Origin of the sequence: Luteitalea sp. (assembly GCF_022842525.1) — a bacterium.
Classification (GTDB): domain Bacteria; phylum Acidobacteriota; class Vicinamibacteria; order Vicinamibacterales; family Vicinamibacteraceae; genus Luteitalea.
Window position 1 is genome coordinate 1 of the sequence record NZ_JALHPM010000019.1, and the last position, 54,138, is coordinate 54,138.

Sequence of the window (54,138 nt, forward strand, 5' to 3'; positions counted from 1 at the left end):
GCTCTTCCGATCTCGGGTGTGGGTGCCATGACGCGTGACGCCGCGGACGGGGGCCGGGCGTGAAGCTCCACCAGGATGAACTGGCGCTGGCGCGGGCCTACGACGCCACCCAGCCGTTCGAGGGGCTGTCGGACGAGCAGATGCGCCTCGTGCTCGAGCGAGGGCGGTCGCTCTACCACTGGTACAAGGCGCACCCTCGCCTGCACCTGGCCATCAGCGTCGCCACGCTCACCGCGATCTTCGCCATCGACGCGCTGCTGCTCACGTGGCTGCCCGGCGCGCTGCTCGGCCCCGGCGACCCTGGCAGCCTGCGCACCCTTGCCGTCGCCGTCCTGGTCGGCGGGTGCCACAGCTGGCTGATGTACTCGCTGAGCGTGTACTCGATGCACGAGGGCGCGGCGCACAAGCTGATCTTCCCGCCGCAGGGGCCCGTCACGCGGGTCCTGCATCACGTGTCGGCCAACCTGGCGCGCGTCGCCGCGTCGGAGCCCCGGCAGTACGCGGCCTCGCACATGATCCACCACGCGAAGTTCGGCACCGACCACGACGCCGAGTTCCTGAATTTCGTGCGGCCCCGGCGCTACTGGCCGACCTTCCTGCCCCTCGCCTTCGACATCAACTACACCGACTTCATCGTGCATCGGCCGCTCGAGTGGACGCGCGACCGGCTGCTCTCCGGGCCGTTCGCCATCGGCTACCAGGGCGCCTTCGCCTGGTATGCGTGGAACCACTTCGGCCTGCTGTTTACCGTCGTCGCGTTCGGGGTCATGCTGCCGCACGTCGGTTTCTTCCTCGACCGCGTGCGACAGTTCACCGAGCACAACCTGATGCCGCTCGACAACCGGAACGGCTCGCGCAGCTTCGGTGTCGGCTTCTGGGGCCTGCTGGTGGGCGGGGGGCCGTGGGGCTCGCCGTGTCACTGGGAACATCACCTGGTTCCGAGCCTGCCGTGGTACCAGCAGCTGGCGCTGCACCGGTATCTCGTGCGGCTGCTCACGCCCGTGCAGCGGCGTCAGTTCCTGATCGAGCCCGTGATCGGCTTCCCGAAGCTCTGGTGGCGCCTCGTGCGCGAGACCCGGCAGTTCGCCGCACGACAGCGCCAGGCGGAGCGCTCCCATGTCTCGTGAGGCGCACCGCGAGGCCGACGGGGAGCCTCCGTCGATCGTCGCGCCGTACGGGTCGATCCCCGGTCCCGGCGCACTCGAGCTGCTCCGGATCCTGCCCGACCTCTCGAGCCAGCCGCTGAAGGTCTTCTCGCGCCTGGCGGCGACCTACGGCGATGTCTTCGCGCTGCGGTATCCGCTGGACAACGTGGTGATGGTGGCCGACCCGGACGGCATCGAACACGTCCTCCACCACGCGCACCATCGCTACGCCAAGGCCACGTCGCGGTGGCGCACGCTCCGGCAGATATGGGGCGAGGGCCTCCTCACGGCGGACGGCGACGCGTGGCGTCGCCAGCGGCAGCGCATCCAGCCTGCCTTCCACAAGGACCACGTGGAGTCCTTCGCCCAGACGGTGGCGACCGAGGCCGAGCGCACCGGCGACGCGTGGGCCGTCGCCGCCCGCTCCGGCGAGCCGCTCGACGTGTACACGGAGATGCTCCGCTGCACGCTGCGCGCGTTGCTCAAGGCGATGTTCGGCTCTGACGCCGACGACAGGGCCGACATGCTCGTCCATGCCGTCGAGGAGATCAACGGCTACATCGATCCCACGGCGCCCAGCAACCTCTGGAACCTCCCCATCCCCGTGCGGCGCTGGGTGCAACCGGGCTTCCGCCCCTTCCAGCGCGCGATGGACACGATCCGTCGCACGTTCGGGGAACTCATCGACGCGCGGGTGCGGAGCGGCGAGATCCGCCCGGACCTTCTGGGACTCATCATGGCGGGCCGCGACGACGAGCGGTCCGAGACCATGTCGGTGCGGCAGGTCCACGACGAGATGATGACGCTGCTGATGGCCGGCCATGAGACCAGCGGCATCACCAGCACCTGGACCTGGTACTGGCTCGCGGGCAATCCGGGCCCCGAGGCGCGCCTGCACGCGGAACTCGACGCCGTGCTCGGCGGCCGCGCCCCCGCCCCCGCCGACCTTCCGGCGCTGGAGTACACGCGGCGCGTCATCGACGAGGTGCTGCGCCTCTCGCCGACGATCTACGCGTTCGATCGCATGGCCATGGAAGACGACGTGGTGTGTGGGTACCGGATCCCGAAGGGCACGGCCGTCGCCATCAGTCCGTACCTGATGCACCGGCACGCACGGTACTGGGACCGCGCGCTGGAGTTCGATCCCGATCGCTTCATCGCGCCCGGGGCCGCCAGCCGTCCCGCATATGCCTACCTGCCGTTCGGCGGCGGTCCGCGCCGGTGCGTCGGCATGCGCATGGCGCTCACCACCACGCCCCTGCTCATCGCGACGCTGGCCCGCAGGTACCGGCTCCGGGTCAAGCCGGGTCACCCCGTCGAGGAACTGGCGCGGGTCAACCTCTCGCCCAAGTACGGGATGCTGATGCGGATCGAGCCTCGTCAGCCCTCTGGTGGCGTGCCCGCCGCGTCCGACATCTCCCGCAGTCCCGCTTCCACCGTCATGCCCCCGACGTAGCCGAGTTCGCGGCGGGCGCGCGAGTCGTCGAGCGTGACCTCCTCGCCCATCATCTTCACGACCATCCGCGAGATCGGCGGGGTGATGCTGAGGTGGAGAAGCCCCCAGCACGTCTCCACGATGCCTGCGAGGCGCCACGCGACGCGCCGCGGCAGGCTCCGATTGCCGGGGCGTACGCCCTGCGTCTCGAGCAGTCCCGTCACGAACGTGCGGAACTCGATCGGCGCGCCGTCGGTGACGAAGTAGATGGCTCCCGGCGTGCCGCGCCGCGCTGCGAGCACGAGGCCTTCCACCACGTTGGCCACGTGGGTAGACGACGTCAGGTAGCGCCCATGGTCGATCCAGCGGAATCGATGCGCGCGCACCGCCGCCTCGAGTTTCGGCAGGACGGACGTGTCGCCTCGCCCCCAGACGAAACGCGGCCGCACGATGACCGTGGCCATGGCGGCCGTGTTGGCTGCCAACACGCGTTCCTCGGCCAGCCCCTTGGTCCGCGCGTACGGGCCGTAGGGCGCCGCCGGCCGGGGCGTCGCCTCGGTCACGCGCACCAGCGGTTGCGGCCCGGCCAGCACGGCATCGGTGCTGACGTGGACGAACCGCGGCACGCCTGCACCTCGCGCCGCCGCCAGGACCGCCTCGGTGCCCTCGACGTTGACTCGATGGAAGTGCCGGGCCTCGCCCCAGTCGGCGACGATCGCGGCGGCGTGGAAGACCACGTCGCACTCGGCCATCCCGGCCTGCAGCGCCGCCACGTCGTGCAACTCTCCGGTCACGACCTCCGCGCCGGCCCGGCCCACGGTGCGTGCCGCGTCCGGTGAGCGCGCCAGTGCGCGCACGGCCACGCCCTGCCGTCTCAACTCCGCAACCAGATGGCGGCCGACGAAGCCGGAACCGCCCGTCACGAATGCCCTCTGCATCGGCGCCTCAGTCGCGCATGCGGCGTGCGAACGCCAGCGCCCGGCCCAGCCAGCCCTCCTTGAGGCGGGCGTAAGGCGGGTACACGAAGTGCGACAGGCGCGGCCGTCGCTGCATGAGGACAGCCCGCGCGTGCGAAAACGTCTCGAACCCGAACCGACCGTGATAGCGGCCGAAGCCGCTCTCGCCGACGCCGCCGAACGGCAGGTGTGGGTTTGTCAGGTGGATGAGGCAGTTGTTGACCACCGTGCCGCCGGCGTTCGTGCGGGCGAGGTACTCCCGCACGTTCCGTTCGCTCTCGCTGAACAGGTACAACGCCAGGGGCGTGGGGCGGCCCTGCAGGTACTCGAGGAGGTCGTCCTCGGAGTCGTACGCGAGCACGGGCAACACGGGACCGAAGATCTCGTCCTGCATGATCGCGGCGTCGCGGGCGACCCCTGACAGGATCGTCGGCGCCACGTAGCGCTCCGCGACGTCGACGATGCCCCCCGCTTCGACCTTCGCGCCCCCCCGCACCGCATCGTCGAGCAGGGTTGCCAGGCGCGCGCAACTCGTGTCGTCGATCATCCGGCAGTAGTCGCCGCTCGCTCGACGCTGCGCTTCCGAGGCGCCGTAGAAGTGCTCGAGCACGCCGCGCGCGGCCTCGCAGAACTCACTGACGCGCGAGGCATGCACGAGGGCGAAGTCGGGCGCCACGCAGGTCTGGCCGGCGTTGACGAACTTGCCCCACATGATGCAGCGGGCCGCATGCGCCACGTCGGCCGTCTGGTCGACGACGACCGGCGACTTGCCTCCGAGTTCGAGCGTGAGCGACGTGAGTCGGCCTGCTGCGGCGGCCATCACCTTCCTGCCCACGGGCGTGCTGCCCGTGAAGAAGACGTGGTCGAACGGCAGCGTCAGCAGGTACTCGGCCATGCTGGTGTCGCCGCGGACCAGCGCCACCTCCTCCGGCGGGAAGACCTCGGACACGATGCGCTCGGCGATCGCCGACGTGTGGGGCACCTTCTCGGACGGTCTCAGGATCGCGCAGTTGCCCGCGGCCACGGCGGCGACGAGCGGCGCGAAGAGCAGGGCGAACGGGTAGTTCCAGGCCGCCACGATCAGCACGACCCCGCGAGGCTGGGGCTCGATGCGGCTGCGCGTGCCGAGCAGGTGCAGCGGCGTGGGCACGGCGACCGGTGCCATCCACGACGGCGTCGACGCGATGGCCTCGTTCAGCTCGTTGAGCACCAGCTGCATCTCCGACAGTTCCGCCTCGCTCCGGTTCTTCCGGAAGTCGGCGTGCATGGCGTCGAGGATGCGCTCGCGGTTGGCGACGATGGCGCGCTTGAGCCGCGTGAGGGTCGCGACCCGCTCGGCCGCGGAGCGCCGCCGGACCACCCATTGGTGCGCCCGCTGCAGTTCGAACAGCGCGTCGATCGCGGCGGTCGTGGAAGGGGCGTCGGCAGCCGCCGGGTCGACTCCACTCGCTGGGGCCGCGTACGCGGGCTGGGGCATGACGTGTCCTGTCCTCCTGTCGCCGGCAGCCGGCGATCCATGAGCGACCGATGATCTGGAATGCCCAGAGTCTACCGCACCCCACCACGTGCCGCTGGACTACAATCCGCGCATCCCATGGCAGCGAGGGCCGCGGTCTCGTTCAGCGAGACGATGTGTGGAGGTTTCGGGTGGGGCGCCACCGATCCGATCGTCGGGGCCCGTGAGGGCCACGCCGCGGCCAGCTCGCTCACGCTGCACGCGCATGCCGAGATCGCGGACGTCCGGGCGTTCGTGCGCGACCCCGGGCACGGTGGCCGCCTCCGTGGCAGCGTGACGTTCGCGCCGATCGGGGCAGCGGACGCGACGGCAGAGGGCACGTTCGGCCTGTTCGTGCCGACCGCCGAGCCCGGCGTCAGGCTGATGACGTATCGCGTCGCATTCAGGGTCGACGACCGTGACTACTGCCTCGACGGCGCCAAGTACGTGGGACGCCGCTCGCTGTTGCACGGGTGGTCCGAGACGACCACGCTCCACTGCCGTTTGCACGCCGGCGCGGACACGACCGGAGCCGTGGTCGCCGCGGGCGTGTTGCACCTGGGCCCCATGGCCTTCGCCCGGCAACTGACCTCGTTCCGGACGCCTGCCGCAGGCAGCCTGGGCGATGGCGTCGGGGCGTTGGCGGGGTTCCTGTGGTTCTTCAGCGGCGAACTCATCGCCGCGTACCTGCCGCTGGCGGCGAGGCGGTAGCCGACCGGCGGAGCAGCGGCCTCGACGTCTTCAGCGCATGCGGGTGAGCACGTACCGCAGCGTCACCTGCGACGACCCCGCGCGCGTGCGTCGGCCGAGCAGCGTCTCGTCGTCGAGTCTCCTGAGGTGGTCGCGTCGGCCGGATCGATGCTCGAGGATGACCTCGTCGGCGTCGAACGTGGCACGCGTCCGCGACGACAGGAGACCGGTGCGCATGCGGGTCTCGACGGTTTCGCCGACGCGACTGGCGTCGAGGCGAAGCAGCGGTGGATTGAACTGGTGGTGCAGGGCGCGCTCGGGGTGCGAGAAGAGCACGAGGTGCCCTCGCCAGCGCCCCTCGAGTTCGGCCGGCAGCGGTGCACGTGCGTGGCTGGACGCGAAGATGGCGTCGTGGTCGGGGATGGCCATCTTCTCGAACGGATGGTTGCTGCGCGACATCACGAACGTCGCAAACACGCGTCCGCGGGGATAGCTGCCCAGGTGCATGACGCCGATGCAGTTGTCGGGGTCCACCGCCTTGATGAGGTCGTGGACGACGCGGTAGGGCTGATTGAGGTACGTCAACAGGAAGACGGTGTCGCCCGTGCGCAGGTACGGCCGCGTGTCGGACGCAAACACCTCGGGCCTCACCACGGCGCGGCCCGGCAGCAGCCCGACGCCGTAGTTGACGATGTAGGCGCGCGCTTCATCGCCGTGCAACTCGAAGCGTTTCCAGAAGCGCCCCCCGGTGTACTGCGCACCGGCGTCGTGAATGGGCGTCAGCAGGCGCTCCTCCCAGCCGAGGAGCGTGTCCTTGGCAAACGATCCCTTCCAGAAGCAGTCGCGCCACACGCGGCGGTTGTCGTAATCGACCGAGAAGCCGCCCTGGTTGCGCAGGACGGCCAGCGGCAGGGTGGGGCTCTCGTGCATGATGCGCTGGAGCTCGCGCGAGGGCAGCGTACTGAGGTAATCCGGCGGGTAGCCGGCTGCACCGGAATCGGGATGCGGGGTCACGGCGGGGACTGTATACTCGCCGGCACAGCGGAGCAAAGGAGCATGTCCGAACGCTTTGACGCGGTCGTGATCGGCAGCGGCTTCGGCGGGGCCGTCACGAGTTGCCGGCTCGCGGACGCCGGCCTGCGCGTGCTCGTGCTCGAGCGTGGCCGCCGATGGTCACCGGAGACGTTTCCGCGCAAGCCGGGCGATCCCTGGGTCTGGGATCAGGCGTGCCCCGAGAAGCGCAACGGCTGGCTCGACTTCCGGCTGCAGCGCGGCGTGTCGGTGGCGCAGGGAGCCGGGGTCGGCGGCGGCTCGCTGATCTACGCTAACGTGCAGGTCGACGCGCCTCCCGAGGTGTTCTCGAGCGACTGGCCCGCGGCGATCACGTACGAGGCACTGCGGCCCTACTATGCGCGGGTGGAGCGGATGCTGCGACCGCAGCCGGTGCCCGAGGCGCAGGCGCCCCGCACGTATCAGGTCCTGCGACAGGCGGCCGAGGCGCTCGGGCACGGGGCGCGGTTCCGGCCCATGCCGCTGGCGGTGACGTTCGACGACGGCTGGCGCGCCGACCGCGAGGCGCCTTTCGACGCCGGGCACTCGCGCCCCTGGGTCAACGAGCACGGCCGGCAGCAGGGCACCTGCGTGCACTGCGGCGATTGCTACCTCGGGTGTCGCGTCGGGGCGCGCAACACGCTCGACCTGAACTACCTGGCGCGGGCAGAGAATCTCGGCGCGGACGTGCGACCGCTCCACATGGCGCGCGTGGTGACACCGGTAGGCCATCACTATCGCGTCGACTTCGACCGGATCCACGACGGCCGGTTGCACCGGGGCACGGTCATGGCCGATCGCGTCGTACTGGCGGCCGGATCGCTCGGGTCGACCGAGCTCCTGCTGCGATGCCGGGATCAGTTCCGCACGCTGCCGCAGGTCAGTGGCGCGCTGGGGACCAGATGGAGCGGCAACGGCGACTTCCTCACGCTGTCGATCCAGCAGGCGGCCGTCGATCCGACGCAGGGGCCCACCATCACGAGCGGGGTGGACTTCCTCGATCGCCAGGTGCGCGGTACCCGCTTCCTCGTGCAGGATGGCGGCTTTCCGGACTACTTCCGCACGATCATGGAGGCCCGCCAACCCTTCGCCTGGAAGGATCTGCAGTTCAACGCGATGGTCTTCGGCCTGGCCTGTGTCCTGCGTCGGCAGGGCGAGTTGCCGATGATGATGCCGTGGTTCGGCCAGTGCGCCGACGCCGCCGACGGCCGGCTCTACCTGGGGCGCAGCCTGCTCGCCCCCTGGCGCCGCAAGCTGAAGCTGCAGTGGTCGTGCAAGGCGTCGCGCCAGGCCATCGACGCCATCTTCGAGACCCACTGCGAGTTCGCCCGCGCGTCGCAGGGTCGGCCGCTGGCGCCGTGGTTGTGGTCGATCCTGCGATCGCTCGTGACGCCGCATCCGCTGGGCGGATGCCGCATGGCCGACACGCCGACGACGGGTGTCGTCGACGACCGGGGCGAGGTGTTCGGGCACCCGCGGCTGTTCGTCGCCGATGGCGCGGTGGTGCCCGTCGCGCTGGGCCTCAATCCTTCCAAGACGATCGCCGCGCTGTCGGAGCGGATCGCGGAACGCATGCTCGACTGACGGGCCGCGTCCGTCAGTCGGGCCCGTCGAGCGCCTCGAGCACCTGCGGGAACACGTCGCGTGCCGCGTGCCGGCCAAGGAAGACGTCGAGGTGGCCGTACCCCGGCACGAGCAGCAGGGCGTGGTGGCCGGGCCGGAGGGCGTCGAAGTACCGGAAGCTGCGGATCTGGCTCTCGGCCAGGTAGCACTTGTTGTCCTGGCCGGCCATGAACACGATGCGCGCGTCGGTGCGTGGCGGGTGCTGGAGCACGTCGCGCGGGAGCTCCGCATGTCCCTCGACGCACACGAGCCGCCCGGCCCGCACCGACCGTGCCATCTGGTGGAAGAACGCCATGGAACAGGGGCCGAACTCGCCGCTGATCCAGGCGTGCGTGGCCGCGTCGAGGTTCTCGTGACTCCACAGCGTGGGGAACCCCGCGCCGTACGTGAAGCTGACGTGGCGGCAGACCGCGTTGTCGCACTCGTGGTGAGTCAGCCTGACGATCCCGTCGAGGATCCGGGGGATGCCTGCCGGGGCGTGGCGTCCCCACTGCGGATTCATGTAGTCGATCAGGTGCCGGACGCACAGCGCGGCCAGCGCCAGCTTCGCCCTCGCGAGACCGGGAATGACCGGGTGCAGCGACACGGCATTGCTGACGATGGTCGTGACCTGCGGCACGAGGCCGGCGACCGCGGCCATCATGAAGCTCGTGGAGCCCTGGCAGTGCGCGAGGACCTTCAGGTGGTCGGCCCCGGTCTCCTCCAGCACGCGTCGCACGGCGACCGGGTGGTCGAACACGGCCGCCTGATCGAGCGTCCACGGGTGCGGCGGCAGGTCGATGCTGGCCCGCCAGTTCTCGAGCCAGACGTCGTAGCCGGCGTCGAGCAACACATCGACCATGGTCCTGCCGGTGGGAGGCAGGAAGATGTCGGCGCGCACGCCGGCGCCGTGGATGAGGAGTACGGGACCCCTCGACGGTGGCGTCGGCCCGGTCACGTGCACGAGCGTGCCGGGGTGACCGTCGCCGGCCGTGAACGGGACAGATCGTCGGCGCGGCGCCGGGGCGCCGGTCGACGCACGCTCGGAGGCAGGTCGGTCGTCGGGAGCGGCAGGGTAGGTCATCGCTCGCGATCGGCGGCGTACTCACCCTTGGCGATCAGCTTGTCGAGCGTGGCCTTGGACGGAACATCCTCGCGCACGAACTCGGCGAGCATCGTGTCGAGGTAGCGGATACGCCGGCTCAACGCCTGCAGCATCTCCAGCGCGAACGTGGGATCGCGTCGCAGCTTGATCAGCAGTTCCCCGCTCCTGATGACGGCCACGCGCGTGGGCACCAGCGCGGAGCAGGTGGCGTTGCGCGGCTGTGAGTCGAGCAGCGCCATCTCGCCGAAGAAGTCACCGCGCTCGAGCAGCGCGAGGAAGACATCATGCCCGTCGATGTCCTTGGTGACGACGACCTTGCCTTCCTGCAGGATGAACATCTCGTTGCCGGTGTCGCCCTCGCGGACGATCACGTCGCCGGGCGAATAGGTGCGTTCATCGAGGTACGTGGATGCCATCTGCATGCCCTCTCGGCGGGGCGCCCAGTCCCCACGGAGTACTGCTGGCGCACCTGGAACCGACACGTGCCCGGTGCTGCCACGACTGCGTCGACGTGAAGTCTCGATGATAGTGCATGCGACGCCGCTTCGATGGCGATGCCACGACCGAGCCCACGGCTCGCACCGGTGAGCAGGACGACAGGAATCACGGCAGCACTTTACCGCAACAGCGAAGAGTGGAAGGGTAGAAGAGCAGAAAGAAAGAGGGCAGGGCGGGAAGGACGAAGGACAGAGAGCGGGACGAAGAAGTCAAGCATGCAAGGTGCAAGGCGGAGCAGACGGTCAGACGACCCGTGACGACCCGTCCGGGGCGAGCCGGCGCAGGCGCTGCGCGTTGGTCGATGAGGCCTCGAGGTGCGGCCCGTGTCGAGCACGACACTCACGGCAGGATGACCGAACACTGGCGCCGCCGCGACGGACAACGGCAGGCAGGCGAGGAAGATCCGAGCGAATCGCGTCATGCCTCGAGTCCGGAGGGACTTGCGTCGGATTGGGATCGACGCGCACACTCTGCGCCACGCGGACGGTGTTGCGCAACCGGAGGATGCACGTGAGGAACATGCGACAGGCGTTGGCCGGCACGGCCGCTGCCGTGACGATGCTGGTGTGCGGGGCGGGTGGGCTCCAGGCGCAGGCGCCCGTGTCGCCTCAGGCGCCGCCGTCCCCCCCGCCCGTCGAGACGCCCCGCCCGCGCCCGACGCCGCCGACGCGCCAGGCACTGCGCCTCGTGCAGGCCACCGAACTCCCCGACGGCACGCTGCCGCGTCCCACCCAACACGGCAACTTCATCGTCGGCCCGACACACGCGCCGGCGCCGGACACCGTTGCCCGCGAGGACGTGCCCAAGGGGACCGTGTACAGCTTCACGCTGACGTCGGCAGACAGCACGGTCTATCCGACAGGCATCGCGCGCGACGCGGGCACCTTCGGCACGCCCGACCCGACCAATCCGGCACGGCTCGACGTGCCCACCAGTCGACCCGCGTCCTGGACGCGCACCGTGTCCGTCTTCGTGCCGGCGCAGTACGTCGCCGGCACGTCGGCCCCCTTCATCGTCGGCGCCGACGGCCCCGACCCCCTGCTGTTCACGACACTCGAGAACCTCATCGCGCAGAAGCGCATCCCGGTGATGATCGGCATCGCGGTCGGCAACGGCGGCGGCGACGCGCAGGGAAGCCAGCGGGGGCTCGAGTACGACACGTTGTCGGGCCGCTACGCCGAGTTCATCGAAAAGGACGTGCTGCCGCGTGTCGCGCAGATCGCCAAGGTCCGCCTGACGACGGACCCCGACCAGCGCGCGACGATGGGCTGCAGTTCGGGCGCGTCAGCAGCGCTGTCGATGGCGTGGTATCGCACCGACCTCTACCACCGCGTCCTCTCGTACTCGGGCACGTACGTCAACCAGCAGTGGCCGTGGAATCCCGCGACGCCCGGCGGCGCCTGGGGCTATCACGAGACGCTCATTCCCACGACGGCGAAGAAGCCCCTGCGCCTCTGGCTGCACGTCGGCGACCGCGACCTGTTCAACCCCAACGTCATGCGCGACGACATGCACGACTGGGTCGACGCCAACGAGCGCATGGCCAAGGTGCTGGCCGCGAAAGGCTACCCGTACCAGTTCGTCTTCGTCCGCAACGCCGCCCACTGCGACAGGGGCGTCAAGGCGCAGACGCTCCCACTCGCGCTCGAATACGTCTGGGGAAAGTAGAAGTACAGGATGAAGTGGCATGGCGTGTGCTCTGGGAGACGCCATGCCTACACAGCGAAGGGACTTGCTGGAGCGATCGGCGGCGTTTGCTACGCGTTTGTTGAGGTGTTTCGTCGCAGAACGGAAGCGAGGCCTGATCCCGCAGACGTTGCTGCAGCAGGCCCTGCGTGCAGGAACTGCGATCGGCGCTCACAACGCGGAGGCACAATCTGCCACCACGAGGCGTCACCTGCTGGCGCTGCGGTCAGGTGCCCTGCGCGAAGCGCGTGAGGCGCAGTACTGGCTGAATCTGATCGAGCAGTCCGGTCTGTGCGCCGACCCCGCCGAGATCGGCTGGCTCCTCGCCGATCCGGCGAACTCGTCGCCATCCTCTCGACCTCCGTCAAACGCCTCCGCACCTCACCGTAGCCTTCACGCCTTCACTCCTTCCACCCTTCCAGTCTTCGACCTTCGGTTCTGTCGTCTTGCCCTGTTCGCCCTTTTTGCCCTTTTGTCCTTTGACGATGGCGCTACCCATGCCCGATCCCCGTCTCTCGCGCCAACACATCGAGCGTTCGCCCATAGAGGTCCGCGACCTCCTCGGGGCTGCTGGCGATGACGGTGAGGCCCAGCTTGCCGTACTCCGACAGCGCGCCGATCAGGTGGAACAGCACGCCTGACTCCGTGCGGTGCGAGTAGTGCAGGCCGTTGTCGGTGACGATGTCGATGAGGTCTTCGGGGAGCACGCCGCGATACGTGGCGGCGCGGAGGTTGTCGGTCGCCATGTAGAACTTCGGGCGACCGCTCAGCGAGACGAACTCGCCCGTGTCCGGATCCAGCGTGCCGCCCGTGAGGAACTGCAGCGCCAGGAACGGATGGGTGGTGCCGAGCACGCGCAGGTTGATCTCGAGCGCCGTCAGCTTCCAGGGATCCTCCGGAGCGTCCTTGTAGGCGAGGAAGTCGACGCCGAAGCGGCTGACGACGTCCTGCTTCGCGAGCACCTCGCCGACGAGGATGCTGCGCGTCTGGATCGCCATGCGGTAGTCCTCGTGCGCCGGGAAGCTGCACCCCTGGTACACCTGGCCCGACGGCCCGCCGAGGATCTGATCGTGCGTCGACGTCGGCAGCACCTCGCCCGCCGGACTGGTGCGCAACTGCGCCGACGGCGACACCTTGATCGCGGCGTCGATGAACTCCTCGACGATGCCCCCCATGCGCGTGAACTTCTGGAAGTAGTTCTGGTGCGTCTCCCACGGCACCGCGAACTCGAGCGACCGCAGCGCCTTGCGCACCGCCAGACGATCGTCGGGCTGATCGGGGAAGCGGAAGATCGCGTTGCCCTCGCCCGAGAAGCTGTCGTTCAGCTTGACGACGGCCTTGCGCAGGCCGGGTCGCCGGTGCGCGAGTTCGACCAGCGCGTCCTCGACGTCGGCCTCGCCGGTGAGGTCCTCGAAGCCTTCCGGCAGCTCGATGCCGGCCTGGCGGAACACCTTGCGGCTGCCCGACTTGGTGCCCAGATGGTTCAGCGTCGGGTCCAGGCCGTTGAGCGGGATGCCGAGCAGCACGGCCAGCTTCCGCTCGAGCGGCGTCGAGTTGAAGATCGTGAGATACGCGCGTGACGGGTCCGGGATGGCCTCGCGGATGCGTTCGATCAGGCGCGGGCGCTCGAGGATCTTCTGCGTCAGCGGTCGCGGCGACGTGTCGTACGTGCACAGCATCGTCAGCCGGGCGCGGGCGTGGCTCGCGGGCACGCCGGCCAGCAGGTGCAGGTAGTAGTCGAGGATCAGCGGATGCACCGGCTGCGACGTCACGTAGACGACGTGGGCGCGCGGGTTGCGCAGGCGGATCAGCAGGAACAGCAGGCGTTCCTCGTAGAACGTCGCGCCATCGAGCTTGCGCAGTTCATCCTGGTCGAGGGTGAGTGACGGGACGACCACCGACGTGCCCGGCTGGTCGGCCGTCCGCATCAGGACGTCCCAGACCTGGTTGAGGCGCGGCTTCAGTTCCTCGAAGCGGCGCAACTCTTCTTCGGTGGTCAGCGTGGCGGCAAAAGGCGGCTGCGGAATCACAGCGCGGCTCCGAGTTCGTCGAGGGACAACACTTCACCGGTCGCGAGCATCGCGAGCGGCGACGTCCGTTCGTGCAGGGGCCACGCGCGCCCGAGCGACTCGGCAGTCTGTCGCAGGCGGCGCAGCAGGTGGTAGCGCAGCGGCCCGTGCAGCGAGAAGCTGGAGGTGAGGGCCAGTTGCTGCTCGCCGGCGCGATCGTCCAGCGCTTCCATCAGCGTGCGCCGACGTTCCTCGTACCAGCGGTCGTCGATCTTCCCCGCGGCGTGGCGGCGACGCAGCAGGGCGAGCTGCCGCGGCCGATTGACGATCTCGGGGTGGTGGTTGACGCCGAGGATGCGTGGCATGCCGTCGGCGGCACTGCGCTCCACTTCCAGCATCGTCAGTGCCGGGCCGACAGGGCCACCGACACCAAGCGTCTCGTAGCCGATCGCCTGCATCGTGTCGGGGAGTGGCCCCTCGGGCAGCAGGTCGTACAGGCGGCTGTCGAGGACGGCGATGCGCTGCGAGGCGCCGGCCTGCTGACTGAGGAAGCGGAACCATGGATGGGTGCGGGCGGCCGGCGTCAGGGCGTTCTCCATGATGCCGGCGCTCTTGCCGCCCTTCTCGGGGCCGCGCAGGTGCGCATCCGCCACGCCGAGCCAGCGGCACATGATGCCGAAGCTGTGACAGATGGCGAGCAGGGTGCCCTCGGGGTGCGCGCGCAGGTCGTCGAACAGGCCGAAGACCTCGGGCTCCCACGACGGATCCTCCGCGATCCCCTGGCTGCCCGGATCGAGGCCGTCGTTCCGTCGGGGATCGAGGTGGCCCGGGCCGCCGGTGCCGATGCAGAGCAGGCCCGAGGCGGCGTCCACCGCGGGCCGTCCGCCGTGGCGGCGCACGTCGTACGACGACACGCGGACGCGCAGGCCAGCGTCAGCCATCGCCGCCCGCAGGTCGCAGACCACCTGGCGCAGCGACCGCACGACGGCGGCGTGACCGAGATTCGGCCAGCCATGGTTCATGTCCAGCACGGCGACATCCACGGTGCCGGCCTCTGGTGCCGGCGCGGCATCGCGGGTGCTCACGCGCTGATACACGAAGCCGCTCGTCGGGTGCCGCGTCGGACAGTCGGCGACACACGCGTCGTGCCCGTACGTGTACTGGTGGCGGCAATCGAAGGGCAAGATGCCGCGATCGTATCAGGCCAGCGGCGGGGGCGTCTCGCCGGCGTCCGGCGTCGGTTCCGCGAGCGCCGAATCCAGCGCGCGGCGGGCGAACCAGCCGAGAATGCCGAGCACGGCCATCGACAGCACCAGCGTCACTGCGGCCGACCCGAAGGCGTCACGCTGACTGAAGTCCAGCGTCGACAGGTGCGACCCGGCCTTCACTGCCACGGTGGTCCGGGGAGCCAGGCCGATCAGCGTTCCGACCAGATAGGCGCCGATGGGCACGCGCGCCGCCGCCATCGCGCCGTTGCTCAACGCGAACGGCGAGTTGGGTGGCACCCGGACCAGCGTCACGACGAGCAGGGTCTTGAGCCACGAGCGCCCGACCAGGGCGTTGCGCACGGCCAGCCACCGGGGACGTTCGGCCAGCAGCGCGGCCGCGTGCGTCACCGACAGGCGCTGGGCCCAGGCGTAGTTGATGCCGGAGGCCACGACGAACCCGGCCAGGGCAGCCGGGATGCCGATGCGGTCGCCGAACGCCCAGCCGCCGAGGATGGCCGGGGCATAGGTGGGCAGCAGCGCGAAGCCGCCGAGGAGTCCGAATCCCGTGATGTAGAGGGCCACGCCCCGCGGGCCCATGGCCTGCAGCCAGGGGCCGATGCTGGACAGGTAGCCAATCAGCAGGGCCGCGCCGATGGGTGGCAGCACCAGCGAGAGGAGGGCCAGCGGCGCCAGCCGCCGCGCCGCCGTCCGTCCGGCCTCGCTCGGGCCGGTCACCGGTGCGCGCTCCGCGTCACGCCCGGCCTGTCGAGTGCTTCCATCGCTTGTAGACCTCCCACAGCAACGGGAGCACCGACACCACGATCACCACCAGGATGACGCGATGCGCCTGCTCGGCCAGCGGGCTCAGTCCGAGCAGGTAGCCGACCCACAGGAGGCTGGTCACCCACAGCACGCCCCCGGCGACGTTGTAGGCCACGAAGCTCCGGTAGGGCATCTTCGCCACGCCGGCGATGAACGGCACGAACGTGCGCATCACCGGGACGAAGCGGGCGACGATCAGCGAGGACCCACCCCGGGTCGCATAGAGCTCCTGGGCCTCGTACAGGTATTTCTTCTTGAAGAACCGCGTGTCGGGCCTGTTGTAGATGGCCCGGCCGGCGCGGTTGCCGAGCCCGTACCCGACCTGGTCGCCGATGACGGCGGCCAGCACCAGCAGCAGGTTGGTCAGCCAGATGTTCAGGGGCGGCAACCCGGGGAACGCCCCGGCGCAGACGACACCCGCGGTCACCAGCAGGGAGTCACCCGGCAGGAAGAAGCCGGCCAGCAGGCCGGTCTCGGCAAAGACGATGGCGATGAGGATGCTGAGCCCGCCCCAGGCGATCAGGGCGCGCACGCCCTCGTCGCTGTGAAGGGTGCGCAGCCAGGTGAGGAGATCGACGATGAATTCCATGCGGGGGTTCGGCCGCCCTGCAGCGCGCCTGGCGGAACGTCAAGGATACAGGGCGTGGGGTAAACTCCCCCAACCATGGCCGACCGCCCGTGGATTGCCACCGAGGACGTCATGGCCGAGGTGCGCGCCCGGGTCCGCGCCGAGGTGCGCGCCCGGCTGGCCCGCAGCGGGGTGCGCGAGTTCGAGGACGAAGCGGTGTTCCTGGCGGCCGAGGACCTGCTCGCCCGCGCCCTCGAGCGCCGCGACCGCCAGCTCCTGCTGCTGCCCGAGTTGCTCGACGATGAGGACGACTGGCGGGTCAACCCGTCGCTGCGCCTGTCGAGCCATCGCCCCATTGCCGGCGGCGCCATCATCTGGCTGAAGCAGAAGCTCCTGTTGCCCATCACCCGCTGGCTGTACGACTACAGCCGCGAGAACTTCGCGCGTCAGGAACGCCTGAACTTCGTCCTGATGGCCTGCCTGCAGCAACTCGCGATCGAGAACGTGCGGCTGGCCACGCGGGTCGAGGCCCTCGAGCAGGGTCGCCCCACGCCCGGCGCGCCTGCCGACACGACGGGGCCCGCGTGAAGCTCGCGTGCGTGGTGCAGCGCTATGGCGCCGAGGTCACCGGGGGAGCCGAGGCGCATTGCCGGGCCATCGCCGAGCGCCTCGCCGAGTCGCACGACGTCACGGTGCTGACCAGCTGCGCCAGGGACTACCTGACGTGGCGCAACGTCTACCCACCCGGCGTCAGCCAGCTCGGGCGGGTCACGGTGCGGCGCTTCCCGGTCACGCACCCGCGGCACCTGCACCGCTTCGCCGACCTGAGCCACGACGTGTTCGGGCGACGTTCGACCACCGAGCAGCAGCAGGCGTGGTTCGAGGAGAACGGGCCGACGGTGCCGTCGCTGCTCGAGCACCTGCGCACCGAGGGCACGCAGTACGACCTCGTCCTGTTCTGGTCGTATCGCTACTATCCGAGCTTCTTCGGCCTGCCCCTCGTCCGCGATCGGGCCATCCTCGTGCCCACGGCCGAAGAGGACCCGACGATCTGGCTCGATGTCCTCGGTGACTACTTCGCGTTGCCTGCCGGTTACGTGTTCCTCACCGAGGAGGAGCGCGATCTGGTGGCGTCGCGGGCGCGCGGGCCCCTGCCGCCCTCGTGCGTCATCGGCTCGGGGCTGGCTCCGGCGGCACTGCCGCATCCCGAGCTGCGCGGTGAGCTCGAGGACTTGGGCGTCAGCTTTCCGTATGCGCTCTATCTCGGGCGCCTCGAGAAGAACAAGGGCTGCGAGACGCTGTTCCGCCACTACCTGCAGTACGTCGAGCAGGGGCGGCCAGCCCTGCCGCTGGTGCTCGCCGGCCCCGAGTTCATGGAGGTGCCGAGCCATCCGCAGATTCGGCCGCTCGGTTTCGTGCCGGAGCACCTGCGCGAGACGCTGCTCGGCAGTGCGCGGACGCTGATCATGCCGTCGCCCTACGAAAGCCTCAGTCTCGTGCTGCTCGAGGCGTGGAATCACGGGGTGCCGGCCCTCGTCAACGGCGGCTGCAAGGTCCTGAAGGGCCAGACGCTGCGCGCCAACGGCGGGCTCTACTACCACCACGCCAACGAGTTCGTCGAGGGGCTCACGCTGCTGGCGACCGACGAGTCGCTCGCCCTGCGCCTCGGCGCGCAGGGGCGCGCCCACGTGGAGACCTGGTATCGCTGGCCGCGGGTGATGGCCACGCTGGAGCCGTTCCTGCGCATGGTGGCCGACGCGTGATGCCGGAGACGGCGCCGGCCGTGCCTGCGACGTCCACGCGCACCGAGGTCGTCGCCGGGCTCACCACCTTCCTCGCCACCGCCTACATCGTCGTCGTCAACCCCGCGATCCTGAGTGACGGCACGGGCATGCCGTTCGCGGGCGCCCTCACGGCGACCGTGCTGCTGAGCGGGCTGCTCACCATCCTGATGGGGCTCTACGCCCGGCTGCCGTTCGCGGTGGCGCCGGGCATGGGCCTGAACGCGTTCTTTGCCTACACCCTCGTGGTCGGTCAGCAGATTCCGTGGCCGACGGCGCTCGGGATGGTCTTCTGGGCGGGCGTCCTCTTCCTGGTCATCTCGGTCACGCCGGTGCGCGAGCGCGTGGCCGCGGCCATCCCGGCCTCGCTGCGGACCGCCATGGCCTGCGGCATCGGCCTGCTGATCACGCTGGTCGGCCTGCGGGGGGCCGGCATCGTCGTCGGCGATCCGGTCACGCTGGTCAAGCCGGGGCCGTTCACGCCCTCGGTGTTGCTGGCCGTGCTGGGGCTCGTCATCGCCGTGGGCCTCATGGTGCGCGGCAAGACGATCGCCTTCCTCGTGAGCATCGGCGCCGTGACGGCCGTGGCGTGGATGGCGGGCCTGGTCACGCCCCCGCAGACATGGGTGAGCCGACCGGACTTCACGTCGGTGACGCTGCGGCTCGATCTCTGGGGCGCCCTCGCGCCGGCGCTCTGGCCCTCGATCGTCGCGGTGCTGTTCACCGACCTGTTCGACTCGCTCAGCACGTTCATCGGCGTCGCCGAGGCCACCGGGTTCACGGACGACGAGGGCCGGCCGGTCCGCCTCCGACAGGGGTTGATCGTGGATGCGTGGGCGACGCTCGGGGCCGGGCTGCTCGGCACGTCGTCTGGCACCGCCTACGTCGAGAGCGCGGCCGGCATCAATGCCGGCGGCCGCACCGGGCTGACCGCCATCGTCGCCGGGCTCTGCTTCCTGCCGTGCCTGTTCCTGGCGCCGATCGCCGCCGCGGTGCCGCCATTCGCCACCACGCCGGTGCTGATCATCGTCGGCGTCCTGATGTTCCGCACCAGTCGGGCGCTGCCGTTCGGCGCGCTCGAAGAGATGGTGCCGGCCTTTCTCACCCTGGTGCTCATCCCGCTGACGCTGTCGATCACGCAGGGCCTGCTGTGGGGGCTCGTGGCCCACGTGGTCGCCTTCGTCGTCGCCGGGCGGTCCCGGGACCTCACGCCCTGGAGCTGGGGACTCGGCGGGCTCGCGGTGGGCCTGCTGTACCTCCACGGGTGAACGCACACGGTCGGCAGCAATCCGGCCGGACCGTGAAATACTTTTCGGCAATGCCTGCGTTTGCGCCCGAGTACGTCCACCTCGTCCTCAACGACATCTTCGAGGACGCCAAGCGGCTCTTCCTCGTCCAGCTCCGCGCCATCGACTACGCCCACCTCGTCATGCTCACCGAGCAGGGCATCGTGGCGCCGGATGCCGCCCGACTCATCCGTACCGGTCTCGATCGCATCGACGAGGACCAGGTGCGCACCGTCACCTACGACGGCACGTACGAGGACCTGTTCTTCTACCTGGAACAGACGCTGATCGATGTCTGCGGCCACGAGATCGCCGGCCGGCTCCACACGGCACGCAGCCGCAACGACATCGACATGACGATGTACCGCATGCGCCTGCGGGAGGCGTTGCTGGACACGACGGCGGCGGTGGAGGAGTTGCGTGCCGCCCTCATCACGCTTGCCGGCCGACACATCCACACGGTCTACGCCGCGCACACGCACACGCAGCCGGCGCAACCCAGCACGGTGGCGCACTACCTGCTGGCGATGATCGAACAGCTCGAACGCGACCACCAGCGGCTCCGCGCGGCCTACGCGAGCGTCAACCGGAACCCGCTCGGCGCCTGCGCGATCACCGGCACGGGCTTCCCGATCGATCGCGACCGGACCAGCGCGCTGCTCGGGTTCGATGGCCCGACCGGCAACACCTACGGCAGCATCGCGACGGTGGATTACCTGCTCGAGTCGACGAGCACGCTGTCGGTGCTGCTCGTGGGACTCGGCCGCTTCGTGCAGGATCTGATGCTGTGGTGCACCGCGGAGTTCGGCTATCTGCGGCTCTCGGACGGCTACGTGCAGTGCAGCAGCATCATGCCGCAGAAGCGCAACCCGGTCGCTCTCGAGCACGCCAGGGCGCTCGGCAGCAAGGCGCTCGGGCAGGCGCAGGGCGTGTCGATCGCCGTGCACAACACGCCGTTCGGCGACATCGTGGACACCGAGGACGATCTCCAGCCGCTCGTCGCCAACGCTTTCCGTGATGCCATCCGGGCGATTCGCCTCGTCGCTGGCGCGATGTCGCAGGCGACCTTCGACATCGACAAGATGGCGTCGCGTGCCGCCGAGGGCGGCACCACGGTGACCGAACTGGCCGACACGCTGGCGCGGACGCATGCGCTGCCCTTTCGCATCAGCCACGAGATCGCCGCCCACTTCGTCGCCGAACGACGCCGCGTGCCGGCCGGACCGCTGGTCGACGCGCTCGCCAGCGCCACCACCGCCGTGATTGGGCGCACGCTGCCGTACACGGAGACGGAACTGCAGCACGTGCTCAGCGCCGCTCACTTCGTCGAGGTGCGGCAGACGCTCGGCGGGCCATCGCCGGTCCGGACCACTGCGGCGCTCGCGGTGGCCGAGCAGCAGTTGCGCACCGACCGCGCCTGGACTACAGCGACGCAGACCCTGCTCGGTGACGCCGCACGCGGCCTGCGCGCCGCTGTCGAGGCCCTCTGATGACGCACGTGCCCCACACCAAGACCCTCGGGTCTGCGGCCAAGGTGATCGCCGTCGAGATCGTCACGCTGCTGCTGCTGTTCGCCCTGCAGCAGGCGTTCACGCGCTGAGCCATGCATCCGATCGACTGGTTCATCATCGCGCTCTACCTGGCCTGGATCATCTGGACGGGGGTCGGCCATACCCGCGGCAGCAAGGAGATCGAGGGCTACTTCCTCGGCAACCGCAGCAATCCCTGGTGGGCCGTCGGCCTGTCGGTGATGGCGACGCAGCTCAGTGCGATCACCATGGTCGGCACCACCGGGCAGGGCTACACCGACGGACTGCGCTTCGTGCAGTTCTACTTCGGCCTGCCGCTGGCGATGGTGATCCTGGCGGTCACTGCGGTGCCGTTCTTCCACCGGGCGCGCGTCTACACGGCCTACGAGTACCTCGAGCGTCGCTTCGACGTGAAGACGCGCACGCTGACCAGCGCGCTCTTCCTGCTGTCGCGCGGCTTGTCGTGCGGCACGATCATCTCGGCACCGGCCGTGATCCTCTCGATCATCATGGGCTGGAACCTGACGCTGACGGTGCTGCTCATCGGCATCCCGACGGCCATCTACACCATGCTCGGCGGTGTGCAGGCCGTGACCTGGACCGACGTCAAGCAGATGTACGTCATCGTCTTCGGCCTCGTGGCGGTGGCCATCGCCCTCGTCGTCGGCCTGCCCGGTGACGTCAGCATGGGCGACGCGCTGCGCGTGGCCGGTGCGACCGGCCGCATGCAGGCGTTCGACTTCCGGTTCACGCTGAACGAGACGTACACCTTCTGGTCGGGCCTCATCGGCGGCCTGTTCCTGATGCTGTCGTACTTCGGCTGCGACCAGAGCCAGGTGCAGCGATACCTCACCGCGCGCTCCGAGCAGGAAGCGACGTCGTCGCTGTACATGAGCGCCTACTGGAAGATCCCGCTGCAGGTGCTGGTGCTGATGATCGGCATCCTGGTGTTCGTCTTCTATCTCTTCACCCAGCCGCCGATGCTGTTCAATCCCGTGCACGAGTCGCGGGTCAAGCAGAGCGCGCTGGCGGGGAAGTACGCCGAGACCGAGCAGCGCTTCACCGAGGCGTTCAACTCGCGTCGTGACGCCGCGAAGGCGCTGGCCACCACCGACGATGCCAGCGCGCGAGCCGCCGCCGAGGCCACCTTCCTCGCGTCCGACGCCGCGCTGAAGGCCGTGCGCCGGGACGCCACCACGCTCGTCCAGGACGTCACGGGCGACCGCACCTACCGCGACGTCAACTACGTGTTCCCGACCTTCGTCACCACGCACCTGCCCATCGGTCTCATCGGCATCGTCCTGGCCGCGATCATGGCCGCGGCGATGTCCAGCATCGCCTCCGAGCTCAATGCCCTGGCAACGACCACGGTGATCGATTTCTATCGGCGGCTGGTCAAGCCGGACGCACCCGATGCGCACTACCTGCTGGTGTCGCGCGTGGCCACGGGCTTCTGGGGCATCTTCGCCTGTGTCGTCGCGCTCTTCGCCACCAACCTCGGGTCGCTCATCGAGGTCGTCAACCGCTTCGGGTCGTTCTTCTACGGGTCGATCCTCGGTGTGTTCATGCTGGCGATGGCGACGCGACGGGCCTCGGGTACGGGTGCCTTCGTCGGCCTGATGGGCGGCATGGCGCTCGTGGCCTCGGTGGCCGTCTTCCGCCCGGACATCTCCTTCCTCTGGCACAACGTCATCGGCGCGCTGGGCGTCGTGATCGTCGGCCTGCTGGTGAGTGTCGTCGTGCCGGCGACGTCGACCGGGACGGACGCGGCCGCGTGAGGCCGCGTCTGCCGGCCCGTCACTGGAACATGCTGGGCACGGCCGCCTGCCTGGCCTTGCTGAGCGCGTCGCCGGCCCGCGCGCAGGACACGCCGCCGGACCCACCGCCGCAGGAGGCGCCGCCGATTTCGTCCGTGCAGCGGCAGCGTCCGTGGACGGGCCTCAGCATCGGCGCCGGGTGGGAGAAGGTGATGACCACCAGCGGGCACGCGTCCAACCCCTTGCCGTTTCGCTTCCTGTTTCGCACGCCCTCGAAGAGTGGCTGGGCCGTGACGCCGATGTTCGGCTGGTTCAGCAGCGACATCGACGCGGTGCCGCTCGGTAGCCCGACCACGCCGATGGGGACGCTCACCGTGCGGCCGGTGCTGGTCGGAGTCCGCCGCACGTGGGTGAAGCATCCCCTCAGCTTCGACGTCGCGGGCGGGGCTGGCCCCTCGTTCAACAGCTTCAAGGCCGACCCGGCGCTCCGGCCGTTGCTCGGCCTGGGCGCGGGAGAGGTCTCAGCCGACGCCAATGTCTCGTTCGCCTGGCGCGTGCAGGTCAGCACCTGGCACGACTTCACGGACCGCTTCGCCCTCCGCGGGTCGATCGCCTACGCCGCCAACCAGGCCGAGATCACCTTCACGTCGGGGGCCGCGGGCCGCCGCCTGTCGCAGAACGCCAACTCGTTCCAGATCGGGTTCGGGGCCGCCTACCGGCTGTTCTGAGAAACCGGAAACCGGAAACCGGAAACCGGAAACCGGAAACCGGAAACCGGAAACCGGAAACCGGGAATCGGGCACCGGGCACCGGGCACCGGGAACCGTCTGGACGGGTAGGGCCCGTTTTCCAAACGGGCCGTCACCGTCAGCCCAGCGGGTTCGTCACCGCACCGGCACGCGCCGTCCCATCCGGCGCCCCAGTCACGTCAAAGCCCTGAACACCCCGTTCGCTTCGCCGTCTTCCGCCACATCGACACTCGATGGAGGGCGCGATGCGACAGGTGGGCCTGCGGCGATTCGGTGGTCTCGTGTTCTCGGCGTGTCTCCTCTCGGCGACTCCCGTCCTGGCGGCCGATGGCGTGCTCCAGGGGCGGTGGATTGGCGGGTTCGCCAATCGCAACACGGTCGTCGTGGTGAACGCCACGTTCTCCGGCAGCGCACCGATTGCCGGCAGCATCGACCTGCCCCAGCGCGGCGAGGCAGGCATCCCGCTCAGCCACGTCTCCCACCGCGGCCGCGCGATGTCCTTCGAGGTGCCGGGCCAGGATGGCAACCTGCTCTTCGAGGGCAAGTTCGCCACGCCCACGCGCCTGGTCGGCAGCGTGCGGCAGGGGCTCGGCCACACGCAGTTCGAGATGATCAAGCTGGCAGACGTGACCAGCGACGACCTGGCGGGCCTGTATGGCACCTACGAGTGGGCGCCCGGGAAGGTCCTGCTCCTCGCGCCGGGGCAGGACCAGCCCGTGTACGTGGACTACGACACCGGCCGCACCGGTGCCCTGTTCGCCCTCGGGCGTGACGAGTACGTCGCCGGGCCCTCGATGTCGACCGGCTTTCCCGTCGTCGTGCGCCTGCAGACGCATCGCGATGCCGCCGGCCGCGTCGACCGCATCGCCTTCGAGCGGCGGGGCAAGACGACGCAGGCCATCAGGAAGGTGTTCTACAGCGAGATTCCGGTGCGCTACTCGCACAGCGACGTCAGCATCGCCGGCAGCCTCCTGTTGCCGTCCGGCCCCGGCCCGCACCCGGCGATCGTGATGATTCACGGATCCGGTGGCGTCACGCGCGATGCCCTCCGCCCGTTTGCCGATCACTTCGCACGCCATGGCGTGGCGGTGCTCATCACGGACAAGCGCGGCACCGGTCTCTCGACCGGGCGCTGGGTGCGCGCCACCTTCGACGATCTCGCCGAGGACGCGCTGGCCGGCGTGCGCTACCTGCGGTCGCGACCCGAGATCCAGGCCTCGGCGATCGGGGTGCACGGCATGAGTCTCGGCGGCTGGGTGGCCCCACTGGCCGCAATCAAGTCGCGCGACGTCAGCTTCGTCGTCGTCGAATCGGCCCCGGTGATGACCCCGCTCGAGCACGAGCGCCTGCGCGTGGAGACGACGATGCGCGCCGACGGGCACAAGGGCGAGACCATCGCCCAGGCCGTGGCGTTCATGGACCAGAAGTTCGAGGTGGCGCGCACGGGACAGGGCTGGGAGCGGCTCGAGGCGGCCATGGCCTCAGGGGCAAGGGCCGGATGGCTCTCGTACGTGAACGCCCCGACGACCCTCGATTCGCTGCGCTGGAACTGGGAGCACATCTTCTCCTACGACCCGCTGCCGGTGTTGGCGCAGCTCTCGGTGCCGATGCTGGTGCTGTACGGCGAACTCGACACCATCGTCCCGCCGAAGGTCCACAAGGCCCGCATGGAGCAGGCCGTGCGCGAGGCCGGCACGCACGACGTGACCATTCGCGAGTTCGCGCGAGCCAATCACGGCTTCTTCGAGGCCATCACCGGGGGGCGCCGCGAGCAGCCGACCCTCGGCACCTTCGTCGCCGGCTACTTCGAAGCCAGAACCGCCTGGGTGCGCGCCCGGTCGCAGGAGGCCCACCTGGCCTCGACCGAGTCGCAGGACTGAGCCAGCGGGCCCGGACCGACGATCGTCCGACCCCCGAGGTCGTCAGAGCGATGACGGTTCTGTCGGTCCCCCCACGATAGTGAGCGTCGACGCGAGCGCAGGGAGTGTTCCTGCGCTCGCCGTGTCGTGGAACACGATTTGCACAACCCCGGCAGGAAGTCTCTTTCTGCCATGACACGCCATCGCCTCACCTCCGCCGCCGGCTTCACGCTGATCGAAGTCCTCATCACGGTCACCATCGTCGGCGTGCTGCTGTCGATGAGCCTGCTGGTGCTGCCAGGGGCCATTGCGGCGGCCAAGGCCGACAGCGGCAGTTCACAGCTGTCCGCCCTGCTGCGCACGGCCCGCGAGCAGGCTGTGACCGAGCGGCGCAACGTCGAAGTCCGCTTCCAGGCCCCTGATGCCATCGAGGCCTGGCGCGAGGACATCGACGCCAATGGCGCCCAGATCGGCCAGACGCTGGTGCAGCAGGTCTTCATCGGCGAGCGCATGGAACTGCGCCGCTTCATCGAGTTGCCCGATACGCCCGACGGCTTCTCGGCTGGCGCCACGGCGGTCGAGTTCACCGGCGCCGCCCCCTGGAGCTTCACGAGCGAGGGCACCCTGGTCGATGCCAATGGCGATGTGGTCAACGGCACCGTCTTCCTGGGGCGGCCGTTCGAGCCGCTGTCTGCCCGCGCGGTGACGCTCTTCGGCCCGACCGCCCTGCTCCGCGAGTGGCAGTGGAACGGCCGCGCCTGGACGGAGTGACGACATGACACGCACCAGCCACACCCCTGCCCCTGCCAGTCGTGGCGGCCTCGGGGGCGACGCGGGATTCAGCCTCATGGAAGTGCTGGTCTCGATGCTGCTCATGACGACCTCGCTGATGGCCGTGGCGCAGATCTTCATGCTCGGCATGACCCACACCGCGGCCTCGTCGCCCAACCTGACCGCCCGCGAGAAGGCTCGCGAGGCGATCGAGAGCGTGCACACGGCTCGTGACACCCGCGTGCTGACCTGGGCCCAGATTCGCAACCAGACCGCGCGCCTCTGCCCCGGCGTCGCCCAGCCGGCCGGCTGGAACAACGCGGCCGGTGTGTTCATCGATGGCGTCCAGCCGGGCGGCCTGCACGGCGCCGGTCCGGACGGCCTGATCAACACGGCCAACGACGACGACGAGCCGCTCGAGACCATCCGGCATCTCGGCAACGACGGCGTTTCCGGCACCGCCGACGACTGGGTCCAGCAACTGGAGCAGTTCACCAGGGAGGTCTGGATCTGCGACCAGAGCAATTCCCTGCGTGAAGTGCGCGTCATCGTCAGGTACCGCGTCGGCGGCATCGACCGGACCTACCGGCTGACGACCTTCGTGTCCAACTACTCGTAGGCGACAGGACTCGACATGGACTTCGATCGACACGATCGGCGCGGCTTCTCGCTGGTCGAACTCCTCGTCAGCATGGCGGTGACGTCGCTGGTGATGGGCGGGGTGTTCTCGGTGATGACGAGCGCGACGCGCGCGCAGAACAGCGTCAGGCACGTCACCAACATGAACAACAACCTGCGCGTGGCGATGGACCTGCTGGTGCGCGACATGATCCAGGCCGGGCAGGGCCTGCCGTCGGGGATGGTCGTCTCCGTGCCGTCGGGCGCCGGGGCGCTCCCGATCGTTCGCCCGGGCCCGATCGGCTCGAACCTGACGTTCGATCCGAACCTGTCGACCATCGGTGCCGTCACGGTGGGGCCGGGGCTCGGGCCGGCCATCAACGGGCAGGCCACCGACATGATCACGGTGCTCGCGGCCGACAACGCCTTCGACGAGGTCACCCTGACGGCCATCAACGACATCTCGATGACCGTGCATCCCTCGACCGACATCGACGATGTGCCGGACATCCTCGGCGACAACATCCGGGTCGGCGACCTGATCCTGTTCGAGAAGGGGTCGGCCAGCACGTTGCGGTTCGTCACCGCCGTCAACGGTCAGATCGTCCAGTTCCAGGAAGGCGACCCGCTCAACCTCAATCAGGCAGGCGCTCCTGACGGCACCATGGCGCAGTACCTGGCCGAAGCCCCGGCGGAGGTGCTCGCTGCCGGCATCCTGCCGAGCCGGGCAACGCGCATGCGGATGATCAGCTACTACCTCGAGACGCCAGGCGATCCGCAGCGGGACCTGCGGCTGATTCGTCGCATCAACGACAACCCGCCGACCACCGTCGCGTTCTTCATCGAGAGCTTCCTCATCACCTACGACATCGTCGATGGCGTGACCAACCCGGTGAACGTCCAGATGAACGCCGCGGATCTCGACGGTACAGGCGATTGCGACCCGGATCCGGCCACCCCGCCCGTGCTGACGTGCTCGCCGAACCAGGTGCGCAAGGTGAACGTGCGGCTGACGGGACGGTCGGCCGAGCCCAATCACGAGACGCGCCTGTTCTATCGCAACACGCTCAACACCCAGGTCAGCCTGCGCAGTCTGGCTCTGGTCAATCGGTACATGTGAGACGAGCCATGGACAACACTCAGATGAGCGCACGCGGACTGCGGCGCGAGGACGGCATGACGCTCCTGGCCACCGTGATGGTCATGATGCTCATGTCGGCGCTGCTCGTCGGCTTCGTGTCGCTGGTGGTGGCGGACCAGCAGGCCAATGGGCTGAACCGCGACCAGACGCAGGCCTATGCGGCGGCGCACGCCGGACTGGAGAAGCTGACGGCCGACCTGGGCGACCTGTTCGTCGGCGGCAACTTCAGCCCGACGCGCGCGCAGCTCGACGTCATCGAGACGACCCCTCCGGTGCTCGACGGCTTCGTCTACACCGCGCCTGGGGGCGGGTCCGGCTATCGCATCACCGCGGGAGCCTCCGCCGCGCGGCCGGTGCCGTCCGGGCCGTACCAGGGCCTGGTCGGATTGATCACGCCCTACGAAGTGACCGTGACGGCGCGATCGACCACCGGCGGTGAAGTGCGCATGCGTCGGGAGATGCAGACGGTCGGCATCCCGGTGTTCCAGTTCGGCATCTTCTCGGAGAACGACCTGTCGTTCTTCGCCGGTCCGAACTTCGCGTTCGGCGGTCGTGTGCACACCAACCGCAACCTGTTCCTCAAGCAGGATGGCACCGCCACGCTGACCCTCGCGGACCGGGTCACGACGGTGGGCGAGGTCATCCGCACCCACCTGCAGAACGGCGTCACCGGCACGCACCAGGGCAACGTCCGCATGACGCTGAACCCGGGCACCGGTGCTTTCAGGAATCTCGGTCCCCTCAACTGCGGCGGCGCGGCCTGCGAGGGCTCGCTGGTCGGCAACGTCGGGTCGGCGCAGAACGAGCCGGCGTGGACCAACCTGTCGGTCGGGGTCTACAACCGCACCATCACCAATGGCCGCACCGGCGCGCGCCGCCTCGACCTGCCGCTCGTGAGCGACGGTGCCCAGCCCATCGACATCATCCGGCGCCCCGTCGCCGCGGCGCCGGACACGCCGGCGGTGGCCGACCAGCGCTTCTTCCACATGGCCAGCCTGCGCATCCTGCTGTCGGACGCGCGCGACGACATCATGAATCTGCCGTCCGTGGACACCGCCGTCGAGCCCATCCAGCTCAACTCCCTGGCCTCGCTGACCGGGGCCGGCTATGCCTACGTCAACACCCAGGCCAACATCCTGGCGACAGGGTTGACGCCCCTGGCACTGGCGGGCCCGGCGAGTGCCTTCTACGTGCAGGCCAACAACACCAGCCTCATCGGCGGCTACCTCAAGATCGAACGGCAGGACAACAGTGGTGTGTTCCACGACGTGACGGCCGAGCTCCTCAACCTCGGCTTCTCCGGCCGCAACCTGTCGACTGGCGCGTTGCTGACCAAGGACAACGGCAACTGCCGCGCGCTGGGCGAGGCCAGCCCGAACGCGGTCATCCGTCTGCAGCGTCTGAAGGACACGCCGACGTCGGCAACGGGACTCAACGGGGCCAACGGGCTGCGCTGCGGCAACGGCAGCACCCTGGCCACCGACTACTGGCCCAACGTGCTGTACGACCCGCGCGAAGGCGCGCCGCGAGACGACGAGGCCTTCTTCCGTACGGTGAACCCGTATCACCGCGGGGTCATGCATTACGTCGAGCTCGACGTCAACAACCTGCGCCGCTGGCTCACGGGAGCCATTGGCGCCACGGGTGACGACGACACGATGAACGAGACCGGCTTCGTGGTCTATTTCTCGGACCGGCGAACCAACCGCGACCTCGGCCCGGATGGCGTGGCCACGGTGGTCAGTCCCTTCGGCGACGACCGCGAGACGGCCGAGTTCGGCTGGGAGGATTTCGTCAATTCGGGGTCTGCCCGGAGCGACGTCGGCGGCACCTTCGACCTCGGCGAGGACATGAACGGCAATGGGCTCCAGGAGATCTACGGCCAGACGCCGCGCTGGGTGACCAACACCGCACCGTTCGGCGACACCGCCCGTCCCTGGACGACGGTGACCTGGCAGCAGGCGCGGGCCAATCGTCCGGTCTTCTTCCGTCGGGCCCTCAAGCTGGTCAACGGCGCCCGCACCCAACTGCCGGCCAATGGCAGCCAGGGGCTCATGGTGGCGAGCGAGAACCCGGTCTACATCCAGGGCAACTACAACGCCTGCACGCCGGGCGACGCCGCAGGCGCGTGCAACGAACCCGGTGGCGCCTTCGGGCCGACCGGGAACGGACACGTCTCGGCCGCCGTCATCGCCGATGCAGTCACGCTGCTGAGCAGCGCATGGAACGACATCGGGTCGTTCATCAACCCGCACTCACTCAGCCGCACGACGGGCAATGTCGTCAATGCCCAGCGGAATTCCGCCACGACCTGGTACCGCGTGGCGGTCATCGCCGGCAAGGGCATTGCGTTCACGCGACCCACCAACAACGCGGCCGACCACACCGACTACGGCACCGACGGCGGCGCGCACAACTTCCTGCGCTTCATCGAAGACTGGTCGGGCACGGCGCTGAACTACCGCGGCTCGATCATCAGCTTCTTCACGAGCCGACAGGCCATCGGCAGCTACAAGTGCTGCGACATCGTCTACGGCGCGCCATCGCGCGGGTACAACTTCGACACCGAGTTCCTGTCGCCGCCGCTGCTGCCGCCCCGCACGCCGATGTTCCGCGACATCAACACCCTGACGTTCCGTCAGTTGCTGCGACCGACGCAGTAACTCGAATGCCGAAGGCCGGATGCCGAATGCCGAAGGGCAAGAGGTAGAAGGGAGAAGGTGCGTAGCCGCCGGACTTGTCCGGCGGTCGCGTCCGGGCGGTTGCCGCCTAGGGACGTCGCATGAGGTAGGGCGCCCGTCGGCCCCACGTACAATCGACGCATGCGCCGATGGACCGCGTGGGTCACGCTCCTGGGCCTGGTCGTGCTTGGCACGCCAGGTGGGGGCCTGCGTGGCAGCGAGGCGGTCGAGCCGGCGGCGTGGCCACGCCTCTACGACGCGGCCCTGCTCGCCCTCGGCGCCGGCGACGCGGCCGCTGCGGTCGAGGCCGTCGAGCGCGCGTCGCGGCGTGCGCCACCCAATCACCCGTACCTCCTGTATGCGAAGGTGCGCGCCTACGCGAAGGCCGATCGACCTGGCGAGGCCTTCGAGGCGCTCGGGCTGCTGGCCGAGAAGGGCATCGCTGCCGACGTGCTGGTGTCGCCGTCCTTCGAGACGCTGCGGGACCACGAGCACTGGCCCGAGTGGCAGGACCGCCTGCAGGCACTGGTCGCGCCTGTCCAGCACAGCACGGTGGCCTTCCGCCTGAACGAGCCCGACTTCTTCCCGGAGGCCATGACCTACGACCGCGGCTCGCGGCGCTTCCTCATCGGCAGCCTCCACAAGCGCAAGGTCGTGGTGGTCGACGAGATCACCGGCCGCGCCTCCGACTACGCGACATTCCGCGAGGCCGGCTTCCTCGGGGTGCGCGGCCTCGAGGCCGACAACCAGCGCGGTGCCCTGTACGTGCTCAGCGCGGGCGGACCCGAGATGCAGGGCTACGCCACCGAGGCCGACGGCCAGTCGTTCCTTCACCGCCTGCAGTTGTCGTCCGGCCGCCAGGTCACGAAGACGCCGCCGCCGCCGCCGACGGGCGACCATCTGCTCGACGAACTCGTGCAGGCGCCAGACGGCACTCTCTACATGACCGACGCACGCGCCGGCGTGCTCTATCGCTGGCGTCCCGGGGCTCGGGCCCTCGATCCCTTCGTGACCATCGGGGCCGACCTGCGGCCGAGTGGACTCGCCTGGAGCGCCGACGGCCGCGCGCTGTACGTCGCCCATCTCGAGGGCCTGTCGCGCGTGACGCTGGCGTCACGCGAGGTCACGCCGGTCGGGCATCCCGCGGCCCTCACGCTCGTCGGCATCGATGGCCTGGCCACCTACCAGGGCGATCTGGTCGCCGTGCAGAACGGCCTGCCCGGCCTGTCGCGCGTCGTGCGGCTTCGTCTCACCGCCGACGGACTCAACGTCCGCGCGCTCGATGTCCTCGACGCCAACCTGACCGATCACGACCGGCCCAGCGCCGGGGTCGTCGTCGGCGATGGCTTCTACTACATCGCCAACAGCCAGTTGCACCGCTTCACGTCGCCCGGCGTGCCCGCCCCCGCGGCGACCTTGCAGAAGCCCGTCATCCGTCGCGTCAACCTGCTCGCGCCGTAGCGTCGCCAACGCCGGCAAGGAGTGCTCTCATGCGATTGCGCCTCGGCTCGTGCCTCCTGCTGGCGCTGATCGCGACGGGCCGCTCGCCCGTCGCGGCCCAGACCCTCCGCCTTGCGCCTTACGTCAGCGGACTGTCTCAGCCGGTCGGCCTCGTCGCCGACCCGTCCGACACGCGTCGGCACTTCGTCGTCGAGAAGGGCGGCCGCCTCCGCGTCGTCGAGAGCGGCGTCCTTCTGCCCGACGCCGCCCTGGACCTCACGACGCAGATCGTCTCGGCCGGAGAGCAGGGGCTGCTGGGCCTGGCGGTGGATCCCGCGTTCGCGACCACCGGTCGCATCTGGGTCAACTTCACCCGCGCGCCGGATGGCGCGACGGTCATCGCCCGGTTCACCCGGGCGGCCGGGGATCCGCTCCGCTTCGATCCTGCCTCGCGTCTCGACCTGGCGTTCTCGTCGCAGCCGCCGCAGCGGGCCATCCCCCAGCCGGCCTCCAATCACAACGGCGGCGTGCTGCTGTTCGACCGCGCCGGCTTCCTGATCGTGCCGCTCGGCGACGGCGGCGGTGGCAACGATGCCTTCCGCACGGCACAGGACCCGCAGCAACTGCTCGGCAAGATCCTGCGCCTCGACGTCCACGTGCCGGATGTGGCCACGGCCACGCCGACGGACCGCGCCGATGCCGAGCGCGGGTATCGCATCCCGCCCGACAACCCCTTCGTCGATGGCATTCCCCTGGCGGCGCGACCGGAGATCTGGGCCTTCGGCGTGCGCAATCCCTGGCGCGTGTCGATGGATGCGCCGGCGCTCGACGGCACCGGCGCCCTGCTCATCGCCGACGTCGGGCAGAGCGCCCGCGAGGAGATCGACTACGAACCGGCGGGCGACGGCGGGCGCAACTACGGATGGCCGCTGCGCGAGGGCACCATCGCAAACCCCTCGGCACCCGGTGGCGTCGCTGCCGCCTACCTGCCGCTGACGGGCCCCATGCACGACTACCCGCGCAGTCAGGGCATCTCCGTCACCGGTGGACACGTCTACCGCGGCCGCCTGCTCGGAGACGCGTTCGTCGGACGCTACGTGTTCGGAGACTTCAGCAACAGACTCCGCAGTCTGCGTCTGGCGCCGACCGCCGGCAGCGCCGTCGCAGACGACGTGCGCGAACACACCGGGGAGGTGGGCGGACTGTCGGGCGGCCTGGTGTCGATCGACGCCGACCTGCAGGGCGAGTTGTACCTGGTGCTGATCTCCGGCGCCATCCTGCGACTGACGACGACCGCCGATGCCGATGGGAATGGCGTCGATGACGCGTGGGCCGCCACGTTCGGTCTCGCCGGCGTGGCACCAGCCGACCGCGGCCCCTTCGGCGATCCGGATGGCGACGGGTTCACCAACGCGCAGGAGTACCGTCGCGGATCGCATCCCCTGGGCGGCCCGGTGGCCCTGTTCGGCGAGGGAGCGGACGGCTTCTTCGCCACCCGGTTCGGCCTCATGAACGTGCGCGACGTCGCCGAGCCCGTCGCGCTGCGCTTCGTCCGCGCCGACGGACGCGTGGTCACCCGCGACGTCGTCGTGCCGGCGCGACGCAGCCTGGCCGTGGATGCGCGCGCGGTGCCAGGACTCGCGAACCAGGAGTTCGCCACGGCCATCGAGGCGGCCCGACCGATGGCCACCGCGCGCACGATGACGTGGCCAGCCACCGGCGCCGCGTATGGCAGCCACAGCGAGCGCGGCACGCCCCAGCCGCGCACCACGTGGTACTTCGCCGAGGGCGCGACGACGGCGTTCGAGCTCTTCCTGCTGCTCGGCAATGCGTCGGGGACGACGCCCGCCCAGGTGCGCATCGACTACCTGCGCCAGGGTGCCCCTCCCCTTTCGAGGACCTACGAGGTACCCGCGTCCTCACGGCGCACCATCTGGGTCAACCAGGAGCCGGGCCTCGATCAGACCGAACTCGGCGCCGTCGTGACGTCGCTGGACGGGGTGCCCATCGTCGCCGAGCGGGCGATGTACACACGCGGTGGCGCCGTGACGTTTGCCGCGGGTCACGAGGCGGCGGGCGAGCCCGCGCCCGCAACGCGGTGGGTCTTTGCCGAAGGGTCGACCAGCCCGTACTTCGAGACGTTCCTCTCCGTCATCAACCCCGGCACCGTTCCTCTGCCGGTCACGGCGGCCGTCCGTCTGCAGGATGGCACCACGGCGGGCGCGCCGCTGCACTTCACGCGCACCGTGCCCGCGCGCGGTCGCGCGACGATCTGGCTCGATCGTGAAGTGACCGACGAAGGGGTCGCGCTGGCCGGGCAGGACGGCATCTCGGTCGATCTGACGGCCGCGACCGGCTTCGTGGCGGAGCGGGCGATGTGGTGGCCCGGGTCGTCGGCAGAGTGGCACGAGGCGCATGCCTCGGCCGGCTTCAGCGAAGCGCCGCGTGCGGCGTGGCATCTGCCCGGCGGCGAGTTCCACGCCAACCCGTCGGGCGGCGATCCGTTCGTGCAGACGTACGTGCTCGTGACCAACGTCGGCGCCGTCACCGAAGTCGTCGAGGTGGCCGTGTTCCTGACCGATCGCGAGCCCGTCCGCGTCGACGTCGCGATCCCGCCCAACAGCCGCCAGTCGCTGGCCGTGTCCGACCTGCTGGCAGGTACCGACATCGGCGTCCTCGCGCCGGCGCATGTGGCCGTGGCCGTGGCCGCACGCTCGCCAGCGGCCCAGCTCTACGCCGAGCAGGCGACCTACGGCAGCACGCCCACCGAGCGGTGGGCCCGCGGCGGCGCCAGCAAGGGCACCGCCGCTCCGTAAGTTAGGGCTGACCGATGGGATCGCCGGCCGGCACCGGCAGCGGCTTCTGGGGGGTGTACGGCGAGTACGGCCGCTGCGCGTAGCGCTCGACGTCGCGCAGCAGCGCCACCCGGTGGGCCGTCCACTCCGGGGTGATCGATGCCGTCGCTGCGGGATCCGCCAACAGCGCAGGCAGACGGGCCACCGCACTCTGTGCGATGGCCCGTACGTCCGCGGCCGCGGCCTCGTTGGCCCCGAGTTCCATCAGGCGCATCGCGAACACCGACTGGGCCGCCCGCTGGACCAGCGCGGCGGGGGTCTCGGCGTTGGTCGACGCGCGCAGCTTCCTGGCGATCGCCGTCACCACTTCGCCAAGGCCCGGCTGCTTCGGGTCGCGTGCGTGGAACTCGACCAGCCTTGCGGCGCGTTCGTGGTTGAGCAGCAGCGAAATCGGCAGGTCGGCGGCGATGGTGGCCGCGGCGACCGGGTCGAAGGTCAGCCCCGTGCGGCGCGGGAACATCTCGGTGTTGAAGCCGCCGAAGATCTCCGTCTGCGGCTGCAGCAGCGCCAGGATGCGCTCGGGGATCACCAGCACATCCGGCGAGACCGTGGCGAGCACGGCGTCGAGTGCGGCGCGCTGCACCTCGGGCGCCACGATCGTCGCCGTGGCCGGCGACGCCGACGTGCCCTTGCGCACCGCGTAGGTGTAGAACTGGCCCCCCACCGACTTCACCGTCGCCTGCACCTGGTAGCGATGATGGAAGTAGAGCGGCAGGAACTGCTGTTCGAGGAAGCTCACCGACGCGCCCTCGGGAATGCGCGTCAGGTCGAAGGTGCGCATCGCGAGCGCGCGCACGGCCAGTTCGTGCGTCAGGTTGGCCACGGGATCGCTGCCGTTGTCCCACAGACTCGCCAGCGGATGGGCCGCGCCCGCCGGCCGTGCGTCCGTATCGGCGATGAAGAGCAGGCCCTTCGCCGTCGCGTCATCGACGAGGCGCGACAGCTCCGCAGGCTCGTTGGCGCCGGGCGCGAACTGGCTGTAGGCGTACTTCACCGCGAAGTCGTCGAAGGCGCCGACACCGACGCCGTAGGCCTCGGAGAGGTCGACCTTGCCGGCGGTGATCTTCGCCATCGGCGCCGGATAGTCCATCACCGAGGCGCGCCCGTAGGTGCTGGCCGCGAAGTTGTGCGTGAAGCCGAGCGTGTGACCCACTTCGTGCGCCGAGAGCTGCCGGATGCGCGCGAGCGCCATGGCCGTCGCGTCGGTGGAGGAATCGAGGGCCGCGAGATACTCTGCCTCCGGCGCGTCACCGGCGGTGCACCGGAGTGCTTCGTCGCCACTCGCGATCGACGCCAGTCCGGTGCCGAGCATGATGTCCTGGCGCACGCGCAGCGATCCGAGGCTGACGTTGCCCTTGAGAATCTGCCCGGTGCGCGGATCGACGACGGCGGCGCCGTACGACCAACCGCGCGTCGATCGATGGACCCAGTTGATCATGTTGTAGCGCAGGTCCATCGGGTCGGCATCGGCCGGCAGCACCTTGACCTGGTAGCCGTTGCGGAAGCCGGCGGCCTCGAAGGCCGTCGCCCACCAGCGCGCGCCATCGAGCAGCGCACTGCGGATCGGCTCGGGTGTGCCGTTGTCGACGTAGTAGACGATGGGCTCGACCACGTCGCTGACGGCGGCCGAGGGATCCTTCTTCTGCAGGTGGTGCCGGATCGCCCAGTGTTTCTCGATGGGCTCGGTGATCGGCGACGCGTAGTCGTGGAAGGTCAGGTCGATGCCGCCTGCGCGCGGGTCGGCCTGGCGCGGCCGGAATGTGTGCGTGGCGAGGTCGGGCAACTGCACGAAGGAGTGGTGCTGTCGCACGGTAAGTGCGGTGGCCGTCGGGGCCACCTGGCGCACGAGTGGGCCGGGCGCGCCATCGGTGACCAGCGTGATGCTGGCCTCGATCTCCGAGTTCTTCGGGAACGCCTTCGTGCGCGGCAGGTGGAGCGCCGTGCGCGTCGCGTCGACCCGATAGGTCCCCTGATTGGCCGTGCGCAGCCGATCGATCACCCCGTGGGCGTCGCGCAGCACGAAGTCGGTCGCGTCGACGATCACGCGATCGCCCTCGCTGGCCTCGACCTTGAAGCCCCACAACACCGACCGCGCGAACGAGTCCGCCACGGCCTGGCGCTCCGCGGCGTCATCGCTGATCGCGCGGAACTTGTAGTTGGCCTGCGTCAGCAGGACCTTGGGGCCGACGCGCTGGAAGGTGACGACCGCCGTCGACCCGAGCTGGCCGCGATCGAGGCCAATGGGATTCGAGCCGAGTCCGGCAGGCAGCGACGTCTGGTAGAGCAGTTCCTGATCGAAGCGGCCGATCTCGAGATAGAGCTTGCCGCTCGCCTCGTCCCAGTACATCGGCACGAAACCGTCCATGCGCGTCCACTGGCGGGTGCGCTCGGCGAGTGTCGCGGGTGCCGGTTGCCCGAGGGCCGGCGACACCGCGCCGGCAAGGGTGAGTGCGACCAGGGAGATCAACAAACCGCGTGTGTGTGTATGCATGCCGTGAGTGGGTGTGGCCAGGCGCCGGGTCACCGGCCCGCCGCAGCGGTCCCGGGACGTCCCGGGGCGTGCTTCACATGCGCATCGAGCCAGTCGAGTATCTCCGCGACGGTGTGCAGCACCGACTCGCGCGCGGCGTAGCCGTGTGATTCGTGCGGCAGGGTGACGTAGCGGACCGTCGCACCATGACCTTTCAGGGCCATGTAGAACCGTTCGGACTGGATCGGAAACGTCCCGGAGTTGTTGTCGGCCTCTCCGTGTGTCAGGAGGATCGGCTCGTTGACCTTGTGGGCGTACCAGAAGGGGGACATCCGGGCGTAGACCTCAGGCACCTCCCAGAACGTGCGCGTCTCGGCCTGGAAGCCGAACGGCGTCAACGTGCGGTTGTAGGCGCCGCTGCGGGCGATCCCGGCGCGAAACAGATCGGAGTGCGCCAGCAGGTTCGCGGTCATGAACGCGCCGTAGCTGTGCCCGCCCACCGCGATGCGGTCACGGTCGGCGACGCCGCGGGCCACCACGGCGTCGACCGCGGCCTTCGCGCTGGCGACGAGCTGCTCGACGTAGTGGTCGTTGGCCGTCTCGCCGTCGCCGACGATGGGCATCGAGGGATCGTCGAGGATGGCGTAGCCCTGCGTGAGCAGCAGCAGGTGCGATGCCCCACGCACGGTATCGAACCTGTATGGCGATCCACTGACCTGCCCGGCCGCGGCGGCGCTGGTGAACTCCTGCGGATAGGCCCACATCAGCAGGGGCAGTCGCGTGCCCGCCGTGTACCCGGGAGGCAGATAGAGCGTGCCGCTCAATGCGACGCCGTCCTCTCGCGTGTAGCGCAGGCGCTCCCTGGTCACGCCCTGCATCTGCGGCGCCGAGTCGGCAAACGCCGTCAGCGCGAGCCGTGCAGGATCAGGGGGTAGGGCGCGCTCTCCGAGCGCGCCGTCACGGGCCCTGCTCCCGACCGCGGCCGCAGTTGCGATCGTGCGCAGCACGTAGTTCGGTGGCGACGTCCGTGACTCATGCCGCGTCAGCAGCCGGCTGCCATCGCGCGCGACGATGGCGACGACCTGTTCGAACTGCTCGCCGCTGCTCCTGAACAGGCGCGTCGTCGTCCCCGTGCGGAGGGCGACCTTGTCGGCGAACGGGCGGTCGCCGTCCGGCGACGCTCCGAGGCCCAGCATGTAGATGCTGCCGTCGTGCGTCAGCACGGTATCGACGCCGGCGCGCGAGTACGGCGTGCCTGGATTGGCGTAGGCATCCTCGGCCGATCGATCCGACAGCACCTTCACCTCGCCCTCGCCTGGCACCACCGAGAGGCGTGTCCGGCGGGTCGGACGGTCGTACTCGCTGACCAGGGCCTCGCCGGTGTCGGTCCACGTCACGGTGCTGCAGCGAAACTCCGTGCGGTGCCACGCCACGGGCGCCATGCGGGTCGGCAGCGTGAGCGCCATCAACTGATCGCGGTGGGGCACGACCTTCTTCGGGTCGCCACCGTCGAGCGCCTCCAGCCACGTGAGCCTGGCCGGTGTGGTCGGATCCCACCGATAGCGTCGTGGGCCGGTGGGGACGCCGCTGATCGGCACCGTGTCTGCGAGCGGCAGTGTCGCCAGCGCGTGGACCTCGGCACCCGTCATGTCGATCACACGGACGCGCTTCGGGAAGTCGTCGTAGGGCACCAGCCGCGAGAACGGACGACCGATCTCCTCGACCAGGAGAAAGCGCCCGCCAGGCGCCGGCGCGGCGAGCGTGTACAGGGCAGGGGCGCCCACCACGCGCGGGGCGCCCCCAGTGGTCGGAATCAGGGCAATCGCGCTGGTGGCGTGATGCGCGAAGAGCGCCTCGTCGTGCGCACTGGTGAGCAGATCCTGATAGGTCCGCACTGGCGCGGCCGTGCCGCCCGCCTGCTGGATGTTGGGCCCGGCTGGCGCGGCCGGCGGAGGCGGTTCCGCGCCGCGGGCCGCTGGCGTCGTCAGGCACACGAGCCCGCCGCTGTCGGCCATCCATGTACATTTCACTCCCAACGCGGTGCTGAGTCGCACGCCAGGCGCCTGACGGGCGGTGCCGGCCGACGGGTCGACGAGCCACAACTGCACATGATCGGTGCGGACCACGGCGAGGGCGTAGTGCGCGCCGTCCGGTGCGTATCCGACGGGAAGGAGGCGGTCGGTGCCGGTCAGCGGCAGCGCCACTGGTCGCGGCGGTCGCCCGTCGAGGCCCGCTACCGAGACGGCTGCGTAGCTCTCGCCTCCGACCGGCGCGCCAGAGGCCGCCGCGAAGCGAACGCCGGCAAGACGATGGATGGGCTCGGCCAGTTCGGCGATCGACGGCATCGCGCGCGGGTGCAGGAGCACGAGACGATCGGCGGCGGGCGAGAGGACGGCGGTCGGCACCGGTGCGGCGTCGAGGATCGCCGGGATCGGCGCCGGCGGCACACGGTACGTCGAGTCCGGCTGCGCCAGGGCCGGCTCGGTCAGGGCAAGCACCACGAGCGCAGTGGCACCGAGGCAGGAGCGGGTCATCGATTGGCCTCCGGAGAGGCGGCGATTGTACCATCCGGCTCATGCACCGCCGGCAGTTCCTCCAGCAGACCGTGATGGGTGGCGCGGCCCTCGCGGCCGCGTCGCCCTCGACCGCGCAGACCCCGTTGGCCCGCGAGCCGGAGCGCATCGCCAGCGCCGCGCTGGCCATCGGCGACGAGGTCGTCGAGCGGAGTGTCGACGACCTCCAGCGCGCCATGACGTCAGGCCAGGTCACCGCGAGGGCGCTGACCCAGGCGTACCTGCGCCGCATCGACGCCGTCGACCGCCAGGGCCCGTCGCTCAACAGCGTCATCGAGATCAACCCGGACGCGCTCGACATCGCCGAGCAGCTCGACATCGAGCGCAAGGCCGGGCGCGTCCGCGGGCCGCTGCATGGCATCCCCGTGCTGATCAAGGACAACATCGACACCGCGGATCGGATGAAGACGACCGCCGGATCGCTGGCGCTCGTGGAGGCCCGCCCGTTGCTCGACGCCGGCATCGTGACGCGCTTGCGTGCGGCCGGCGCCGTGCTGCTCGGCAAGACGAACCTGAGCGAGTGGGCCAACTTCCGATCCGAGCACTCCACCAGCGGCTGGAGTGGGCGTGGCGGGCTGACCCGCAACCCCTATGCCCTCGATCGCAACGGCTGCGGATCGAGCACGGGGTCGGGCGCCGCCGTCGCGGCCAGCCTCTGCACCGTCGCCGTCGGCACCGAAACCGACGGGTCGATCATCTGCCCGTCGTCACGCAACGGGCTCGTGGGCATCAAGCCGACGGTGGGCCTCGTGAGCCGGAGCGGCATCATCCCGATCTCGGCCACGCAGGACACTGCCGGGCCCATGGCTCGCACCGTGGCCGATGCGGCGGCGCTGCTGCAGGCCCTCGCGGGGCCCGACGATCGCGATGCGGCGACGAAGGGACAGACGCCGGCGGCCGACTACCTCGCCGCGCTGACGCCCGATGCCCTGCAGGGGCGACGCATCGGCGTGATGCGTAACTTCTTCGGGTTCGATGCGCGGGTCGATGGGCTGATGGACGAGGCGATCGCGGCGATCGCGGCTGCAGGCGCGACGATCGTCGACAAGACCAACCTGCCGACGCGCGGCCAGTTCGGCGATGCCGAATACGAGGTGATGCTCTACGAGTTCAAGGCGGGCATCGAGGCGTATCTGGCGACGCTCGGCCCGGGCGCGCCGATGAAGACGCTGGCTGACCTGATGGCCTTCAACGAGGCGCACGCGCAGCAGGAGATGCCGTACTTCGGGCAGGACATCTTCCTCAAGGCGCAGGCGAAGGGGCCCCTGACCGAGCGTGCCTATGTGGCAGCCAGGGCGAAGGCGGCGAGGCTCTCACGGACCGAGGGCCTCGACAAGGTGTTCGCGCGCTGGAAGGTCGATGCGGTGCTCGCGCCGAGTGGGGGACCGGCGTGGCTCACCGATCTGGTGAACGGCGACTACGGCACCGGTGGCAGCTCGGGGCCGGCCGCGGTGTCCGGCTACCCGAGCGTGACCGTGCCGGCCGGCTTCGTGCGCGGCCTGCCGATCGGCGTGTCGTTCGTCGGCCCTGCCTGGTCGGAGGCACGCCTGATCGGCATCGCCTACGCCTACGAGCAGCAGACGCAGCGGCGGCGGCCGCCGCAGTATCTGCCGTCGGCGCTGGTGTAGCACCCAAGGCTCAAGACTCATGGCTCAAGGCTCAACGACCATCGCCTTGGCCCATGGCTCGAGGCTCATGGCTCAAGGCTGTCTGAGCCGTGAGGCCTGAGCCTACCCACGCCTATTTGAACTCGACTTCGAGCTTCTCGACCTCGTTGATCTTGATCCCCTTCATGCCCTTGAGGGCCGTGCGGATCTGATCGATCGACGGGTTGTTGCCGAGCGCCTCGAGCTTCTCCACGCCCTTCGGGTCGGCGAAGATTTCGCCGAAGGCGACGTCGAACAGGGTGATGCGCTGACCCTGGACGTGGGTGGCGTTGGTGCGCACCAGCGTGCCCTGCGGCTCGAGCGAGATGGCCACGCGCATGTCCTTGAACATCGGCGCGAGCATCGCCATCATCTCCTTGGGCATCTCCGGCGTGCCCTCGGGCTTCTTCACGGTGTCGCCCTTGGCCTCGGCCTTGGCGAGTTCGTTCAGCATGTCCATCGTGATGACCGACGTGCCGCCCTTGCGCGTCAGCACCATGGGCAGCTTCTCGCCCTTGCCCTTGGCCTGCATCGAGCCCTGGTCCATGTCGGGCAGCGCCGTGCTGACGCTCAGCGTGTTGAAGTCCTTGAAGGCGTAGATGGCCTTCACGCCCTTCATCTCGCCCTGGGTGACCGGCTCGCTCGACAGGAAGGTCACGCCCTCGCCCATCTTCGCGGCCTCGGCCGCCAGCTTCTCCTTCGAGAAGAGCACGGCTGGGTCCATCTTGGGCGCCGCGTCCTTGCCCTCGCCGCCGCCCATCATCGACATCATCCCCATCGCCGAGGAGTTGATGAGCATCGTCTGCTCGAGCGTCCCCGTGCCGTCGGCCTTGACCTTCACCACGGAGTCCACCGAGATGCACCCCACCGTCAGGGCCGCCATCAGGGTCAGGACCGCCATCTTCATCGAACGCATGCGTTCTCTCCCGGGCCCGCAGGCCCTGTCACTTCACGTCGCCAATCCGTCGAATCCCGGATGGTAAGCTGCCACAGGGATGTTCTCGACCCGACTGCCTGCCTCGCTCGTGCCCACCCCGCTGGCCGCAGCGGTTGCGGCACGACGTGCCCGGGGCGGGCGACTGCTCGATCTGACGATCTCCAATCCTACGACGGCAGGGTTGGCATATCCGGAAACGCTGGCCACCGCCTGGTCGAACGTGGCGGCGCTGCGGTACGACCCGGATCCGCGCGGCACGCACGCCGCCCGCGCCACCATCTGCCGCTGGTACGCCTCGGTGGGCGAGACCGTTCCCGCCGACCGGCTGGTGCTCACGGCCAGCACGAGCGAGGCGTACTCCCACCTCTTCAAGCTGCTCTGCGACCCGGGCGACCGCATCCTCGTGCCATGCCCGAGCTATCCCCTCTTCGAACACCTCGCGCACCTGGACGGCGTCGCCACCGATCGCTACGCCTTCCGTGACGCTGGCCGCTGGGTGCTCGACGAGGTCGAACTCGACGCGCAGGTCACCCCGCGCACCCGCGCCCTGATCGTGGTGTCGCCCAACAACCCGACCGGCAGCGTGCCCTCGGCCCGCGAATGGGAGGCCATCGGCGACGTCTGCCGCCGCCACGGCCTGGCCCTCATCGTGGACGAGGTCTTCTCCGCGTATCCCCTGGGTCCAGCCCGGCCGGGGCAGGACGAGCCCGGCCATGTGACCACGCCCGAGGTGCCGGGCGTCCTCACGGTCCGGTTGAACGGGCTCTCGAAGCTTATCGGCTTGCCGCAGGCAAAACTTGGATGGATGCTGGTGGGCGGCCCCGACGACCGGGTTCGCGCCGCCCTCGACGCCCTGGACGTGATCGCCGACACGTACCTGTCGGTGTCCACACCCGTGCAGGCGGCGTTGCCGGCGCTGCTCGAGGCCGGCGCGTCGGTGCGGGCCCAGATTCAGGCGCGCCTGCGCGCCAACCTCGCGGGCATCACCGCGCGCGTGACCGGCAGTGCCATCGACGTCCGGGTGCCCGATGGCGGCTGGAGTGTCGTGCTGCGCGTGCCCTGCCTCGGCGGTCCGGACGACCTGGCCCTCGCCCTGCTCGACCACGACGTCCTCGTGCATCCCGGCTACTTCTACGACCTGCCACACGACGGCTACGTCGTGCTCAGTCTCCTCGCCCCCGAAGGCGACGTGCGGGAGGGCCTCGAGGCACTCTGCACGCTGCCCCTGCTCCAGCTCACGTGACCCTCATGCCCCATGCTTCGCTCGGTCGCCGCGCCGGTCTCCTGCTCCCGCTGTTCTCCGCGCGATCGACGCGCAGTTGGGGCATCGGCGACATCGCCGATCTCGCTCGTCTCGGCCCATGGCTGCGCGCCTCGGGCTTCCGCCTGCTCCAGGTGCTGCCGGTCAACGACATGGCGACCGGGCAGACCTCGCCCTACTCGGCGCTCAGCGCCATGGCCATCGAGCCGCTCTACATCGCCGTCGACGATCTCGAGGACGTGCAGGCGCTGGGCGACGCGGCGTTCCCGGCCGACGCCGCGGCGCGCCGGGCCGCGATGAACGCCTCGGCCGGCGTGCCCTATGCCGAGGTGATGGCGATCAAGGGCGAGGCGTTGCGCCGGGCCTTCGAGCACTTCCGCAACACGGACTGGGCACACGACACGCCGCGCGCCAAGGACCTTCGCGCCTACATCGACCAGGAGCGCTGGTGGCTCGACGACTACGCGATGTTTCGCGTGCTCCACGACCACTACGACGCCCGCGCCTGGTGGGAGTGGCCTGCCGGGCTGGCCGCGCACGACCCCGAGGCGATCGCCGAGGCCCGCGCCGCGCACGCCGATGCGGTCCTCGAGACGTGCTGGACGCAGTGGGTCGCGCAGCGTCAGTGGGAGCAGGCGCGCCGGGAGCTCGACGGCATCGCGCTGGTGGGCGATCTGCCCTTCATGGTGAGTGCCGACAGTGCCGACGTGTGGGCCCGCCAGTCGCTGTTCTCGCGCGAGGCCAGCGTCGGGACGCCGCCCGATGCCTTCTCGGAGACCGGCCAGGACTGGGGCCTGCCCGTGTACCTGTGGGAGGCGATGCGCGCCGACGGCTTCGCCTGGTTGCACGCCCGTGGTCGCCGCATGGCCGCGATGTTCGATGGCTTCCGCATCGACCATCTGGTCGGCTTCTATCGCACCTACTGGCGCCCCGCCAACGGCGACACGCCGTACTTCGAGCCGCGCGACGAGGATGCCCAGCGCCAGCTCGGGGAAGAGGTCGTGGCGGCGTTTGCCAGTGCCGGCGCCGCGCTCATCGCCGAGGACCTCGGCACGATTCCCGACTTCGTCCGCGCCTCGCTCGACGCGTTGCAGCTGCCGGGCTACAAGGTCATGCGCTGGGAACGGCAGTGGCACACCGAGGGGCAGCCGTTCCACGACCCGGCCACCTACGACCCCATCTCGCTGGCCACCACTGGCACCCACGACACCGACATGCTGGCCGACTGGTGGGAGACGACGACCGACGAGGAGCGTGAGGCGATGCTGGCCCTGCCGAGTCTGCGGAAGGCCGGCTTCACCGCCACCCAGCCGTATGACGACCGCCTGCGCGACGCGCTGCTGGCCACCCTGCTGCAGTCCGGCTCGGACCTCGTGATCTTCCCGCTGCAGGACGTCTTCGGCTGGCGCGATCGCATCAACGTCCCGGCGACCGTCGGCCCGGAGAACTGGAGCTGGGCCAGTCCGATTCCCGTGGACCGGCTCCTCGACGACGCTGTGGCCCGCGAACGCGCCCAGACGTTGCGCGCGATGGTCGAGGCGAGCCGCCGGTAGGCGAGGGCGGACGCGGACGCCTCCGGGAGGCGTCCCTCCCACATCCATGGACGAAGAACTCGGACCCGTCAGAGCGCCTGAACTCGAGGGCGCCGTCGCCTGGCTCAACACACCGGCGCCGATCACGCTCGCGCAGCTGCGCGGCAAGATCGTGCTGCTCGATTTCTGGACCTACGGCTGCATCAACTGCCAGCACGTGCTGCCCGATCTGCAGCGGCTGCCGGCCAGGTTCGCCGATGTGCTGGTCGTCATCGGCATCCACGCGGCCAAGTTCGACAACGAGCGGAGCACCGACAACATCCGCCGGACGCTGCAGCGCCTCGGCATCCGCCATCCCGTCGCCAACGACGCGGCGTTCCGCATCTGGCAGGCGTACACCGTGCGGGCGTGGCCGACGCAGGTGCTCATCGACCCGCGCGGCTATGTGGTCGGCACGGCCACGGGCGAAGGGCATGGGGCCAGGCTCGAGGAGGTGATCGCCGCCGTCGCGGCCGTGTTCGAGGCGGAAGGCGGCCTCGATCGCACGCCGCATCTGCTGACCCCCGAGACCGTCGCGCCCGACGGCCTGCTCGCGTTCCCCGGCAAGGTGCTCGCGGACGAGTCGTCCTCGCGGCTGTTCATCGCCGATACCGGACACCATCGCGTGCTGCAGACCGATCTGGAGGGACGTCTGCAGCGGGTCTTCGGCACCGACAGCGCCGGGCGCACCGATGGGGCCGCCACGGAGGCGCAGTTCCATCATCCCCAGGGGATGGCGGTGGCTGGCGACACGCTCTGGGTGGCCGATGCCGGCAACCACCTGATTCGGCGCATCGATCTCGCGACGGGCCTCGTCGAGACCGCCGCCGGCACCGGACGCCAGCAGACATGGCAGCAGACCGACGGGGGCGCCGCCCTCGAGACGTCACTCAACTCCCCCTGGGACGTCGCGTGGGACGGCCGCCTGCTCTTCATCGCCATGGCCGGGCCGCACCAGATCTGGTTGCTCGATCCGCAGCAGGGCCTGGTCATCCGCTACGCCGGCACAGGGGCGGAGGGGCGCCACGACGGCCACGTGGACGAGGCGGCGTTCGCGCAGCCGTCCGGACTCGCCTTGCTCGACCGCACGCTCCACGTCGCCGACGCCGAAGCCAACGTCGTCCGCGCGCTGGCGCTGCCGCCTGACAATCAGGTGCGGACCCTGGCCGGCGGCGATCTGTTCGCGTTCGGCGACGTCGACGGCGTGGGCGATGCGGTCCGCCTGCAGCACCCGCTCGGGTTGTGCGTGTCTGGCGATGTGGTGTTGATCGCCGATACGTACAATCATCGAATCAAGCGTCTCGACCCTCGTCGAGGTCGAGTCATGAGCTGGACCGGAGCCGGGCGGCCCGGGCACGTGGATGGGGCGCCAGGCGCGGCCTGCTTCCACGAACCGGCCGGCCTCTCCGCGACAGGACGCCACGTCTACGTGGCCGACACGAACAACCACGCGGTGCGGGTGGTGGATCTCGCCAGCGGCGAGGTCCAGACACTCGACATCCGCTGATGCGCACTCAACAGATCTAGCCGTCGACCTTCCGCCTTCGCTACGGCGACGGCGCACACGCCACGCAACAGATGTCGCCGTCGACCTTCAGGTCGACGGACGCGTCAGCAAGAGGAGATACCGATGATTCGCACGTCGAAGGCACAGTGGAACGGATCGCTCAAGGACGGCAAGGGCACGATCGCGCTCGGCAGCGGCGCGTATGAAGGGCAGTACTCGTTCGGGTCGCGCTTCGAGAGCGGCACGGGCACCAATCCCGAAGAGCTGATCGCAGCGGCACACGCCGGCTGCTTCTCGATGGCGCTCTCGGCCGGTCTCGGCAAGGCCGGCATCACGCCGACCCGCATCTCGACCGAGGCCAAGGTCCACCTCGAGAAGGTGGGCGACGGCTTCAGTGTGACGCGCATCGATCTGGTGACCGAAGCGGAGGTGCCCGGCGTCGACGAGGCCACCTTCCTCGAACACGCCGAGGCCGCCAAGAAGGGCTGCCCGATCAGCCGCGCCCTGGCGTCGGTGGAGATCACGCTGAGCGCGAAGCTGGTCTGAGAATGCCGCAATGCCGAATGCGGGGAATGCCGTTGATTCTGGGGCTTCGACATTCACGACATTCACGGCATCGCGGCATCTCGGCATTCGCGGCGGGCTACTGACGCCGGTCATCAGTAGCCCGCCGCGTACCCGTCCTTCCGGCTCTCCGAGGCGCCGAAGTAGACGCCGTCCTGGCGCATGATGGCCTGGTACCCGCCGTACAGCCCGTACGCGCTCGTGACCTTGTGGCCGCGGCGCATGAGTTCGCGAATCGTCTCCGGCGCGTAGCCCGCCTCGAGGCTCAGTTCGCCGACGTCGGCGAGGTGTCCCGTGCGCGGGAACGACCCCGCGTGGTAGATGCGCGGCGCGTCACCGGCTTCCTGCAGGTTCATCCCGAAGTCGATCAGGTTCAGCAGCACCTGCACGTGCCCCTGCGGCTGCATGTCGCCGCCCATCAGGCCGAAGCTCAACCAGGGCTGGTCGTCCTTCGTGACGAAGGCAGGGATGATCGTGTGGAACGGCCGCTTGCCCGGGGCGTAGCTGTTCGGGTGCCCTTCGGTGAGCTCGAACCACATGCCCCGGTTGTGCAGCGCGAAGCCGAGCCCCTCGGCCACCTCGAGTGACCCGAACGACAGTGAGTTGCTCTGGATGAGCGACACCATGTTGCCGTCCTTGTCGGCCGTCGTCAGATACACGGTGTGGCTGTCGACAGGGAAGCCGGTGGTGTAGACGCCGGCGCGGTCGGCCTTCACGAGCGCTCGCCTCTGCGCGCCGTACTCCTTCGACACCAATCGCTCCACCGGCACCCTCATGGCCGAGGCATCGGCATAGACGCTGGCGAGATCCTCGAAGGCGAGCTTCTTGGCTTCGGTGAACCAGTGCACGTGGTCGGCGCTGCCGAAGCCGGCCTTGGCGATGTCGACGCCTTCGAGCACGTTGAGCATCTGCAGCACGGCGCTGCCCTGGGTGTTGGGCGGCAGTTCCCACACGCGGTAGCCGCGGTACGTCGTGCTCACGGGCGTGAGCCACTCGGAGGTGTGCGCGGCGAAGTCCTCGACCGACAGGTAGCCACCCTGGGCCGTGATGTGCGCCGCGATGGCCGCGGCGATCGGACCCTTGTAGTAGGCGTCACGCCCGCCCTTCGCGATCTGCTCGAGGCTGGTCGCGAGCCCGGGATTGCGGAAGATCTCGCCCTTCTTCGGGAAGGCGCCGCCAGGCATGTACAGGGCGCGCAGGTTGGCGAAACTGCCGGCCGGCGTGCCGGGCAGGCGCTGGCTGAGGCGCAGCGACGAGTCGTCCGAGATGTCCGGCGCAATCGGCAGGCCATCACGTGCGTACGCGATGGTCGGCGCGAGCAGGCGCGCCATCGGCATCGATCCGAAACGGCCATGCAGCGCGAACCAGCCGTCGACACATCCGGGCACGCTCACGGCGAGCGGGCCGTTGGCCGGGATCTGTTTCAGGCCGCGCCGCTTCAGTTCCTCGAGCGTCATGCCACGCGCCGAACGCCCGCTGGCGTTCAGGCCGTACAACTGCTTCGTCTTCGCGTCCCAGACGATGGCGAAGAGGTCGCCACCGATGCCGCTGTTGCCGGGGTCGCCGAGCCCGAGGAAGGCGTTGGCCGCGATCGCGGCGTCCACGGCGTTGCCACCGCCCTTCAGCACGTCGAGGGCAATCTGCGTCGCGAACGGATGGCTCGTCGCGACCATGCCGTTGCGGGCGATGACCTCGGAGCGACTGGCGAAGCTGCGCCCCGACAGGCGGTCCTGGGCGGTGATCCTGGCGCCGGCCGCGACGGCCACGAGGGCCACCGCGGCGATGACGGCACGCGTGGCGGTCGGCCTCATGACCGCGACCCCGCGACGATCCCGAGGTGCGCGACGTGGTGGCGGCCGTGCCAGGCGTACATCTGCACCAGCGTGTCGAGGCTCATCGGCCCGCGGTCCGGATGCACCAGTTCGCGGGCGAACGCCGCCTCCGGCAGTGCCTCGAGCAGCGTGGCCCAGCGCTGATGCACGGCCGCCAGCAGCGCCAGCGAGATCTCCACCGGTGCCAGCGCCGCGTCCGGCAGTTCCGCCCAGGCCTTCTCGTCGTACGCCTTGATCGTCGGCCGATCCTCGGTCAGCAGCCAGCGCGTACGGACGTAGGCGTTGACGTGGCTGTCGGCGACATGGTGGATGACCTGACGCGCCGTCCAGCCGCCCTCGCGATAGGGCGTGGCCAACTGCACCTCGGTCAGGGGCGTGGCCACCGCCCGCAACGCCTCCGGGAACTGACGGATCGAGGCGATCGAGGCAGGACGCACACTGGCGCGGTCGTCGTCGACCACCTGGAAACGGCCGACGGGATAGCGAAGGGCTTCGGACATGGGCGAAGTCTATCAATCCTGAATTCGGAATTGCGCGCACCTGGTTTGGGTAGGGCCGGCTCTCGAGCCGGCCGTCACCGCCCGATCGTCTTCATCCCGTCCGGTGCATACCGTTCTCCCGCGACGGCGCCCTTCGGGCTGATGGACTCGAGACGCGACAGATCGGCCTCGTCGAGGACGACGCTCGTCGAGGCGAGGTTCTCCTCGAGCCGCGTGATGCTGCGGGTCCCCGGAATCGGCACCATGTCGTCGCCCTGCGCCAGCACCCACGCGAGTGCGAGCTGCGCGGGCGTGCAGCCCTTCGCCTGCGCCATCGCGGCCACCGCATCGACCACGGCCAGGTTCTTCGCGAAATTGTCGCCCTGGAAGCGCGGCGATCGACGCCGGAAGTCGTCTGCCGCGAAGTCCTCGAACCGCCGGATGGCTCCGGTCAGGAAGCCGCGCCCGAGCGGGCTGTAGGGGACGATCGTGATGCCCAGCTCGCGGCAGGTGCCGAGGATGCCGTCCTCGATGTCTCGACTCCACAGCGAGTACTCGGTCTGCAGCGCCGCGATCGGGTGCACGGCATGCGCGCGCCGGATGGTGTCGCTGCCGGCTTCCGACAGGCCCAGGAAGCGCACCTTGCCCGCGGTCACGAGGTCGGCCATCGCGCCGACGGTCTCTTCGATCGGCGTGTTCGGATCGACGCGGTGCTGGTAGTACAGGTCGATGTGATCGACGCCCAGGCGCTGCAGGCTGCCGTCGCAGCTCGCGCGCACGTACTCGGGCGTGCCGTTGATCGACCGCCTGGTCGGGTCCACCAGGTCGCGGACGATGCCGAACTTGGTGGCGATGAGGAGCTGGTCGCGGTGCGGCGTCAGCGCCTGGCCGACCAGCCGCTCGTTGGTGTACGGGCCGTACATGTCGGCGGTGTCGAACAGGGTCACCCCGAGGTCCACGGCGCGGTGGATCGTCGCGATGGACTCGGCATCGTTGCGTGGCCCATAGAAGTCGGACATGCCCATGCAGCCGAGGCCGAGGGCGGAGACGGACACTGTGGCGGGACCGAGCGTGCGGGTCTGCATCAGGACAGGGTGCACGCCTCGGCGTGAATCACCAAGCCGTGCCCTCGCTCGAGTCGGTGGCGAACTCGACCGTCGCTGAGTGAGAATGAGCCCGGGAGGAGTGGTGACCGAGCAGCGTTCCCTCGAAGTGCAGCGTCAGGAGTTCGGCGCGCGACGGTTTCTGGCCATGCCGCTGGCTGGCCTGCTGGCGTGGCTCGCTGTGGCCGCCGGGGGTGTCCTCGCCCCGCAATCGGCGTGGCTGATTCTGTTCGTCGCCACCGGCTCGATCGTCTACCTGGGCATCGGGCTGTCCAAGCTCACCGGCGAAGACTTCACGGACCGGTCGCGGCCGAAGAACGCCTTCGATGCGCTGTTCTTCCACACTGTCGCGATGTCGCTGCTCGTGTACGGCATCGCCATCCCGTTCTTCCTCGTCGAGCCCTCGTCGCTGCCGCTGTCGGTCGGCATCCTGAGTGGCCTGATGTGGCTGCCGGTGTCGTGGCTGCTGCAGCACTGGATCGGCTACTTCCACGCCGGCGCGCGCACCGCCCTCCTGGTCGCGGCGCACTACCTGTTCCCGCAGCACCGGTTCATCGTCATCCCGCTGCTCATCGTCGCCGTCTACATCGTCACTATCGCGGTTCTGGAGCGGAGGTGGCTAGGCGTGCGCCGGTCTTAGCTAGCGAAGCGCTCTCTTCTCGATCGTCCATGAGACCTCCCAGTCCGACTCGTCCCAGTCCCCCTGGTCGCCGCAAACGCGTGAGCCTGCAGCTCTCGCGTTGTGTGTTTCACACTCCTTGACGGCGATCGCGTCGTTCTCCTGCACGAACACGCCAACGATGCTCGTGTCGATGAACCCGTGATCGCTCTGATCCTCACGAATCAGGATACAGACATTCATCATTACTCCTGAGCCATGCGCGCGGGCTATCCTGGCGGTCCATGCCTGCTCACTCGAAGACTCGCCCGTGCCGGTTGGTGGCCACCATTCTCCCATCGTCATCGACGATTGAGAACAGGCCGCAGCTTGTCGGCGCTGGAGCCGCCTGACATGTCCGAGCCGCGCGCGCGATACGGCTGGCAGTCCGGCTTCCCGGAGTTCCAGTCTTCGGATCCTCGAGCCATCCGCGAGCGCCTCCAGTCGTTCGTGCGCGACGCGTCACCCGAGCAGGTTCGCGCGTGGTCGGACTCCATCCCGCCCCTGCAGCGTGAGGTTGGCGAAGTGCTGCTTCGAGACAGGCTCGCGGATCGCTACTCGGCCATTCTCGAGTACGAGCTGCCGATGGAGTCGAGGCGCCCCGATGTCGTGCTGCTCGTTGGCGACGGCGTCCTGGTGATCGAGCTCAAGGGCAAGGAGGTCCCGTCGCAGGCCGACATCGACCAGGCGGCCGCCTATGCGCGAGACCTCAGGTGCTATCACCGCGAGTGCTGGCAAAAGGAGGTGGTGCCGGTCCTCGTGCCTACGCTGGCCAAGGGCTATCTTCGCCGGTCGGGCGACGTCCACATTGCCGGACCAGATGCGGTCGATACACTCGTCGACCAGCTCTCAGCGCGGGCGACGTCATGCCACGTGATCAGTCGCGAGCAATTCCTCGACGAATCGGCGTACTGCCCGTTACCGACACTGATTCAGGCGGCGCGCGAACTGTTCGACTCGCGGGAGCTTCGCCGCATCCATCGCGCACACGCAGCCACGGCGCCTGCCGTAGAGTCGGTGAGCGAGATCATCCATCACGCGGCGTCCTCCAGATCACGGCATCTGGTCCTCGTGACCGGCGTGCCGGGCGCAGGCAAGACCCTTGTGGGCTTGCAGACCGTCCATGCCCGCTTCCTCGACGATCTCGTGGTGCCTCGCGCAAATGGCCGAGCTTCGGTGCCAGCCGTGTTTCTCAGTGGGAACGGCCCGCTCGTGGAGGTGCTCCAGTACGAGTTCCGTTCATCTGGCGGCGGCGGCAAGACGTTCGTTCGGGGTGTGAAGGACTACGTCAAGACCTATTCGCGCAAGCCCGGACTCGTGCCACCCGAACATGTGCTCGTGTTCGATGAGGCGCAGCGTGCCTTCGACGCCGAGATGGTCGCCGCCAAGCATCCCGGGCACGATGGGCCGGCACGGTCCGAGCCCGAGCACTTCATTGAGTTCGCAGGGCGCATACCCGATTGGTGCGTCGTGATTGGCTTGATCGGCACTGGCCAGGAGATCCACGTCGGCGAGGAAGGCGGACTCGAGCAATGGAGGCAAGCCATCGAAGGTGCCCGGAAGTGCGGCGAGTGGATGGTCCATGCCCCGCTCGCGGTCGCAGGCACCTTTGAAGGCAGCCCAGTGCCGCTGCGGGTGCACCCGAGCCTCAATCTCGACACGAGCCTGCGACAGCACCAGGCCACGGATCTGCATGCGTTCGTGCGACAGATGCTCGACGCTGTTCCAGCAGTGTCTCTGCGTCAGCAGGCACAGACGCTGGAGCAGGTCGGCTTCAACTTCCGGATCACGCGCTCACTCGACGATGCGAAGTCGTACCTGCGCGAGCGCTACTCTGATAACCGGGATGCGAGATTCGGGGTGCTGGCATCATCCCGCGACAAAGGGCTTGCCGCGTTCGGTGTGACGAACGACTTCCAATCCACCAAGCGAGTACGAGTCGGTCCCTGGTACGGCGACGCAGAAGATGCGTATGACAGCCGCAGTTGTCGCTTGATGCGGGAGTGCGCGACCGAGTTCGCCGCGCAGGGACTGGAACTCGACGCGGCCCTGCTCGCATGGGGCACTGACCTCACGCTTGATGACGGCAAGTGGTCAAATGCAAGAGCATCCAAATACCAGCGGATCGGGATGGTGAAAGACCCGATGCAGTTGCGGCTCAATGCCTACCGCGTCCTGCTCACTCGCGGGCGCGACGCCTGCGTGCTATTCGTGCCTCCTGTCGATTGCCTCGATGAGACATGGAGGTATTTCGCCGATATTGGTCTGCTTCGACTGTGAATGGACGACAGTGGAGAGTGACATGGACGAACTCATCACGCATCGAGCGCGGCCGGCATGTGGTCAGTCCCTATCAACAAGGGCCCTGGTCCATGATTTTGGTCGCGCTGACCTCCCCGAGTTTCACTGGGTGACGCAGCCTCGGCCCGGGGGCGCTCCTGAAGACCCAGGCGGCGAGCAGGCGCGGCTGACAGGCAGGCTCCGACTCGGCCCGATGGCGTTCTATGTCGAACTGGTCGAGGTGGGCTACACCAAGGGCGGTTGTCAGGACTTCGTTCCGGAGCAAGACGCCGCGCCTGACGCGTGCGAACGCACGCTGGGGCCCGACATCCATCGCGCCATCGGCGGAGCCATCGAGACGTTTCTCTGGAACGGCCGTGAGTACGCGCTGATCGTGGCGCCATACGGTGCCTGACGTCAGATGCCGCGAATCGAGACAGGCCGTCGCAGGAATCCGGCGTAGCGCTCGACCTCGGCTTCCAGCGCCCGCTGGATGGCCGGGGCCGGCGCGTCGAGCAGAT

The 54,138-nt window shown here is 69.3% G+C and carries 43 protein-coding genes; 27 read left to right on the plus strand and 16 right to left on the minus strand.

From position 1 onward, the window contains the following. Positions 1-59 precede the first annotated feature (59 nt). Complete coding sequence (locus Q0C41_RS05885; RefSeq protein ID WP_291981824.1) at positions 60-1,127, plus strand: fatty acid desaturase; 1,068 nt, start codon at positions 60-62, stop codon at positions 1,125-1,127. Further along, entirely contained in the window at positions 1,117-2,601 is a 1,485-nt protein-coding gene (locus tag Q0C41_RS05890) for a cytochrome P450 (RefSeq protein WP_291981826.1), read from the plus strand. Before Q0C41_RS05885 ends, Q0C41_RS05890 begins: the two co-directional genes overlap by 11 nt. On the opposite strand, the gene Q0C41_RS05895 is transcribed toward Q0C41_RS05890, so the two are convergent. Continuing rightward, the gene (locus Q0C41_RS05895; protein ID WP_291981827.1) at positions 2,526-3,518 is read right to left on the minus strand and encodes an NAD-dependent epimerase/dehydratase family protein; all 993 of its coding nucleotides are present in this window, start codon (positions 3,516-3,518) and stop codon (positions 2,526-2,528) included. The genes Q0C41_RS05890 and Q0C41_RS05895 overlap by 76 nt on opposite strands. Before the next feature lie 7 nt (positions 3,519-3,525). After that, positions 3,526-5,013, minus strand: a complete 1,488-nt coding sequence (locus Q0C41_RS05900) for an aldehyde dehydrogenase family protein (protein WP_291981829.1) — start codon at positions 5,011-5,013, stop codon at positions 3,526-3,528. Positions 5,014-5,130: 117 nt separating this feature from the next. Here Q0C41_RS05900 and Q0C41_RS05905 point away from each other — a divergent pair, with 117 nt between their 5' ends. Next, complete coding sequence (locus Q0C41_RS05905; protein ID WP_291981831.1) at positions 5,131-5,742, plus strand: hypothetical protein; 612 nt, start codon at positions 5,131-5,133, stop codon at positions 5,740-5,742. Between the two features lie 30 nt (positions 5,743-5,772). Here Q0C41_RS05905 and Q0C41_RS05910 read toward each other — a convergent pair whose 3' ends face one another. Beyond that, positions 5,773-6,735 carry a hypothetical protein gene (locus Q0C41_RS05910; RefSeq protein ID WP_291981833.1) on the minus strand — a complete coding sequence of 321 codons (963 nt, stop codon included), beginning with the start codon at positions 6,733-6,735 and terminating at the stop codon, positions 5,773-5,775. A 42-nt stretch (positions 6,736-6,777) separates the two neighbouring features. Between Q0C41_RS05910 and Q0C41_RS05915 the strand changes: the two genes are divergently transcribed. After that, the gene (locus Q0C41_RS05915; RefSeq protein ID WP_291981835.1) at positions 6,778-8,355 is read left to right on the plus strand and encodes a GMC oxidoreductase; all 1,578 of its coding nucleotides are present in this window, start codon (positions 6,778-6,780) and stop codon (positions 8,353-8,355) included. A gap of 13 nt (positions 8,356-8,368) precedes the next feature. On the opposite strand, the gene Q0C41_RS05920 is transcribed toward Q0C41_RS05915, so the two are convergent. Beyond that, entirely contained in the window at positions 8,369-9,457 is a 1,089-nt protein-coding gene (locus Q0C41_RS05920) for an alpha/beta fold hydrolase (RefSeq protein ID WP_291981837.1), read from the minus strand. Continuing rightward, entirely contained in the window at positions 9,454-9,900 is a 447-nt protein-coding gene (locus Q0C41_RS05925; RefSeq protein ID WP_291981839.1) for a cyclic nucleotide-binding domain-containing protein, read from the minus strand. Before Q0C41_RS05925 ends, Q0C41_RS05920 begins: the two co-directional genes overlap by 4 nt. A 595-nt stretch (positions 9,901-10,495) precedes the next feature. Between Q0C41_RS05925 and Q0C41_RS05930 the strand changes: the two genes are divergently transcribed. Together Q0C41_RS05930 and Q0C41_RS31360 are read left to right on the plus strand one after the other, a co-directional pair. Further along, positions 10,496-11,644, plus strand: a complete 1,149-nt coding sequence (locus Q0C41_RS05930; protein WP_291981840.1) for an alpha/beta hydrolase-fold protein — start codon at positions 10,496-10,498, stop codon at positions 11,642-11,644. 43 nt (positions 11,645-11,687) lie between these two features. Further along, positions 11,688-12,242: a four helix bundle protein gene (locus Q0C41_RS31360; RefSeq protein ID WP_367079151.1), complete on the plus strand. Its 555-nt coding sequence runs from the start codon at positions 11,688-11,690 to the stop codon at positions 12,240-12,242. On the opposite strand, the gene Q0C41_RS05935 is transcribed toward Q0C41_RS31360, so the two are convergent. From Q0C41_RS05935 to Q0C41_RS05950, 4 genes are all read right to left on the minus strand, one after another. Continuing rightward, entirely contained in the window at positions 12,154-13,692 is a 1,539-nt protein-coding gene (locus Q0C41_RS05935; RefSeq protein ID WP_291981842.1) for a peptide ligase PGM1-related protein, read from the minus strand. The two genes, Q0C41_RS31360 and Q0C41_RS05935, sit on opposite strands and share 89 nt — an antisense overlap. Continuing rightward, entirely contained in the window at positions 13,689-14,756 is a 1,068-nt protein-coding gene (locus Q0C41_RS05940; RefSeq protein WP_291981844.1) for a hypothetical protein, read from the minus strand. Before Q0C41_RS05940 ends, Q0C41_RS05935 begins: the two co-directional genes overlap by 4 nt. 114 nt (positions 14,757-14,870) lie before the next feature. Further along, on the minus strand, positions 14,871-15,614 hold the full coding sequence (locus Q0C41_RS05945; RefSeq protein WP_291981846.1) for a VTT domain-containing protein: 744 nt from the start codon (positions 15,612-15,614) through the stop codon (positions 14,871-14,873). Positions 15,615-15,630: 16 nt separating this feature from the next. Next, on the minus strand, positions 15,631-16,290 hold the full coding sequence (locus tag Q0C41_RS05950) for a VTT domain-containing protein (RefSeq protein WP_291981848.1): 660 nt from the start codon (positions 16,288-16,290) through the stop codon (positions 15,631-15,633). Positions 16,291-16,365: 75 nt separating this feature from the next. On the opposite strand from Q0C41_RS05950, the gene Q0C41_RS05955 reads away from it, so the two are divergent. The 13 genes from Q0C41_RS05955 to Q0C41_RS06015 all read left to right on the plus strand — a co-directional run bounded on the left by Q0C41_RS05955 (position 16,366) and on the right by Q0C41_RS06015 (position 34,697). Next, positions 16,366-16,857, plus strand: a complete 492-nt coding sequence (locus tag Q0C41_RS05955; RefSeq protein ID WP_291981851.1) for a hypothetical protein — start codon at positions 16,366-16,368, stop codon at positions 16,855-16,857. Beyond that, positions 16,854-18,032: a glycosyltransferase family 4 protein gene (locus Q0C41_RS05960; protein ID WP_291981852.1), complete on the plus strand. Its 1,179-nt coding sequence runs from the start codon at positions 16,854-16,856 to the stop codon at positions 18,030-18,032. The genes Q0C41_RS05955 and Q0C41_RS05960 overlap by 4 nt, the downstream gene beginning before the upstream one ends. Further along, positions 18,032-19,318 carry an NCS2 family permease gene (locus tag Q0C41_RS05965; protein ID WP_291981896.1) on the plus strand — a complete coding sequence of 429 codons (1,287 nt, stop codon included), beginning with the start codon at positions 18,032-18,034 and terminating at the stop codon, positions 19,316-19,318. Before Q0C41_RS05960 ends, Q0C41_RS05965 begins: the two co-directional genes overlap by 1 nt. A 50-nt stretch (positions 19,319-19,368) precedes the next feature. Next, a complete protein-coding gene (gene argH / locus Q0C41_RS05970; RefSeq protein WP_291981854.1) occupies positions 19,369-20,826 on the plus strand; it encodes an argininosuccinate lyase in 1,458 nt (485 codons plus the stop codon). A gap of 113 nt (positions 20,827-20,939) precedes the next feature. Continuing rightward, complete coding sequence (locus tag Q0C41_RS05975; RefSeq protein WP_291981857.1) at positions 20,940-22,643, plus strand: sodium:solute symporter; 1,704 nt, start codon at positions 20,940-20,942, stop codon at positions 22,641-22,643. Continuing rightward, the gene (locus tag Q0C41_RS05980; RefSeq protein ID WP_291981859.1) at positions 22,640-23,350 is read left to right on the plus strand and encodes a hypothetical protein; all 711 of its coding nucleotides are present in this window, start codon (positions 22,640-22,642) and stop codon (positions 23,348-23,350) included. Before Q0C41_RS05975 ends, Q0C41_RS05980 begins: the two co-directional genes overlap by 4 nt. A gap of 266 nt (positions 23,351-23,616) precedes the next feature. Next, on the plus strand, positions 23,617-25,251 hold the full coding sequence (locus Q0C41_RS05985) for an alpha/beta fold hydrolase (protein WP_291981861.1): 1,635 nt from the start codon (positions 23,617-23,619) through the stop codon (positions 25,249-25,251). Between the two features lie 171 nt (positions 25,252-25,422). Beyond that, positions 25,423-26,001, plus strand: a complete 579-nt coding sequence (locus tag Q0C41_RS05990) for a type II secretion system protein (RefSeq protein ID WP_291981863.1) — start codon at positions 25,423-25,425, stop codon at positions 25,999-26,001. 4 nt (positions 26,002-26,005) lie between these two features. Next, positions 26,006-26,620 (plus strand): hypothetical protein, encoded by a 615-nt coding sequence (locus Q0C41_RS05995; protein WP_291981865.1) that lies wholly within the window; start codon positions 26,006-26,008, stop codon positions 26,618-26,620. A 15-nt stretch (positions 26,621-26,635) separates the two neighbouring features. Continuing rightward, a complete protein-coding gene (locus tag Q0C41_RS06000; protein WP_291981866.1) occupies positions 26,636-27,739 on the plus strand; it encodes a PilW family protein in 1,104 nt (367 codons plus the stop codon). 8 nt (positions 27,740-27,747) lie between these two features. After that, positions 27,748-30,423 carry a hypothetical protein gene (locus Q0C41_RS06005; protein WP_291981868.1) on the plus strand — a complete coding sequence of 892 codons (2,676 nt, stop codon included), beginning with the start codon at positions 27,748-27,750 and terminating at the stop codon, positions 30,421-30,423. A gap of 159 nt (positions 30,424-30,582) precedes the next feature. Next, positions 30,583-31,902, plus strand: a complete 1,320-nt coding sequence (locus tag Q0C41_RS06010) for a hypothetical protein (RefSeq protein ID WP_291981871.1) — start codon at positions 30,583-30,585, stop codon at positions 31,900-31,902. Positions 31,903-31,931: 29 nt separating this feature from the next. Continuing rightward, a complete protein-coding gene (locus Q0C41_RS06015) occupies positions 31,932-34,697 on the plus strand; it encodes a PQQ-dependent sugar dehydrogenase (protein ID WP_291981873.1) in 2,766 nt (921 codons plus the stop codon). Position 34,698: 1 nt separating this feature from the next. Here the strand turns inward: Q0C41_RS06015 and Q0C41_RS06020 are convergent, their stop codons facing one another. Further along, positions 34,699-37,227 carry a zinc-dependent metalloprotease gene (locus tag Q0C41_RS06020; RefSeq protein ID WP_291981874.1) on the minus strand — a complete coding sequence of 843 codons (2,529 nt, stop codon included), beginning with the start codon at positions 37,225-37,227 and terminating at the stop codon, positions 34,699-34,701. Positions 37,228-37,256: 29 nt separating this feature from the next. Continuing rightward, positions 37,257-39,740, minus strand: a complete 2,484-nt coding sequence (locus Q0C41_RS06025) for a prolyl oligopeptidase family serine peptidase (RefSeq protein WP_291981875.1) — start codon at positions 39,738-39,740, stop codon at positions 37,257-37,259. 41 nt (positions 39,741-39,781) lie between these two features. Here Q0C41_RS06025 and Q0C41_RS06030 point away from each other — a divergent pair, with 41 nt between their 5' ends. After that, a complete protein-coding gene (locus Q0C41_RS06030) occupies positions 39,782-41,407 on the plus strand; it encodes an amidase (RefSeq protein WP_291981877.1) in 1,626 nt (541 codons plus the stop codon). A gap of 112 nt (positions 41,408-41,519) precedes the next feature. On the opposite strand, the gene Q0C41_RS06035 is transcribed toward Q0C41_RS06030, so the two are convergent. Continuing rightward, positions 41,520-42,341, minus strand: a complete 822-nt coding sequence (locus Q0C41_RS06035; protein WP_291981879.1) for a hypothetical protein — start codon at positions 42,339-42,341, stop codon at positions 41,520-41,522. 79 nt (positions 42,342-42,420) lie between these two features. Between Q0C41_RS06035 and Q0C41_RS06040 the strand changes: the two genes are divergently transcribed. The 4 genes from Q0C41_RS06040 (at position 42,421) to Q0C41_RS06055 (ending at position 47,247) form a co-directional block, all read left to right on the plus strand. Beyond that, positions 42,421-43,605 (plus strand): pyridoxal phosphate-dependent aminotransferase, encoded by a 1,185-nt coding sequence (locus Q0C41_RS06040; protein ID WP_291981880.1) that lies wholly within the window; start codon positions 42,421-42,423, stop codon positions 43,603-43,605. Positions 43,606-43,610: 5 nt separating this feature from the next. Further along, positions 43,611-45,176 (plus strand): 4-alpha-glucanotransferase, encoded by a 1,566-nt coding sequence (gene malQ / locus Q0C41_RS06045; RefSeq protein WP_291981882.1) that lies wholly within the window; start codon positions 43,611-43,613, stop codon positions 45,174-45,176. Positions 45,177-45,222: 46 nt separating this feature from the next. Continuing rightward, positions 45,223-46,701: a thioredoxin-like domain-containing protein gene (locus Q0C41_RS06050; protein ID WP_291981883.1), complete on the plus strand. Its 1,479-nt coding sequence runs from the start codon at positions 45,223-45,225 to the stop codon at positions 46,699-46,701. Positions 46,702-46,818: 117 nt separating this feature from the next. Next, positions 46,819-47,247 (plus strand): OsmC family protein, encoded by a 429-nt coding sequence (locus tag Q0C41_RS06055; protein WP_367079152.1) that lies wholly within the window; start codon positions 46,819-46,821, stop codon positions 47,245-47,247. 113 nt (positions 47,248-47,360) lie between these two features. On the opposite strand, the gene ggt is transcribed toward Q0C41_RS06055, so the two are convergent. The 3 genes from ggt to Q0C41_RS06070 form a co-directional block, all read right to left on the minus strand. Continuing rightward, positions 47,361-49,076 (minus strand): gamma-glutamyltransferase, encoded by a 1,716-nt coding sequence (gene ggt, locus Q0C41_RS06060; protein ID WP_291981886.1) that lies wholly within the window; start codon positions 49,074-49,076, stop codon positions 47,361-47,363. Next, positions 49,073-49,597 carry a YfiT family bacillithiol transferase gene (locus Q0C41_RS06065; RefSeq protein WP_291981888.1) on the minus strand — a complete coding sequence of 175 codons (525 nt, stop codon included), beginning with the start codon at positions 49,595-49,597 and terminating at the stop codon, positions 49,073-49,075. The genes ggt and Q0C41_RS06065 overlap by 4 nt, the downstream gene beginning before the upstream one ends. Before the next feature lie 74 nt (positions 49,598-49,671). Continuing rightward, a complete protein-coding gene (locus Q0C41_RS06070; protein WP_291981890.1) occupies positions 49,672-50,661 on the minus strand; it encodes an aldo/keto reductase in 990 nt (329 codons plus the stop codon). Positions 50,662-50,764: 103 nt separating this feature from the next. Between Q0C41_RS06070 and Q0C41_RS06075 the strand changes: the two genes are divergently transcribed. Beyond that, positions 50,765-51,319, plus strand: a complete 555-nt coding sequence (locus tag Q0C41_RS06075; RefSeq protein WP_291981891.1) for a hypothetical protein — start codon at positions 50,765-50,767, stop codon at positions 51,317-51,319. On the opposite strand, the gene Q0C41_RS06080 is transcribed toward Q0C41_RS06075, so the two are convergent. Next, positions 51,320-51,643, minus strand: a complete 324-nt coding sequence (locus tag Q0C41_RS06080) for a hypothetical protein (protein ID WP_291981892.1) — start codon at positions 51,641-51,643, stop codon at positions 51,320-51,322. A gap of 48 nt (positions 51,644-51,691) precedes the next feature. Between Q0C41_RS06080 and Q0C41_RS06085 the strand changes: the two genes are divergently transcribed. Together Q0C41_RS06085 and Q0C41_RS06090 are read left to right on the plus strand one after the other, a co-directional pair. Then, positions 51,692-53,617: a DNA/RNA helicase domain-containing protein gene (locus tag Q0C41_RS06085; protein WP_291981893.1), complete on the plus strand. Its 1,926-nt coding sequence runs from the start codon at positions 51,692-51,694 to the stop codon at positions 53,615-53,617. A gap of 22 nt (positions 53,618-53,639) precedes the next feature. Further along, a complete protein-coding gene (locus tag Q0C41_RS06090) occupies positions 53,640-54,032 on the plus strand; it encodes a hypothetical protein (RefSeq protein WP_291981894.1) in 393 nt (130 codons plus the stop codon). Positions 54,033-54,138: the final 106 nt, after the last annotated feature.

What these genes read in the sequence shown, in the direction of transcription:
- Q0C41_RS06005 (WP_291981868.1), top strand. Translation starts at nt 27,748, where the DNA reads ATGGACAACACTCAGATGAGCGCACGCGGACTGCGGCGCGAGGACGGC.
- Q0C41_RS06090 (WP_291981894.1), top strand. Translation starts at nt 53,640, where the DNA reads ATGGACGAACTCATCACGCATCGAGCGCGGCCGGCATGTGGTCAGTCC.
- Q0C41_RS06080 (WP_291981892.1), bottom strand. Translation starts at nt 51,643, where the DNA reads ATGACGATGGGAGAATGGTGGCCACCAACCGGCACGGGCGAGTCTTCG.
- argH (WP_291981854.1), top strand. Translation starts at nt 19,369, where the DNA reads ATGCCTGCGTTTGCGCCCGAGTACGTCCACCTCGTCCTCAACGACATC.
- Q0C41_RS05995 (WP_291981865.1), top strand. Translation starts at nt 26,006, where the DNA reads ATGACACGCACCAGCCACACCCCTGCCCCTGCCAGTCGTGGCGGCCTC.
- Q0C41_RS06020 (WP_291981874.1), bottom strand. Translation starts at nt 37,227, where the DNA reads ATGCATACACACACACGCGGTTTGTTGATCTCCCTGGTCGCACTCACC.
- Q0C41_RS05905 (WP_291981831.1), top strand. Translation starts at nt 5,131, where the DNA reads ATGGCAGCGAGGGCCGCGGTCTCGTTCAGCGAGACGATGTGTGGAGGT.
- Q0C41_RS06085 (WP_291981893.1), top strand. Translation starts at nt 51,692, where the DNA reads ATGTCCGAGCCGCGCGCGCGATACGGCTGGCAGTCCGGCTTCCCGGAG.
- Q0C41_RS06030 (WP_291981877.1), top strand. Translation starts at nt 39,782, where the DNA reads ATGCACCGCCGGCAGTTCCTCCAGCAGACCGTGATGGGTGGCGCGGCC.
- Q0C41_RS06025 (WP_291981875.1), bottom strand. Translation starts at nt 39,740, where the DNA reads ATGACCCGCTCCTGCCTCGGTGCCACTGCGCTCGTGGTGCTTGCCCTG.
- Q0C41_RS06050 (WP_291981883.1), top strand. Translation starts at nt 45,223, where the DNA reads ATGGACGAAGAACTCGGACCCGTCAGAGCGCCTGAACTCGAGGGCGCC.
- Q0C41_RS05950 (WP_291981848.1), bottom strand. Translation starts at nt 16,290, where the DNA reads ATGGAATTCATCGTCGATCTCCTCACCTGGCTGCGCACCCTTCACAGC.
- Q0C41_RS06040 (WP_291981880.1), top strand. Translation starts at nt 42,421, where the DNA reads ATGTTCTCGACCCGACTGCCTGCCTCGCTCGTGCCCACCCCGCTGGCC.
- Q0C41_RS05915 (WP_291981835.1), top strand. Translation starts at nt 6,778, where the DNA reads ATGTCCGAACGCTTTGACGCGGTCGTGATCGGCAGCGGCTTCGGCGGG.
- Q0C41_RS05955 (WP_291981851.1), top strand. Translation starts at nt 16,366, where the DNA reads ATGGCCGACCGCCCGTGGATTGCCACCGAGGACGTCATGGCCGAGGTG.
- Q0C41_RS06070 (WP_291981890.1), bottom strand. Translation starts at nt 50,661, where the DNA reads ATGCAGACCCGCACGCTCGGTCCCGCCACAGTGTCCGTCTCCGCCCTC.
- Q0C41_RS05925 (WP_291981839.1), bottom strand. Translation starts at nt 9,900, where the DNA reads ATGCAGATGGCATCCACGTACCTCGATGAACGCACCTATTCGCCCGGC.
- Q0C41_RS06010 (WP_291981871.1), top strand. Translation starts at nt 30,583, where the DNA reads ATGCGCCGATGGACCGCGTGGGTCACGCTCCTGGGCCTGGTCGTGCTT.
- Q0C41_RS06065 (WP_291981888.1), bottom strand. Translation starts at nt 49,597, where the DNA reads ATGTCCGAAGCCCTTCGCTATCCCGTCGGCCGTTTCCAGGTGGTCGAC.
- Q0C41_RS06035 (WP_291981879.1), bottom strand. Translation starts at nt 42,341, where the DNA reads ATGCGTTCGATGAAGATGGCGGTCCTGACCCTGATGGCGGCCCTGACG.
- Q0C41_RS05920 (WP_291981837.1), bottom strand. Translation starts at nt 9,457, where the DNA reads ATGACCTACCCTGCCGCTCCCGACGACCGACCTGCCTCCGAGCGTGCG.
- ggt (WP_291981886.1), bottom strand. Translation starts at nt 49,076, where the DNA reads ATGAGGCCGACCGCCACGCGTGCCGTCATCGCCGCGGTGGCCCTCGTG.
- Q0C41_RS05890 (WP_291981826.1), top strand. Translation starts at nt 1,117, where the DNA reads ATGTCTCGTGAGGCGCACCGCGAGGCCGACGGGGAGCCTCCGTCGATC.
- Q0C41_RS05895 (WP_291981827.1), bottom strand. Translation starts at nt 3,518, where the DNA reads ATGCAGAGGGCATTCGTGACGGGCGGTTCCGGCTTCGTCGGCCGCCAT.
- Q0C41_RS05975 (WP_291981857.1), top strand. Translation starts at nt 20,940, where the DNA reads ATGCATCCGATCGACTGGTTCATCATCGCGCTCTACCTGGCCTGGATC.
- Q0C41_RS31360 (WP_367079151.1), top strand. Translation starts at nt 11,688, where the DNA reads ATGCCTACACAGCGAAGGGACTTGCTGGAGCGATCGGCGGCGTTTGCT.
- Q0C41_RS05965 (WP_291981896.1), top strand. Translation starts at nt 18,032, where the DNA reads ATGCCGGAGACGGCGCCGGCCGTGCCTGCGACGTCCACGCGCACCGAG.
- Q0C41_RS05990 (WP_291981863.1), top strand. Translation starts at nt 25,423, where the DNA reads ATGACACGCCATCGCCTCACCTCCGCCGCCGGCTTCACGCTGATCGAA.
- Q0C41_RS05930 (WP_291981840.1), top strand. Translation starts at nt 10,496, where the DNA reads ATGCGACAGGCGTTGGCCGGCACGGCCGCTGCCGTGACGATGCTGGTG.
- Q0C41_RS06000 (WP_291981866.1), top strand. Translation starts at nt 26,636, where the DNA reads ATGGACTTCGATCGACACGATCGGCGCGGCTTCTCGCTGGTCGAACTC.
- malQ (WP_291981882.1), top strand. Translation starts at nt 43,611, where the DNA reads ATGCCCCATGCTTCGCTCGGTCGCCGCGCCGGTCTCCTGCTCCCGCTG.
- Q0C41_RS05985 (WP_291981861.1), top strand. Translation starts at nt 23,617, where the DNA reads ATGCGACAGGTGGGCCTGCGGCGATTCGGTGGTCTCGTGTTCTCGGCG.
- Q0C41_RS06015 (WP_291981873.1), top strand. Translation starts at nt 31,932, where the DNA reads ATGCGATTGCGCCTCGGCTCGTGCCTCCTGCTGGCGCTGATCGCGACG.
- Q0C41_RS05900 (WP_291981829.1), bottom strand. Translation starts at nt 5,013, where the DNA reads ATGCCCCAGCCCGCGTACGCGGCCCCAGCGAGTGGAGTCGACCCGGCG.